The sequence below is a fragment of the Streptomyces sp. NBC_00019 genome, from assembly GCF_045041015.1.
Classification (GTDB): domain Bacteria; phylum Actinomycetota; class Actinomycetes; order Streptomycetales; family Streptomycetaceae; genus Streptomyces.
This window is the reverse complement of record NZ_CP108302.1, coordinates 2,374,673-2,431,689: the sequence shown is the minus strand read 5'-3', so window position 1 is coordinate 2,431,689 and position 57,017 is coordinate 2,374,673. Positions and strand designations below refer to the sequence as shown.

The window sequence follows — 57,017 nt, the reverse complement described above, 5'->3', positions numbered from 1 at the left end:
CGAGGCCGGGAAGAACTTCCACACCCACAAGGGTTCCTTCCCGCACGACGAACTGATCGGCGCTCCCGAGGGCAGCGTTGTCCGCACCACCGGGAACGTCGCCTACCTCGCGCTGCGCCCCCTGCTCCCCGACTACGTCCTGTCCATGCCCCGCGGGGCAGCCGTCGTCTACCCGAAGGACGCGGGGCAGATCCTCGCCTTCGCCGACATCTTCCCCGGCGCACGCGTCGTCGAAGCCGGCGTCGGCTCCGGCTCGCTCAGCAGCTTCCTGCTGCGCGCCATCGGCGACCAGGGCATGCTGCACAGCTACGAGCGCCGCGAGGACTTCGCGGAGATCGCCCAGCAGAACGTGGAGCGCTACTTCGGCGGCCCGCACCCCGCCTGGCAGCTCACCGTCGGCGACCTCCAGGACAACCTGTCCGACACCGACGTCGACCGCGTCATCCTCGACATGCTGGCCCCCTGGGAATGCCTGGAGGCCGTCTCCAAGGCGCTGGTCCCCGGCGGCATCCTCTGCTGCTACGTCGCGACCACCACCCAGCTCGCCCGGACCGTCGAGTCCATCCGCGAGATCGGCAGCTTCAACGAGCCGACCTCCTGGGAGTCGATGATCCGCAACTGGCACGTCGAAGGCCTGGCAGTGCGCCCGGACCACCGGATGATCGGCCACACCGGATTCCTGCTCACCGCCCGCCGCCTCGCGGACGGCGTCGAGCCGCCCATGCGCCGCCGCCGCCCCGCCAAGGGCGCCTACGGCGAGGACTACACCGGTCCGAACGCCGACGGAGGCTCCGGCCGCTGAGGCGGCCCCGTGCCGCGTACAACGCAACCGCGCTGTGGCCGAGTTCCCGACAGTCGTCCCGGAACTCGGCCACAGCGCCTTTTCATTGACACCGCACCAGAAAACGCAAGGCCGCGAGCCGACAAGCACCGACCCCGCCGTTCCGCCGCGCTGTGACGTGTGGCACCATGCTGGCCACCCCCACCGGCACCAGCCCTCTCGGGAGTCACCCTCAGTGCAGCAATCCGCGGTCCCGGAACTCGCTCACACCCACACCCGCCCCATCCACTGGGTCGCCACCGCCACAGCAGTCGCCGGCGTCATAGCGCTCTCCTCGGTACTCCAGCCGAATCCGGCCACGGCCGCCCAGGCCGCTGGCCCTCAGTCACACAGCGCCCCCACCGCCGTCACCGCCCCCGACCCCACCGACGTCGACTTCCCGATCGAATGCGGCCCGGTCAAGGCACTGGTGGTGAAGAAGGCTTCCGGCGACCTCGACGGCGACGGCAGGCCCGAGACCGTGGCGGTCGTCCACTGCGACGCCCCCATGGGCACCCCACCCGACGGCGTCTACGTCCTCACCCAGGCCGCCGACGCCAAAACCCCCCGCGTCGTGGCGACCCTCGTGGACCCCAAGGACCGCATCACCGTCAAGACCCTCACGGTCTCCGACGCGACGGTCGCCGCCGACATGGTCGGCTACTCCTCGGACTCCGTACCCAGTTGCTGCCCCGACGTGAACACGAGCGCCAAGTGGCAGTGGAAGGACGGCGCGTTCGTCCGCTCCACACCCGCAGGCGCCCACAGCGTCTGATACGCGCGCAGGGCACCCGACGACTCAATCCGCCTCGGGACCGTAGACCTCGACCAGGTCCGACACCCGGCGCACATGGATGCACTCGCCGGGACACTCCTTGGCCGAGTCCACCACGTCCGTCAGCAACGTCAGCGGTACCGGCGTCGTCGCGCCCTTGTCCTGCAGCAGCTCGTCGCCCGTGCCCTTCACATAGGCCAGGCCGTCGATGTCCAGCTCGAACACCTCGGGCGCGTACTGCGCACAGATGCCGTCGCCGGTACAGAGATCCTGATCGATCCAGACCTCGAGAGCCTCACCGTCGGCCACGGCTTCCTGCTGCACGCTCATGTCTCCTGCCCCATCGGGTGCTGAACACCCACGACCCTACCCCCGGCCACCCGCGCCCGACGGTCCCTCGGAGGGCCCCCGGGCAGTGACACGTCCCGCCCGTCCATACACGCTCCGTCAACGAACTCAAGACGCGATCGAGCCGGACCTGAGCCCCGGTGGAGCGGGCCACGGGCGTCCGAGCCGCTGTTCCGCGGGCCCCCGACCGGCGACGCTGTGGGCAACTCGGGCCCACCGTGGAAGATTTCGAGCACTCCGACCTTGGAACAGTCCGCTTCTGAAGGACGTTCACTGGGTATCCACACGGCGTAGAGGGATGGCGCAGGGTGACCGACGACACACCTTGACACTCATTGTGATCTAGGGGTTTCAATCGACACCCACCCAGGTAGGGTCTGGAAGCGTCCAGCTCCCCTTGGAGGAGGTGAGGACCGTGGCAGCCCACGACGACGACATGAACCGCGGCATCCGCCCGGGACGAGGGTCCGACGACCCGGCCGGGCAGATTGCCTACCTTGAGCAGGAGATCGCCGTCCTGCGACGCAAGCTCGCCGACTCTCCGCGGCACACGAGAATTCTCGAAGAGCGGATCGTCGAACTGCAGACCAATCTGGCCGGCGTGTCCGCCCAGAACGAGCGACTCGCCAACACGCTCCGCGAGGCCCGCGACCAGATCGTGGCCCTCAAGGAGGAAGTCGACCGGCTCGCACAGCCCCCGGCCGGCTTCGGTGTCTTCCTGCAGGCCAACGAGGACGGCACCGCCGACATCTTCACCGGAGGACGCAAACTCCGGGTGAACGTCAGCCCCAGCGTCGAGCTCGAAGAACTCCGGCGCGGCCAGGAACTGATGCTCAACGAAGCACTCAACGTGGTCGAGGCCATGGAGTTCGAGAGCGTCGGCGACATCGTCACCCTCAAGGAGATCCTCGAGGACGGCGAACGCGCACTGGTGCAGGGGCACACCGACGAGGAAAGGGTGGTGCGGCTCGCCGAGCCGCTGCTGGACGTAGTCATCCGTCCCGGCGACGCCCTGCTCCTCGAACCCCGTTCCGGATATGTCTACGAAGTCGTTCCGAAGAGCGAGGTCGAGGAACTCGTCCTCGAAGAGGTCCCGGACATCGGCTACGAGCAGATCGGCGGTCTGGGCGGCCAGATCGAGGCGATCCGCGACGCGGTCGAGCTCCCGTACCTCTACCCCGACCTGTTCAAGGAGCACGAACTGCGGCCGCCCAAGGGCGTCCTGCTGTACGGGCCCCCCGGATGCGGCAAGACGCTCATCGCCAAGGCCGTCGCCAACTCGCTCGCCAAGAAGGTCGCCGAGGTGACCGGGCAGGCCACGGGCAAGAGCTTCTTCCTCAACATCAAGGGCCCCGAACTCCTCAACAAGTACGTCGGCGAGACCGAGCGGCAGATCCGCCTGGTCTTCCAGCGTGCACGTGAGAAGGCCTCCGAGGGCACACCCGTCATCGTCTTCTTCGACGAGATGGAATCCCTCTTCCGCACCCGCGGCTCCGGTGTCAGCTCGGACGTGGAGAACACCATCGTCCCGCAGCTGCTCGCCGAGATCGACGGCGTGGAAGGTCTGCAGAACGTGGTCGTGATCGGCGCCTCCAACCGCGAGGACATGATCGACCCCGCCATCCTGCGCCCCGGCCGCCTGGACGTGAAGATCAAGATCGAGCGTCCCGACGCCGAGGCCGCCAAGGACATCTTCGGCAAGTACCTGACCGAGCGCCTCCCGCTGCACTCCGACGACGTCGGCGAGCACGGCGGCAGCAGGTCCACCACGGTCCAGAGCATGATCCAGACCGCCGTGGAACACATGTACGCGGAGTCCGAGGAGAACCGCTTCCTGGAAGTCACCTACGCCAACGGTGACAAGGAAGTCCTCTACTTCAAGGACTTCAACTCCGGCGCCATGATCGAGAACATCGTGGGCCGCGCCAAGAAGATGGCGATCAAGGACTTCCTCGACCACAACGCCAAGGGCCTTCGCGTCTCCCACCTCCTCCAGGCCTGCGTGGACGAGTTCAAGGAGAACGAGGACCTGCCGAACACCACCAACCCGGACGACTGGGCCCGGATCTCCGGAAAGAAGGGCGAACGGATCGTCTACATCCGTACCCTCATCACCGGAAAGCAGGGTGCCGACACCGGACGCTCCATCGACACGGTGGCCAACACCGGTCAGTACCTGTAAAAGCGGGGCGGCTGCGGGTGCCCTCACCGGGTACCCGCAGCCGACTGTTTTTCAGGCAACTAACCGGAACAAGAGGCGTGCAAGGCAATGACGCAAATGATCTCCCCACCAGCGCAAAGCCGTTCTAGGCTCTTCGGTACCGCCGAGTCGCGCAGTGCGGGGACGGGCACCGCACACGCACCGGAGCGCCAGCGGTACTTGAGCGCCGCCCCCGACCGAGGGCGCCGCCGGGCAAGGAGGGCCGCATGACTGTACGGCGAGTAATGGGCATCGAGACGGAGTACGGGATCTCCGTCCCCGGCCACCCCAACGCCAATGCCATGCTCACCTCGTCCCAGATCGTCAACGCCTACGCGGCGGCGATGCACCGGGCCCGGCGGGCCCGCTGGGACTTCGAGGAGGAGAACCCGCTGCGGGACGCGCGGGGCTTCGACCTCGCCCGCGAATCCGCCGACTCCAGCCAGCTCACCGACGAGGACATCGGCCTCGCCAACGTCATCCTCACCAACGGCGCACGTCTGTACGTCGACCATGCACACCCCGAGTACAGCGCCCCCGAGGTCACCAACCCACGCGACGCCGTCCTCTGGGACAAAGCCGGCGAGCGCATCATGGCGGAAGCCGCCGAGCGCGCGGCCCAGCTCCCCGGTGCCCAGCCGATCCACCTCTACAAGAACAACACCGACAACAAGGGCGCCTCCTACGGCACGCACGAGAACTACCTGATGAAGCGGGAGACCCCCTTCTCGGACATCGTGCGCCACCTCACGCCCTTCTTCGTCTCCCGCCAGGTCTTCGCCGGAGCGGGCCGCGTCGGCATCGGTCAGGACGGCCACGAACACGGCTTCCAGATCAGCCAGCGCGCCGACTACTTCGAGGTCGAGGTCGGCCTCGAGACCACCCTCAAGCGCCCGATCATCAACACCCGCGACGAGCCGCACGCGGACGCCGAGAAGTACCGCCGCCTCCACGTGATCATCGGCGACGCGAACCTCTCGGAGATCTCCACCTACCTCAAGCTCGGCACCACGGCCCTGGTGCTTTCCATGATCGAGGACGGCTTCATCGCCGTCGACCTGGCGGTGGACCAGCCCGTACGCACCCTTCACCAGGTCTCCCACGACCCGACGCTCCAGCGTCTGGTCACCCTCCGCAGCGGCCGCACACTCACCGCGGTCCAGCTGCAGATGGAGTACTTCGAGCTGTCACGCAAGTACGTGGAGGAGCGCTTCGGCGCGGACGCGGACGAGCAGACCAAGGATGTCCTGGCCCGCTGGGAGGACACTCTCAACCGGCTCGAGAACGACCCCATGAGCCTCGCAGGCGAGCTGGACTGGGTCGCCAAGCGCGAGCTGATGGAGGGCTACCGGCGCCGCGACGACCTCGACTGGGACGCTGCGAAGCTCCACCTTCTCGACCTCCAGTACGCCGACGTACGGGCCGAGAAGGGCCTCTACAACCGTCTCGCCGCCCGCGGCAGGATCAAGCGCCTCCTGGACGAGTCCGACGTCGAGCGGGCCCGTACGAAGCCGCCGGAGGACACGCGCGCGTACTTCCGGGGCCGTTGCCTCGAGCAGTACGCCGACGACGTCGCCGCGGCCTCCTGGGACTCGGTGATCTTCGATCTGCCGGGGCGGGACTCTCTGCAGCGCGTTCCAACCCTGGAACCGCTTCGCGGAACGCGTAATCACGTCAAGGAGCTCCTGGATCGCTGTCGCACGGCGGAAGACCTGGTCAGGGTCCTCTCCGGCGGCTGAGCGGGTACCCGGAACGAGACCTCCGGACAGGGTGGAAATCCCGACGTCCGGGAATCATCGAGGTGGCCCCCGTACGTTGAGGAAACTGCGGGGCCGATGTCAGACCGGGCTTGTAGGGTCTGATCATCACCGATCGGCGGATAGCCGACCTGGCGACCATGTCGGGCGAAACGAGCGGGGTGAGGGTTATGTCAACCAAGGACACCGGCGGCGGCCAGCAGAAGGCCACACGCTCCACCGAGGAAGTCGAGGAGGCGGCGCCGGAGGCGGCAGCCACCGAGGACCTCAAGGAGCGTCAGGAAAAGCTGAGCGACGACGTCGACTCGGTTCTGGATGAGATCGACGATGTACTGGAGGAGAACGCCGAGGACTTCGTGCGCTCCTTCGTTCAAAAGGGTGGACAGTAATCCACTTTCGCCTTTGATTCGAAGGTGAACGGGGTGGAGTGGTGGTCGTCGATTCGGAGATGAAGCGCTGTGTGCGGTGTGGTGAATCCAAGCCGCGCGCAGCCTTCGCCGGACGGAGAGCAAGCCGCACTCGGATCGGCATCGGAAAGTCGCGGCCACAGGCGGGTCGGCATCGCGCTGCAAGGCCTGCCGGGCTGTCGGGCGGCAAGATCACCTGAAACGTCGGCACGGCATGACCGAAGCCGATTGTGACGAGCTGGTCGCCTCTCAAAAGGGGCTCTGTGTCATCTGTCCAAAGGGTCCGGCCGTTCATGTGGATCACTGCCACAAGACGGGTAGGGTCCGTGGCGTACTGTGCTTCAACTGCAATTCCGGCCTCGGCCTGTTGAGGGACGATCCCGAAGCGATGAACCGAGCTGCCGATTACCTGGAAGGAAACGCGTGGAAGCCAACACTCGTAGCACCGGGCGTCTACCAGCTGCCTTCCTGACGCCTGGGTCCGCCTCCTTCATGGACTTCCTGTCCGCGCATCAGCCGGAGATGCTGCCGGGCAACCGCCAACTGCCGCCGACTCAGGGCGTGATCGAGGCGCCGCACGGCACCACGATCGTCGGCGTGACCTTCCCGGGCGGGGTCGTGCTCGCCGGTGACCGGCGGGCCACGATGGGCAATGTCATCGCGCAGCGGGACATCGAGAAGGTGTTCCCGGCGGACGAGTACTCGGCCGTCGGCATCGCCGGTACCGCTGGTCTGGCCGTGGAGATGGTGAAGCTGTTCCAGCTGGAGCTGGAGCACTTCGAGAAGGTCGAGGGGGCGCAGCTCTCGCTGGAGGGCAAGGCGAACCGGCTGTCGACCATGATCCGTTCCAACCTCGGTATGGCCATGCAGGGCCTGGCCGTGGTGCCGCTCTTCGCCGGGTTCGACGTGGACCGTGGCAAGGGCCGTATCTTCTCCTACGACGTCACCGGTGGCCGCTCCGAGGAGCACAACTTCGCCGCCACCGGCTCGGGCTCGATCTTCGCCCGGGGTGCGATGAAGAAGTTCTTCCATGACGGTCTGACCGAGGCCGAGGCCACCATGCTGGTGGTGCAGGCCTTGTACGACGCGGCTGACGACGACTCGGCGACCGGTGGTCCCGATGTCGCCCGCCGGATCTATCCGATCGTCACCGTGATCACCGAGGACGGCTTCCGCCGGCTCACGGACGATGAGTCCTCCGAGATCGCCCGCTCGATCCTGGAGCGGCGTCTGGAGCAGCCCGACGGTCCGCGGGCCGCGCTGCTGTAGCGGCGGATCCGGTGCTTGCAAGGTGATCGCAGTGACTTCGACAGAAAGGGACGGATAACCGGTGTCGACGCCGTTCTATGTTTCCCCCCAGCAGGCGATGGCCGACCGGGCGGAATACGCCCGCAAGGGCATCGCCCGCGGTCGCAGCCTGGTCGTGCTGCAGTATGCCGACGGCATTGTCTTCGTCGGCGAGAATCCGTCCCGTGCGCTGCACAAGTTCAGCGAGATCTATGACCGGATCGGCTTCGCGGCGGCCGGCAAGTACAACGAGTACGAGAATCTGCGGATCGGTGGTGTGCGCTACGCGGATCTGCGTGGGTACACCTATGACCGTGATGACGTGACCGCCCGTGGTCTGGCCAATGTCTATGCCCAGACGCTGGGCACGATCTTCTCCAGTGCGGCCGAGAAGCCGTACGAGGTGGAGCTGGTCGTCGCCGAGGTGGGTGAGACGCCCGAGGGCGACCAGATCTATCGGCTGCCGCATGACGGTTCGATCGTGGACGAGCACGGCTCGGTCGCGGTGGGTGGCAATGCCGAGCAGATCAGTGGCTACCTCGATCAGCGTCATCAGGACGGCATGAGCCTCGCCGAGGCCCTCAAGCTGGCCGTCCAGGCCTTGTCCCGGGACACCAACGGCACGGAGCGGGAGATTCCCGCCGAGCGCCTGGAGGTCGCGGTGCTGGACCGTACGCGTCCGCAGCAGCGTAAGTTCAAGCGCATCGTGGGCCGTCAGCTCGACCGGCTTCTCGAGGCGGGCGGCGCGGCCACCGAGGCGGAGAGCTCCGAGGAGGAGTAGTCCCGCGTCTCACCTCGCCCTTGTGTGTGCCCCGGCCGTTGATTCGGCCGGGGCACAGGGCGTTCAGAGGGCGGCGGGGGGTGCCGTGGAGCCTCGTACGAGCAACTCGACGGGGATGTCCCCTGCGTCGGGTGTGTGGCCCTCCAGGACCGCCAGCAGGGCGCGCATGCCGTGCTCGCCGAACAGTTCGGCGTCGAGTCGTACGGTGGTCAGTTCCGGGTCGAGGGCGGCGGCGAGGGCGATGTCGTCGACGCCGGTGACGGAGACGTCGTCGGGGATGCGCAGGCCTCGTCGGCGCAGGGCCTTGTAGGCGCCGGCCGCCAGTTTGTCGTCGTCGCAGACCACGGCGGTGGGGTGGGGGCCGGGGGTGTGCAGGGCTGTCTCCGTGGCTGCCAGGGCGCCTTCGATGGACATGGGGGTGTGGGCTGTGTGCAGCGAGGTGCCCGGCACTGTCGCGAGGCGTGCGGCGAGTTCGCGTGCGCGTACTTCGAAGGTCCAGGAGGGGATGTCGGCGGCCAGGTGCAGGAAGCGTCGGTGTCCCAGGTTCAGCAGGTGGTCGGCGACCTGGCGGGTGCCGTCGGCGATGTCCAGGTTCACGGTGGCCGCGCCCAGGCTGCCGTGGGGGTCGCTGTCGAGCATCACGAGGGGCAGTTGGTCGCCGCGGATGGCGGTGAGGGCGTCGGCGGCCATGGAGGAGGCGAGGACGCCGTCCAGGGCGGCCTGGGCGGAGGCGAAGGGGTCTCTGGCGGGGCCGACGCCTTCGGGGGAGGGGTACAGGACGACGCCGAAGCCGTGTGCGGCGGCGATTCGTGCGGCGCCGGTGTAGACGCCGGCGAAGAATTCCGTGGTCAGGGCGGGGACGACGAGCAGGACTGTGCGGGTGCGGCCGAGGCGGAGGTTGCGGGCGGCGAGGTTGGGCCGGTAGCCGAGTTCGTGGGCGGCTCGGCGTACCCGTTCCGCCGTGGCTTCGGAGACCCGGCCTCGCCACTTGTCGCCGAGTACCAGGGAGACGGCGGCCTGGGAGACGCCGACGGCTTGGGCGACGTCGCGGCTGGTGGGGCGTGCGCTGCCTCGTGCCACCGGCTGCCTGCTCCTTCATCTGGACTCGTCAACAGCGCACATGGTACGTATGACGGAGGACGTTATACGTAAAACCTCATGCGTCACCGGAGCACGTCACGGCACGGGAAGGGCGGGACATGGCCGCGGGATACCTGGAGATCCTCAGGGCGAGGCACGCCACGCGGCTGCTGGTCGGCACCCTTGTGGGCCGGCTGCCGAACGCCACCGCCGCCATCGCGATCGTGCTGTTCGTGCGCGCGGAGGGCGGCTCGTACAGCCTCGCCGGGGCGCTCGCGGCGGTCTACGGTGTCGCCAACGCCGTCGGGCAGCCCGTGCTGGGCCGGCTGGTGGACCTGCACGGCCAGCCCCGCGTCCAGCTGCCCGCGGCGATCGCCTCCGCCCTCGCGATGGCCGCCTTCGCCTTCACCGGCCCCGACACGCTCGCGGCCGCCTATGTCGCCGTGGCCGTCGCCGGGCTCTTCACGCCGCCGCTGGAGGGCGGACTGCGGGCGCTGTGGCCGAGTGTGCTGCGCAAGGAGGGCCAGGTGCACACGGCGTACGCGATGGACGCCGTGGCGCAGGAAGTCATGTTCACCCTCGGGCCGTTGCTGGTGACGGTGTGCACGTCGCTGTGGTCGGCCCGGGCCGCCCTGCTGGTCCTGAACGTCATCGGGGTTCTCGGTGCGCTCTCCGTGGTCGTCTCGAGGCCGTCGCGCGCGTGGCGCTCGGCACCGCGCGAGGCGCACTGGCTCGGCGCGCTGCGCTCGCCCGGACTGCTGGCGCTGCTGGGCGCGTTCCTGTTCGTCGGCATCGCGCTGGGCTCCATCACGGTCGCCTCGGTGCCGTACGCCGACGACCACGGCGGCGACGTGGTGTACGGCTGGCTGATGGCGGCGATCGGTCTGGGCGCCCTCATCGGCGGCACCGTGTACGGCGCGAGGCAGTGGACCGGCGAGCCGGCGCGTCGACTGCGGGTGCTGGTGGCCCTGCTGGCGGTGTGTTACCTGCCGCTGCTGCTGATGCCCGGCGCGGTCGCCATGGTGCTGCTCACCGTGGTCGCCGGGGTGTTCCTCGCGCCCGCCATCGCCTGCGCCTTCGTGCTGGTCGACCATCACGCGCCGCGGGGCACGGTCACCGAGGCTTTCTCCTGGCTTGTGACGACGTTCACCGTGGGTGCCTCGGTCGGAACGGGCGTCGCGGGGCCGGTCGTAGAGGCCGGAGGGGCCGTGTGGGGGTTCGCCGTACCGGGTGTCGCGGGGGGTGTCTCCCTGCTTGTTCTGCTGGCCACCGGACGGGTCCTCGCAGCTCCCGGTGGGCGGGGGGTGGTTGCGGCTTCATCGGAAAATGATCCAAACCGTGCCGTCGAACCCCGTTTCAGCACAGGGGATCGGGCGTAATGTTCAGTCATGGACCGCCGCATTTTCGGGCTGGAGAACGAGTACGGCGTCACGTGTACGTTCAGGGGACAGCGACGCCTGTCTCCCGACGAGGTGGCGCGGTACCTCTTCCGCCGTGTCGTGTCATGGGGCCGCAGCAGCAATGTCTTTCTGCGAAACGGCGCCCGCCTCTATCTCGATGTCGGGTCACATCCGGAATACGCGACTCCCGAATGTGACAACGTGACGGAACTGGTCACGCACGACAAAGCAGGCGAGCGCATTCTCGAAGGACTCCTGGTGGACGCCGAACGACGCCTGCACGAGGAAGGAATCGCGGGCGACGTCTACCTCTTCAAGAACAACACCGACTCGGCGGGCAACTCCTACGGGTGTCACGAGAACTATCTCGTCGCCCGCCACGGGGAGTTCTCCCGGCTCGCGGACATCCTCATTCCCTTCCTTGTCACCCGCCAGCTGCTCTGTGGCGCGGGCAAGGTCCTGCAGACCCCGCGTGGTGCCGTGTACTGCGTCAGCCAGCGGGCCGAGCACATCTGGGAGGGCGTCTCCTCGGCGACGACGCGTTCCCGGCCGATCATCAACACGCGCGACGAACCGCACGCCGACGCCGAGCGCTACCGCCGCCTGCACGTCATCGTGGGCGACTCGAACATGTCCGAGACGACCATGCTCCTCAAGGTCGGCGCGACCGACCTCGTGCTGCGCATGATCGAGGCGGGCACCGTGATGCGCGACCTGACGCTGGAGAACCCGATCCGGGCGATCCGCGAGGTCAGCCATGACATCACCGGCCGGCGCAAGGTGCGTCTGGCCAGCGGCCGGGAGGCCTCCGCGCTGGAGGTGCAGCGCGAGTACTACGAGAAGGCCGTGGACTTCGTGGAGCGCCGCGGCATCCGTACCGGAACGGTCGAGCAGGTCCTGGAGCTGTGGGGCCGGGTGCTCGACTCGATCGAGGCCGAGGACCTCGACCGGATCGGCACCGAGATCGACTGGGTCATGAAGTACAAGCTCATCGAGCGGTACCGGGCCAAGCACAACATGACCATGTCCCACCCGCGGGTCGCGCAGATAGACCTCGCGTATCACGACATTCACCGTCGTCGTGGTCTCTACTACCTTCTGGAGAGGAAGGGCCAAGCCGCCCGTATCTGCAACGACTTGAAAATCTTCGAGGGCAAGTCGGTGCCCCCGCAGACCACTCGGGCCCGTCTTCGCGGTGACTTCATCCGCCGGGCTCAGGAACAGCGCCGGGACTTCACCGTCGACTGGGTCCATCTCAAGCTCAACGACCAGGCCCAGCGCACGGTGTTGTGCAAGGACCCGTTCCGTTCGGTTGACGACCGGGTGGAGAAGCTGATCGCCGGTATGTGAGCAATGCGTTCCGGATCGCCTTCCGGAACGCCACACGGGCGCCGTACGTTATCCGTACGGCGCCCTTCTCACGCCGTAGAGTTGCGCGCACGCCATCCACAAGATCGACCGATTACGAGGCTCTTACCGTGCGCCGACGCTCACTACTGATTGCCGTACCCGCAGGAATGGCCACGCTCGCCGCGTGCAGCGACGACGACGGGGCAAGTTCGGCGGAGAGCAGCGACAGCGCGTCGCCCTCCGCCTCGGCCACGTCCGGCGCTCCGGCGCCGAAGATCGTGGACGGTCCGCTGCCGGCGATCACCGCGGGCGCGAAGTTCGGTGAGAAGCCCACCGTCGCCAAGGGCAGTGGTGACCCGTCCGACCAGCTCGCGGTGAAGACGGTCATCGCGGGCAACGGCCGGACGGCCGCGGAGGGCGACTTCCTCGTGGCGAACTACCTCGGCCAGATCTGGGACACGGCCAAGGTCTTCGACAACTCCTTCGACCGGGGCACCGCGCTCGCCATCCAGCTCGCCCAGGCCAGTGTCATCGACGGCTGGCGGTACGCCCTCACGGGCAAGAAGGTCGGCAGCCGCGTCGAGTTCGCCGTCCCGCCCACCTGGGGCTATGGCAAGGAGGGCTACGCGGAGGGTGGCATCAAGGGCACCGACACGCTGGTGTTCGTGGTGGACATGAAGGGCGTGTACCCGGTCACGAGCTCCGCCAAGGGCTCGAACGTGGCGCAGGACAACGTGGATCTGCCCAAGGTGGGGACGAACACCGACGGCAAGGCGCCCACCGTCGAGATCCCCAAGAAGGACGCACCGACCAAGCTCGTGTCGACCTATGTCATCGAGGGCGACGGCGAGGAGGCCGCGGCCGACAGCAGCCTGCTCGTGCAGTACAAGGGCGTGCTGTGGGACTCCGGCAAGGAGTTCGACTCGACGTACGCGAGGAAGACCCTGACGTCGTTCTCGCTGGACGGGGTCGTCAAGGGCTGGAAGCAGGGTCTGACCGGCAAGAAGGTCGGCAGCCGCGTCCTCATCGTCATCCCTCCGGCGCTGGGTTACGGCGACAACCCGCCCAGCGGCAGCGGCATCGAGAAGGACTCGACGCTGGTCTTCACGGTCGACATCCTGGCGAAGCTCTGACCGCTTCGGGGTGTAAGACTGTGTGCGTTGCCTTTCCGCAGACAAGCAGGAGCTAGAGACGTGAGCATCGAGAAGCCCGAGATCGACTTCCCCGGTGGCGAGCCCCCGGCGGACCTCGAGATCAAGGACATCTGGGAGGGCGACGGCGCCGTGGCGCAGGCGGGTCAGACCGTCTCCGTGCACTACGTGGGCGTCTCCTTCAGCACCGGCGAGGAGTTCGACGCCAGCTGGAACCGCGGTACGCCGTTCCGCTTCCCGCTGGGTGGCGGCCGGGTCATCAAGGGCTGGGACCAGGGTGTCCAGGGCATGAAGGTCGGCGGCCGTCGCCAGCTGACCATCCCCGCCCACCTCGCCTACGGCAACCAGAGCCCGACCCCGGCGATCAAGCCCGGCGAGACGCTGATCTTCGTGGTCGACCTGCTCGGCGTCTGATCGTCGTACGATCACTGTCGATCACCTGGGGTCCATGCCTGTCCGGGCATGGGCCCTCGGCTTTTGCCACGCCACTGCGGGGCGGTACGGTCATCGTCCGTAAGCACCATAGGGAGGCGAAGGGCGTCGATGGCCATTGCCAAGGCCGAGCGGCTGATGAACCTGGCGCTGTGCCTGCTGGGGACGCGCAGGCCGCTGAGCAAGCGTGAGCTGCGCCAGTCCATCGAGGCCTATCTGGAAGCGAACTCGGACGACAGTTTCAACCGGATGTTCGAGCGCGACAAGGACGATCTGCGCGAACTCGGGCTCGTCATCGAGACCGTGGAGAACCTCGACGGCGAGGTCGGTTACCTCGCCCGCCGCGACAGCAACCGGCTGCCACCCGTCACCCTCGACGCCGAGGAGGCCGCCGCCCTCGGTCTCGCCGCCAAGGTCTGGCAGCAGGCACGGCTCGCGGGCGCGGCCAGTGGCGCCCTGCAGAAGCTGCGCGCGGCCGGACTGCCCGAGGACTTCGACCCGTACGAGGCGCATGGCGCCCTCGAGCCGCGGATCCCCGTGCACGAGGCCGCGTTCGAGCCGCTGATGCTGGCCTGCCGCGACCGCCGTCCGGTCGTCTTCGAGTACCGCAAGGCCACCGCCGCGCACCCCGAGACCCGGCATGTCGAGCCGTGGGCGCTGGAGTGCTGGCGCGGCCACTGGTATCTGGCCGGCTGGGACCGCGACCGGGGCGCCGAGCGGGTCTTCAGGCTGTCCCGGATCACCGGCAAGGTGCGTTCACGCGGTGCCCGTTTCACCGCCGAGGTGCCCGACGTGGTGACCGTCCGCGAGACCGTCGCGAGCTGGGCGGGGGAGAGCGCCGACCGCAGCGCGCTGATCCGGCTGCGCACGGGCGCCGGCTACCCGCTGCGGGCGAAGGCCGCCGCCGTGCGGGAACTGGGCGACGGGTGGGACGAGTTGGAGATTCCGTACGGCCATGGACTGGACGCCTGGCTGGTGGAGTTCGGACCGGACGTCGTCGTCCTGGAGCCCGCCGAACTGCGGGCCGATGTGGTGGACCGGCTGCGTGCCGTGGCCAAGGGCTGAGGGGGAGCGAGCAACACAGTGGCAGGCAAACCGGTCAGGCCCGTCAACGCCATCGACCAGACCCGGCGGATGCTCTCCCTGGTGACCTATCTGAAGGAGCGGCCCGGAGCCCGTGTCGAGGACGTCGCCCGTGCCTTCGGGATCACCGAGGACGAGCTCGTCTCCGACCTCGATGTGCTGCCCATGTGCGGCACCAGCTTCCGCGGCGGCGACCTCCTCGACATCGACACCGACGGCGAGCGCATCTGGTGGCACAACCCCGATGACGTCGCCGAGCCGCTGCGGCTCGCCGCCGACGAGGCCACCGCGCTGCTCGTCGCCGCCCGGGCCGTCTCGACCCTGCCCGGTCTGCGCGAGGGCGACCGGCAGGCGCTGCTGCGGGCCACGGCGAAGGTGGAGACCGCGGCGGGGGAGCAGGCGGGGGCCAGCTCCCGGCTGTCGGTGACCTTCGAGTCCGAGGGCGGGGTCTTCGCCGACGTCGACCGCGCGATCTCCGAGCGGCGCCGGCTGTGGATCCGCTACTACTCACCCGCCCGCGACGAGGTCACCGAGCGCGAGATCGACCCGATCCGCCTGGTCAGCGTCGGTCACACCTACGTCGAGGCCTGGTGCCGGCGCTCCGAGGCGCGCCGCACCTTCCGGCTCGACCGGGTCGCCGAGATCAAGATCCTCGACGAGCCGTCCGCGCCGCCCGAGATAGAGCTGCGGGACCTCTCGGAGGCGCTGGTGCAGCCGGCCGCCGAGGACCCGGAGGTCGTCGTCGAGGTGAGCCCGGGCGGGCGCTGGGTCGCCGAGTACTACCCGCACGACAGTGCGGATGAGCTCGCCGACGGCGGGCTGCGTATTACCCTCCGCACCCCCGACCCGACGTCCCTGCGGCGCCTGGCGCTGCGGCTCGGCCGCGACGGCCGTATCGTCTCGCCGCCCGAGCTCGCCGCCAGCGCCCGGCAGGCGGCCCGCGAGGCGCTGGCGGCCTACGACGGGGTCGAGACGCGGGGTTCACACCGAACTCACACGAACGACGACGGGCAGTACGACAGGCAGGAGCAGGAGCTTTGAGCGAGTCGGCGATGTCTGGTGTGCAGGAAATGTCGGTGGCGTCCGCGTTCTCGGGAATGCGGAGCGTCTCTCCGATGGTGTTCCGGGCGGGCTGCCCGGACTGCCGCGGCCGGTTCGAGCTCGCCGCCGGGGCCCTGCGGCTGGTCGTCGGCGCCACCAGCAGGACCACCTTCTACTCCTTCACCTGCCCCGACTGCGCCGCCTCCGTCCGCAAGCCCGCGGGGGAGCGGATCGTCGAGCTGCTGACCGGGGGTGGGGTCAGCACCTTGCGGCTCCACTCCACCCTCTAGGCTCGGCACCATGTTCTGGCCGATGTTCGCGATCGCCGTGGGTTTCCTGGGTCTCGTCGTGCTCGGAGTGCTCGCCGTGCGGGTGTTCCTGGAGGCGCAGCGGCTGGGCCGGCAGGTCGCGGACTCGGCGCAGCGCATCGGCAGGGCCGCGGAGGATCTGGAGCGGGCCGCGGCGAGCACCGCCCGCTCTGTGGACGCGCTGTGAGTCCTGCTGTGCACGGGATGTGAGTCCTGCGCCGGAAGCGTTTTGGGTCACTTCGCCCTGTCACCCCGGGGGGCCGGGCAGGTACGCTGCTGGTCGCGGACCGGAGAACGAGGCCCGGGTCGCGGTCCGGGAGTACGCACGGGGATTGCCTCGCGTTCACCCCTGAGCGTTACGATCGCTGACAACACGATCGTTCGGACACCTGTCCGACCGGTCGGACAGCACAGCACCCCACCCCAGCCGCCTCGGTGAGAAGGTAAAGACTTATGTTCGGAAGGCTCGGCGCCCCCGAGATCATTCTCATCCTCGTCGTCATCATCCTGCTGTTCGGCGCGAAGAAGCTTCCCGACATGGCGCGCTCGCTCGGCAAGTCCGCCCGCATCCTCAAGAGCGAGGCGAAGGCGATGAAGTCCGAGGGCCAGGACAACGCGACCGCCGCGTCCGCGCCGCCCCAGGACGACCAGCAGTCCCAGTCCCAGCGCACCATCCAGGCCGCCCCCGGCGATGTGACCAGCTCCCGCCCGGTCACCGAGCCGACGGACACGACCAAGCGCTGACGCAGGGCCGGTGACCTCCGGCCCGCTGCACGAGATGGGAACGTGGGTTGCTGAAGTCTGCCCGCAATGAGGAGAAGGATCCCGAGGGGCGGATGCCCCTTGCGGATCACCTTCGTGAGCTCCGCAACCGGCTCGCGAAGGCACTGCTGGCCATCGTCGTCGTGACGGTCGTCGCCGCCTTCTTCTACAACGACATCATCAACTTCCTGACGGATCCGATCCTGAAGTCGATCGGTTGCAAGCAGAGCTTCGCGGAACTCGCCACGTCGTCGACCCCCGACGAGGCCGCTGAGAAGTGCGCCCGGATCACCATCAACGGCCTGCTCGCGCCCTTCAACCTGGCCCTTCAGGTCTCGTTGATGGCCGGTATCGTGTTCGCCTCGCCGATCTGGCTGTACCAGCTCTGGGCGTTCGTCGCCCCGGGTCTGCACCGGCACGAGAAGAAGTACGCCTACGCCTTCGTCTTCACGGGCGCCCCGCTGTTCGTCGGCGGCGGCTACTTCGCGTACTCGGTCCTCCCCACCACCGCGAAGGTGCTGATCGAGTTCACACCGAGCACCAGCATCGACAACCAGCTCCCGCTCGACGATCTGCTCCAGCTCGTCACGCGCATGGTGCTGGTCTTCGGTCTCTCCTTCGAGCTGCCCCTGCTGCTGATCTTCCTGAACCTCACCGGAATGATCACCGGCAAGCGCATGCTCGGCTGGTGGCGCGGGATGATCATGGGTATCACCGTGTTCGCCGCCGTCGCGACGCCGAGCACCGACCCGCTGAGCATGCTGGCGCTGGCCGGCCCCATCTGGGTGCTGTACTTCGGCGCGACGCTGTTCTCTCTGGTCAACGACAAGCGTCGGCGCCGCCGCGATGCCGAGGGCCCCGCCGATGACGAGGCCTCCGACCTGGACCTCACCCCCGAGGACATCGGCGAGATCGAGACGGTCTCCGCGAGCCGGGCACTGCCCGAGCAGGCGTCGGGAACGGACCGGGTCAACGGTTATGACGACGTGACCTGAAGATCGGGTAGCCGCTCGTAGGGTCAGTGACGTGACCAGCGAGATCACCCTCTTCGTCAACCCCACCGCGGGTCGCGGCCGGGGCGCCCACGCGGCGCAGCCGGCCGCTTCCGCTTTGCGGGCGGCCGGTTTCTCCGTGCGTACGGTCCTCGGGGAGAACGCCGAGGACGCCCTCACGCGCGCGCGTGCCGCCGTCGCGGACGGCACCGGTGCCCTGGTCGCCGTCGGGGGCGACGGCATGGCCAACCTGGCCCTCCAGGCCGTCGCCGGCACCCGCACCCCGCTCGGCCTGGTCGCCGTCGGCACCGGCAACGACCTCGCCCGCGCCCTGCACCTGCCGGTGCGGGACCCGGCCGCCGCGGGCCGACGGATCGCCGAGGCGCTCAAGGGCGGCGACCTGCGCGACATCGACCTGGGGCAGGCCGAGGGCCGCTGGTTCGGCACCGTCCTCGCCTCCGGCTTCGACTCCCGCGTCAACGACCGCGGCAACCGCATGCGCTGGCCCACGGGCCGCTTCAAGTACGACCTGGCGATGCTCGCCGAACTGGCCGCCTTCAAGCCCTTCCCCTACCGGATCAGGCTCGACGACGGCGAGGTCCGGGAGATCGAGGCGACCCTCGTCGCGGTCGGCAACGGATCGTCGTACGGCGGGGGCATGCGGATCTGTCCCGGCGCCGACCTCACCGACGGACTGTTCGACATCACCGTGGTCGGGGACTGCAGCCGGGCCACGCTGCTCAAGGTGTTCCCGAGCGTGTACCGGGGCACGCATGTCGACCATGCCAAGGTCACCGTGCACCGGGCCGCGAAGGTGGAGATCAGCGCTGTCGGGATCACCGGGTACGCCGACGGGGAGCCGCTCGGGCCGCTGCCGCTGACCGCGCGTTGCATTGCGGGGGCGGTGCGCGTCGCGGGGCTCTGAAGTGCACGGACCCGGGGTTTGACAAGTCGGGATCCGGATAATGATCGTCCTGTTGTCAGTGCGGCCCGGTACGCTCGAAAGCACGATGACAGAGGACCTCTCACCGGCCGAGCGCTATGCGGCCGCGCGCGTGCGCGCTGCCGAGCAGGCCACCGCGCTCGCCGGCTTCCGCGAGATGTACGACTTCGGCCTCGACCCCTTCCAGATCGAGGCCTGTAAGGCGCTCGAGACGGGGAAGGGCGTGCTGGTGGCCGCCCCCACCGGCTCGGGCAAGACGATCGTGGGCGAGTTCGCCGTCCACCTCGCCCTGCAGCAAGGCAAGAAGTGCTTCTACACGACACCCATCAAGGCGCTGTCGAACCAGAAGTACGCCGACCTGTCGCGTCGTTACGGCGCCGACAAGGTCGGTCTGCTCACCGGCGACAACAGCGTCAACTCCGACGCCCCGGTGGTCGTGATGACCACCGAGGTGCTGCGGAACATGCTGTACGCGGGTTCGCAGACCCTGCTCGGGCTCGGGTACGTGGTCATGGACGAGGTGCACTACCTCTCCGACCGCTTCCGCGGTGCCGTCTGGGAGGAGGTGATCATCCACCTCCCGGAATCGGTCACCCTGGTCTCCCTCTCGGCGACCGTGTCCAACGCCGAGGAGTTCGGCGACTGGCTCGACACCGTCCGGGGCGACACCGAGGTGATCGTCTCCGAGCACCGGCCCGTGCCGCTGTTCCAGCACGTGCTCGCCGGGCGGCGGATGTACGACCTGTTCGAGGAGGGCGAGGGCAACAAGAAGGCCGTCAACCCCGACCTGACGCGGCTGGCCCGGATGGAGGCGCAGCGCCCGTCGTACCAGGACCGCAGACGCGGTCGTGCGATGCGCGAGGCCGACCGGGAGCGCGAGCGCAGACAGCGGTCGCGGGTGTGGACCCCGGGGCGACCCGAGGTCATCGAGCGGCTCGACGCCGAAGGGCTGCTGCCGGCGATCACCTTCATCTTCAGCCGGGCCGCCTGTGAGGCCGCCGTGCAGCAATGTCTGTACGCCGGTCTGCGGCTCAACGACGACGAGGCGCGGGGCCGGGTGCGCGCTCTCGTCGAGGAGCGCACCGCCGCCATTCCGACCGAGGATCTGCACGTCCTGGGCTACTACGAGTGGCTGGAGGGCCTGGAGCGCGGAATCGCGGCCCATCACGCGGGCATGCTGCCGACCTTCAAGGAGGTCGTCGAGGAACTGTTCGTGCGGGGCCTGGTGAAGGCCGTGTTCGCGACCGAGACGCTCGCGCTGGGCATCAACATGCCCGCACGGTCGGTGGTGTTGGAGAAGCTCGTCAAGTGGAACGGCGAGCAGCACGCGGACATCACGCCGGGCGAGTACACGCAGTTGACCGGGCGGGCCGGGCGGCGCGGTATCGACGTCGAGGGTCATGCCGTCGTGCTGTGGCAGCGCGGGGGCAGCCCTGAGCATCTGGCAGGGCTCGCGGGCACGCGTACGTATCCGCTGCGGTCCAGCTTCAAGCCGTCGTACAACATGGCGGTCAACCTCGTCGAGCAGTTCGGGCGGCACCGGTCGCGTGAGTTGCTTGAGACGTCCTTCGCGCAGTTCCAGGCCGACAAGTCGGTCGTGGGGATCTCGCGGCAGGTGCAGCGCAACGAGGAGGGGCTCGAGGGCTACAAGGAGTCCATGACCTGCCACCTCGGCGACTTCGAGGAGTACGCGCGACTGCGGCGCGAGCTGAAGGACCGCGAGACCGAGCTGGCCCGGCAGGGCGCCAGCGAGCGGCGGGCCGAGGCGGCCGTCGCGCTGGAGAAGCTCAAGCCGGGTGACGTCATCCATGTGCCGACGGGCAAGTACGCCGGGCTGGCTCTGGTGCTGGATCCGGGGCTGCCCGCCGGGCGGTCCAACGGGCATCGGGGGTTCGAGCACCACGACGGGCCGCGCCCGCTGGTGCTGACCGCCGAGCGGCAGGTCAAGCGGCTTGCCTCGATGGACTTCCCGGTGCCCGTCGAGCCGTTGGAGCGGATGCGGATCCCGAAGTCCTTCAACCCGCGTTCGCCGCAGTCGCGTCGGGACCTCGCCTCCGCACTGCGTACCAAGGCGGGCCACATTCCGCCGGAGCGGGCTCGCAAGAAGCGGTCGCAGGCCGCGGACGACCGCGAGATCGCGCGGTTGCGGACGGCCATTCGGGCCCATGCGTGCCATGGGTGCGACGAGCGTGAGGACCATGCGCGGTGGGCCGAGCGGTACCACCGGCTGCTGCGGGACACCTCGCAGCTGGAGCGGCGTATCGAGGGCCGTACCAACACCATCGCGCGGACCTTCGACCGGATCGTCGCGCTGCTGACCGAGCTGGACTATCTGCGGGCCGACGAGGTCACCGAGCACGGAAAGCGGCTGGCGCGGCTTTACGGTGAGCTCGATCTGCTGGCCAGTGAGTGTCTGCGGGCCGGGGTGTGGGAGGGGCTCTCTCCTGCTGAACTCGCGGCGTGCGTCTCCGCGTTGGTGTACGAGGCGCGGGTCGGTGACGATGCGATGGCGCCCAAGCTGCCGTCGGGCAAGGCGAAGGCCGCGCTCGGGGAGATGGTGCGGATCTGGGGGCGGCTCGATGCGCTGGAGGAGGACTTCCGGATCACGCAGACCGAGGGTGTGGGGCAGCGGGAGCCGGATCTCGGGTTTGCCTGGGCCGCGTACATGTGGGCTTCCGGGAAGGGGCTCGATGAGGTGCTGCGTGAGGCGGAGATGCCGGCGGGGGACTTTGTGCGGTGGTGCAAGCAGGTGATCGATGTGTTGGGGCAGATCTCGGCTGCGGCGCCTGTTTCTGGTGGGCAGGGGTCTACGGTCGCGAAGAACGCGCGTAAGGCCGTTGATGAGTTGCTGCGGGGGGTTGTCGCCTACTCGTCGGTGGGGTGACGGGTGCGTCGGCGGGCGCGGGGTGACTGTGGCTGGTCGCGCCCCGCGGCGGAGCCGCACATCGATACAGCCCCGCGCCCCTGAAGGGGCGCTGCCCTACTCGGCGTTCACATATGACCGCCAACTGCCGTACGACGTGATGTCCTCGGCGTCCTTCAGTGCGCTTGGTTCGCACAGGAAGCCGGGGACCGCGGATCCGTCTGCCAGTTTCACGCTGCCCAGGGTCATCGGGCGGGGGAGTGCGGACAGCAGGTGTCCCAGGCCATCTGCCGGTAGGCGCCACACCTCTGCCTCGATCGCGGCCCCGCCCTCGCCGACGTGCTCCAGGCCCGGCTTCGGAGGGTTCGTGCGCAGTGCGTGCAGCCGGTAGACGGGGGCCGTCGTGGTCGTGCGGTCCAGGCGGGCGCCCAGGGTCAGGAGTTGGGGGTTCAATGGCTGGCCCGAGAGGTGGGCGCCTACCACGGCCAGCCGTGTCTCGGGTTGGAGCAGGGCGGCGATTCGGGTCAGTCGTTCGTCCGTGAAGGCCGGGCCGATCAGCATCACGCCGAAGGGGAGGCCGGTGACCTCGCCTGCGGGGACGGCCACTGCCGCCAGGTCGAAGAGGTTGGTGGAGTTGGTGAAGCGGCCGAGGCGGGCGTTGGCGCCCAGTGGGTCGGCGGCGACCTCGGCGAGGGTGGGGTGGCCCGGTGTGGTGGGCAGCAACAGGGCGTCAGTGTCGGCGAGTTCTGCCTCGGCCCGGGCCCTCAGGGCCGCGAGTCGGTCCTGGTCGGTGTAGAGCTGGTGGGCCGGGATGTCGCGGGCGCGGGTGATGATGCCGGCGACGGTGGGGTCCAGACCGGCGCCACCCTCGGAGGCCAACTTATCGACAAAGCTCCCCACTGCGGTGTAGCGCTCGGCGACGAAGGCGCCCTCGTAGAGCATCGCGGCGGCTTCGGTGAAGGGGGAGAGGTCGATGGGGTGGATCGACGCGCCGGCCGTGACGAGCTGCTCCACCGCCGCCTCGTACGCCTCCGCCCAGCCCTCGTCCAGCTCGCCGAGCTGGTCGCGCGACGGGACCGCGACGCGCCACGGTCCCGGCTTTCGCTGGGGGAGCGGGGGGAGGTCGCGGTCCGGCGGGGAGGTCATGAACGACAGTGCCTGTTCGGCTTCCGGGAGGGAGCGGGCGAAGACCGTCACGCAGTCGATGGACGCGCAGGCCGGGACGACGCCTGCCGTCGGGACCAGGCCCCGGGTGGGCTTGAGGCCGACGATGCCGTTGAAGGCGGCCGGCACCCGGCCCGAGCCCGCGGTGTCGGTGCCGAGAGCGAGGTCGACGATGCCGAGGGCCACCGCGACGGCCGAGCCGGAGCTGGAACCGCCGCTGATGCGTGCCGGGTCGTGGGCGTTGCGTACCGCTCCGTGGGGGGAGCGGGTGCCGACCAGGCCGGTCGCGAACTGGTCCAGGTTCGTGGTGCCCAGGACGATCGCGCCCGCCGCCCTCAGCCGGGCCACCACCGGTGCGTCGGCCTCGGGGTGGTAGGCGTACGCCGGACAGCCCGCGGTCGTGGGCAGCCCCGCGACGTCGATGTTGCCCTTGGCGGCGAGGAGACGACCGGCGAGCGGGAGGTGCTCACCGGCGGCCACGCGCTCGGCCAGGGCGTGTGCCTCCGCCTCGACCTCGTCCTGTGGGCGCAGGTCGATCCAGATCTCGGGGCGGTCCACCGCTTCGATGCGTGCGTAGGCGGCTCGGACTCTGGACAGCATGTGTTCCTCTTTCAGTTCACGGGAGCGAGCACGACCAGGGCCGTCCCCGCCTCCACCTGGTCGCCCGGCCTCGCCAGGATCTCCGTCACCACGCCGTCCATCGGCGCGTGCACCCTGGACTCCATCTTCATCGCCTCCAGCGCGAGCAGTGGCTGGCCGACGGTGACCTCGTCGCCCGGCTCGACGTTCAGCTGCCACACGGAGGCCGTGAATTCCGCTTCGACGATCTGGCCGCCCTCGGGGATCTCGACGGACGCCGCGGGAGGGGCTGGAGCGCTCACCGCGTCCGCTCGGGCGAACTCGCCGGCCGCCTCCCAGGCGTCCCGCTCGGCCGCGAAGGCCGCCTGCTGGCGGACCCTGAACTCCGCTATGGACTCGGCGTTCTCGGCGAGGAACGCCTGGTAGTCGGAGAGGGAGAAGGTTCCCTCCTCGATGCGTGGCACGAACCGCCCGGACGTGATGTCGGCCCGCAGTTCCAGGAGTTCGTCGGCGTCGACCGGATACCACTTGATCCGGTCGAAGAACCTGAGCAGCCAGGGCGCCCCCGGTTCGAACGCGCCGTGCTGCTGCCACCCCGACCACACCTGGGTCGTACGGCCCACGAACTGGTAGCCGCCGGGCCCCTCCATGCCGTAGACGCACAGATAGGCGCCGCCGATGCCGACGGAGTTCTCCGCGGTCCAGGTACGGGCCGGGTTGTACTTGGTGGTCACCAGACGGTGCCGGGGGTCGAGGGGAGTGGCCACGGGCGCGCCCAGGTAGACGTCGCCCAGGCCTAGTACGAGGTACTCCGCGTCGAAGACCGTGTCGTAGACGTCGTTCACCGAGTCCAGGCCGTTGACCCTGCGGATGAACTCGATGTTCCAGGGGCACCAGGGCGCGTCGTCCCGTACACCCGCCATGTAGCGGGCGATCGCCTCGCGGGTTGCCGGGTCGTTCCAGGACAGGGGGAGATGGACGGTCCGGGAGGGCACGACGAGCTCGTCGCTCGGGGGGAGGGATGCGGTGATCTCCCGTACCGCGGCGAGGAGTTCGTGTTGCGGGAGGCGCCGTGGGTCCGTCTGGATCTGGAGGGAGCGGATGCCGGGTGTGAGGTCGGTGACCCCGTCCGGACAGGCGTCGGCCACCGCCTCCATCAGCGCGTGGACGCGCATGCGCAGCGCCAGGTCGAGCTGCATCGGGCCGAACTCGACGAGCAGGTTGTCGTCGCCGCTGCGGCGGTAGGTCACATCGCCGTCGCGGGCGAGGACGCCACCGTCGACGATGGCCGGCCGGGGTTCTCCGTCGGCGTCCACCGGCAGGAACCGCACGGTGTCGCCGGGCCGCAGCTGGCCCAGCTTCCAGCGCTCGCCGCTGAGCACGGTCGCCGGGCACACGAAACCGCCGAGCGAAGGACCGTCCGGGCCCAGCAGCACCGGCATGTCGCCGGTGTAGTCGACGGCGCCGACGGAGTAGGGGGTGTCGTGGATGTTGGACGGATGCAGGCCCGCCTCACCGCCGTCGGTGCGCGCCCAGCGCGGTTTCGGACCGATGAGGCGGACTCCGGTGCGGGCCGAGTTGAAGTGGACCTTCCAGTCGGCGGCGTAGAAGTCGTGGATGTCGTCCTCGGTGAAGAACTCCGGTGCCGCATGGGGGCCTTCGGCGGTGCCGATGTGCCAGGTCCGGGTGAACAGGGGCGGGTCGTCGACCGGCCTGCCCTCGACCCGGCCTCCCCCGTGCAGGACGTCCCCCGTCCGCAGGGCGCGCCCGCCGTGCCCGCCGAAGCGGCCCAGTGTGAAGGTGCTCGCGCTGCCCAGGAACGCGGGTACGTCGAGCCCTCGGGCGAACAGCACATAGGTTCGCAGGCCGTGTTCCAGAGGCGCCCCGACGTCCAGCAGGGCCCCCGCGGGCACAGTCACCGGCTCCCACTGGGCGATCGCGGAGCCGTCCACGGTCACCGGTGCGGGTGCTCCCGTCACACACACGGTGGTGGCGTGGCTGAACCTCAACGACGGGCCCTGGAGGGTGCATTCGAGACCCGGCGCGCCCTCGTGGTTGCCGAGTGCCTGGTTGCCGAGCCGGAACGACAGGTCGTCCATCGGGCCGCACGGGGGGACCCCGACCTGCCAGTAGCCGGTGCGGCCCGGCCAGTCCTGCACGGTGGTGAGGGTGCCGGCGGAGACGACCTCGATCCGGGGAGTGCGGTCACGCACCCCGGCAAGGGTCGCCGTCGAGTGGGTCGCCCCGGCGAAGCGGGAGTCCGCGAACGCCGCCCTGAGGAGGCCCAGGTTCGTCTCGATGCCGTCGACGCGGGTGCGGGCCAGCGCATCGTCGAGCCTCCGGAGCGCATGGGCACGGTCCGAGCCGTACGCGATCACCTTCGCGAGCATCGGGTCGTACGATGTCGTCACCTCGGTGCCGGTCTCCACCCAGCCGTCGACGCGCACGCCCGGCGGGAACTCGACCCGCGTCAACAGGCCTGCGCTGGGCCGGTGTTCGCGGGACGGGTCCTCGGCGTAGATCCGGGCCTCGACGGCGTGACCGCGCGGGCTGTCCGGCTCGCGCACGACGTCCGTCTCGCCGCGGGCCAGCCGCAGCATCCAAGCGACCAGGTCGACGCCGTAGATCTCCTCGGTGACCGGGTGCTCCACCTGGAGGCGGGTGTTGACCTCCAGGAAGTACGCCTCCTCGCGGGCGGCGTCGTAGACGAACTCGACGGTTCCGGCGGAGCGGTAGCCGACCGAGGCACACAAGCCGCGTGCTGATCGGGCGAGTTGCTCGCGCACGTGGTCCGGCAGTCCCGGTGCCGGTGCCTCCTCCAGCACCTTCTGGTTGCGGCGCTGCAGAGAACAGTCGCGGTCGCCGAACGTGACGACTCGGCCCTCTCCGTCGCCGAAGACCTGCACCTCGACATGGCGGGCGTGCTCGACCAGGCGCTCCAGGAAGACACCTGCGGAGGAGAAGGAGGCGGCGGCGACGCGCTGCACGCGCTCCCAGGCGTCCGCGAGCTCATCGCCGGAGCGACATGCCGACATGCCGATACCGCCGCCACCGCCGGTCGCCTTGAGCATGACGGGATAGCCGATGACCTCGGCCTGCGCGAGGGCCTCGGTGAGCGACGCCAGCAGGCCCGTTCCCGGCGCCAGCGGTACCCCCGCCGTCTCGGCCGCCGCCCGTGCCGTGTGCTTGGCGCCGAAGAGCTCCAGCTGCTCCGGCGTCGGGCCCACGAACACGATCCCGGCCTCCTCGCAGCGCCGCGCGAAGGCCGCGTCCTCGGACAGGAAGCCGTATCCGGGGTGGATGGCCCCCGCCCCCGTGTCCTTGGCCGCCCTCAGCACCAGATCCGCGTCGAGGTACGACTCCTTGGCGGGCGCGGGACCCAGTCGTACGGCCTCGTCCGCGAGCCGCACATGGGGGGCCGAGCGGTCCGGGTCGGAGTACACGGCGACCGTGCGCAGGCCGAGTTCGCGGGCGGTGCGGATGATCCGTACCGCGATCTCGCCCCGGTTGGCGACGAGGAGGGTGTCGAAGGTCATCCGGTGGCCCCGATCGTCATCTCCACCGCGGTCGGCTCGAAGCCGTTGCAAGGGTTGTTGATCTGCGGGCAGTTGGAGACGAGGACCAGGACGTCGCACTCGGCGCGAAGGGTCAGCTTCAGGCCGGGTGCCGAGATGCCGTCGACGATGCCGAGGGTGCCGTCCTTGTCGACCGGCACGTTCATGTACCAGTTGATGTTGGAGACCAGGTCGCGCTTGCCCAGGCCATGACGGGCGCCCTCCGCGAGAAAGTTGTCCACGCACGCGTGCTGCGACCAGGTGTGGTGGCCGTACCGGAGGGTGTTGGACTCCTTGGAGCAGGCGCCGCCGACCGTGTCGTGGCGGCCCACCTCGTCGTCGACCACGGTCATCAGCGGGGTGTGCTCGTTCGACATCAGCACGGTGCCCGTGGTCAGGAAGACGTTGCCCTGGGCGTGGATCGTGTCGGGCGCGCTGTAGCGGACGGAGGTGTCGTGGGCGTCGTAGACGAGGAAGTCGACGGCCTGGTTGCCGTGCAGATCGGTGACGGTGAGGGTCTCCCCGGTGCGGACGACGGAGGACCAGGCGGCACGGGCGGGAACGACGGTCGTGGTCATACGAGCCCCCTCGCGGCAAGGAATTCGGTGGTGTTGAGGAAGGCGCGGCGGCCCTCGGGGGTGGCGTCCCACAGCGGGTCGCCGGGCTCGGTCGCGGCGGCCCGCCAGGCGAGCACCTCCAGCGGGGTGCTGACGTAGTCGGGGCGCGGGTCGGCGGGGTGCGGCACGTTGGCGAGGAGCACGGTGACGTCCTGCTCGGCCCGCAGCGTCACGCTCGCGCCCGGGCCCGCCGATCCGGTGAAGTCGAGGGCGCCGTCCTCGCGGACCTCCACGCCCTGGAAGAAAGAGAGCGACGGCGGCAGATCGCGCGGGGTGAGTCCGTTCTTCGCGGCCGCCAGTTTGAACAGCTCCCGTCCGGCGGGGGAGTCGGACTGCGGGGTGCCGTCGCCGTACCGCTCGGTGTTGCGTACGAGGGTGGAGGTGCCGCACAGGGCGTCGTGGCGGCCGGAGGTGTCGGCCACCAGCGAGGCGAGGACCCGGCCCTGGTCGGACAGGAGCAGCACGCCCTCACCCAGGTAGGCGTTCCACTGCACCTTCACCGTGTCGGCGACGTTCAGCCGCTCCCAGGGCCGGTCCGCCGCGTACAGCAGCAGATGCGCGCAGGCGTCGCCGTGCAGGTCGGTCAGGCGCAGCTCGGTGCCGCGGGCGAGTACGCGGTGTGTGTAGTTGCCGCCCGCCACCGTCTCGGCCCAGACCAGGGGCCCCGCCTCACGGGGCGGTTGCGGCCAGTCCGCCGCCGGCACGACGGGCATGGCCTCGGCGTGGGCGCCCTCCTGGGCGCGGGCGTGATCGCGGGCTCCGTAAGTGGTCGATGTCGCCATCGCGGGACCTCCGGCTCCGGTGCTATTTCTGTCGTGCGACAGAAATTAGGAGCGGGGTGGGTCGCAGGCATTGCCCAGGGGTTGCGGGGTGGTTACCGAGCCCTCACCCGTGCCGGCCGCGCGCTGTCGAAGATCACCGGATGGTGCCCTGTGCGAGGATCGGCGTATGGGAACGACGGGTGGACGGCGGGTCGGCAGACCGCGCGCCGCACAGCGGCCGGACAGCGGGCTCGAGCCGCGTGACGAACTGCTCGCCGCCGCCGCCGAGTTGTTCACCACCCGGGGCTACGCGGCCACCACTACCCGGGCCGTCGCCGAACGCGCGGGCATGCGTCAGGCATCCATGTACCACTACGTCTCCGGCAAGGAGGAGCTGCTCGCCCGGCTCCTGGAGTCCACGGTCACCCCGTCGCTCGGGTACGCCCGCGAGCTCCTCGCCGACGACGCGACCGCGGCCGAGGACCGGCTGTGGGAGCTGTGCCGTGCGGACGTGGAGCTCCTGTGCGGCGGTCCGTACAACCTGGGCGGCCTCTATCTGCTGCCCGAGGTGCGCGCCGAGCGGTTCGCCGGCTTCCACGCCGTGCGCGCCGAACTCAAGGACGCCTACCGGCAGCTGCTCGCCGCGACCGGCGCCGGTGGCGCGCTCGCCAAGAGTGAGCTCGATCTCCGTACGGATCTGTTGTTCGGGCTGATCGAGGGGGTCATCCTCGTGCACCGCTCGGACCCCGACCGCCCGGTGGCGGTGTTTGCGGAAGCCACCGCGGACGCGGCGCTGAGGATCGCCGGCACCTGACCTTCACCCGTCACGGTGAGTGGTTTTCGCATGCCCTTACGCCGTGACGGACCGTGTGCGAACGGAACCTCTGCGTGTAAATGGAGCCGAGGGTACTCCTTGTTCGCGTCCCATTTCAGGTGCTTGCTGAATATGACACGGCGATGATCCGGTCGGACTAAGCTCGCCCGCGGCGCACCGAGTTGAGATGTATTCGTGCGCTTGTTCCCTATGTATGCGCATCCAAGCCGATTCGTTTTCGAGGGCCTTACATGGTGAGTGTTCAATCCCCACCCGTACGCCGTGAACTTCCCTACGCGCGCGTGCTGTTGTTCCCCGCGATACTGATGGCCGCGGCCACCGGAGCCGCAGCCGCCGTGGTCCAGGAGCCGGCCCGCACGGCCGTCGCCTGGTGCGGCGCCGTCGCCACGCTCCTGGTGCTCGCGGCGGCTTCCGAAGTGGTGCGTCGCGGCCGGGCCCTGCGTGACCTGCGTGCCGAGTACGCCCGTAACAGCGCGTATCTGGAACGACGGGTCGGCTCGCACGAGGAGGACATGCTCCGCCTCGCGAAGGAGATCACCCCCGCCGCCATCTACCGGTTGCGATCAGGTAATTCCCCCGGGGAGGTGATTCGCCAACTCGGCGACATCGACCCCACCTACCGCGAACTCCCCGAGTCGCAGATCATGCTGATCCACTCGGTGCTCGACATCATCGACCGCGAGGAAGCCCTCCGCGACTCCACGCAGCGCTCCTTCGTCTCCATCGCCCGCCGTGTCCAGGCGATCGTGCACCAGCAGAACAAGGAACTCCGCGAGATGGAGGAGGACCACGGCCGCAACCCCGAGGTCTTCGACGACCTCCTGCGCATCGACCACGGCACCGCGCTGATCGGCCGGCTCGCCGACTCCATCTCCGTGCTCGGCGGCGGCCGCCCCGGCCGTCAGTGGCCCGATCCCGTCCCGCTGTACAGCGTGCTGCGCGGCGGCATGTCCCGCATCCTGGAGTACCGCCGCATCAAGCTGGACTCCATCGCCCAGGTCAACATCCGCGGCATCTCCGTCGAGCCGGTCATCCACGCCGTCGCGGAGCTCCTGGACAACGCCACGCGCTACTCGCCGCCGCAGACCAAGGTGCACGTCACCGCCAGCGAGGTGCAGACCGGCGTCGCCGTCGAGATCGAGGACGCCGGCGTCAGCTTCAGCGAGGAGGCCCGGGCCAAGGCCGAGGGCATGCTGGAGAGCGCCAAGGCCGGTGTCGACCTCCAGGACCTGGGTGACTCCCCGCGCCTGGGCCTGGCCGTCGTCGGCCGGCTGTGCACGCAGTTCAACATGCAGGTCTCGCTGCGCTCCTCGGCGTACGGCGGTGTCCGCGCCGTCCTGATCGTGCCGCGCGAGATGATGACCAGCGATCCGGCCCCCGGACTCGCCCACGGCATCGGCGCCGGCGCCGTGCCGAAGACCGAAGGTGCGCTCGAAGGTCCCAAGCGCGCACCGAAGAGGCGGCGTCCCACCAGCCCGCGCATCCCCGTCGGCGTGTCCATGGAGGACGACGTCCCCGAGGTCACCGAGTGGACCGCCGGCGGGCTGCCGCAGCGCCGCAGCCGGGTCAAGACGCCGCTGCACCAGCGGTTCGCCGAGCAGGCGGCCATCGAGAAGGCCGAGCGGGAGGGCAAGCCGACCATCTGGTCGACGCCCGCCCCCGCCCCCGAGCCGGAGAAGAAGGAACCCGAGCCCGGACTGTGGGTCGAGGCCTTCTGGAACGGACTCAAGGGCGGCCCCGACCCGAGCGCACCCACCCAGCAGACCACCGAGCCGGCCCGGACCGAGGCCGACGACGAGAGGGACCACACGTGATCCAGCAGCGCGCCAACTTCGACTGGATGCTCAAGGATCTCGCCGACGGGGTACCAGGCATCGAGATGATCGTGGTGCTCTCCGCCGACGGCCTGCGCATCGCGCGCTACGGCGGAGACCCGGACGCCGCCGACCGTGTCGCCGCGGCCTGTGCGGGGCTCCAGAGCCTCGCCCACGCCGTCGCCCACGAGATCCCGGACAGCGACGGCCGGATGAAGATGGTCATCATCGAGATCAACGGCGGCTACTTCTATCTGATGGCCGCGGGGGCCAACGCCTATCTCGCGGTGCTGTCCGACGTGGTCGCCGAACCCGGTCTGATGAGCAACCGCATGCGCGACCTCGTCGTCAGAATCGGCGCCCATCTCACCAGTCCGCCCCGGCGGAACGGGCAGACCGTATGACTCCTCCGCAACGCCGGCGGCGATACCCCAGTCAGGCACCGGAAGAACCGCCCCCGAAACCGGCGGGCGAGGGCCCCGGAAAGCGCCCCCCGGAACGGCTCTACGTGGTCGCAGGGCCGGACGGGGAGCGGGCCGACCTCGACCTGGTCGCGTTAATCGTGGCGCGCGCCGACCCGCCGCCCTCCGCCACCCCTGAGCAGACGGCGATCCTCCGGCTCAGTACGGCCCCGATCTCGGTCGCCGAGCTCTCGGCCTATCTGACCCTGCCGTTCAGTGTGATGACCGTCCTGCTCACGGAGATGCTGACGGCCGAACTGGTGACGGCGCGCGCCCCGATCGTCCGTCAGGCGCTCCCCGACCGTTCCCTTCTCGAAGCGGTGATGCATGGACTTCAAAGGCTCTGACACCATCCCCGGACCACGCTCAGAGGATCAACTGCCGCACACGGCCCAGGCCGCGGTGAAGATCGTGATCGTGGGCGGCTTCGGAGTCGGCAAGACGACGATGGTCGGGTCGGTCAGCGAGATCAGGCCGCTGACCACCGAGGAGACCATGACCCAGGCCGGGATCGGGGTCGACGACAACTACGGCTCCGAGACCAAGACCGCCACCACCGTGGCCATGGACTTCGGACGCATCAGCATCACCGACCAACTCGTGCTGTATCTCTTCGGCACCCCCGGCCAGCAACGCTTCTGGTTCCTGTGGAACGGCCTGTTCGAGGGCGCGCTCGGCGCGGTGGTACTGGTCGACACCCGCCGTCTGGAGGTCAGCTTCGACGTCATAGGACGGCTCGAGGAGCGCGGTGTGCCGTTCATCGTCGCCGTCAACTCGTTCCCCGGCGGGCCCCGTTACCCCATCGCGGACCTGCGCGGCGCGCTCGACCTGGACGAGGGCATCCCCATCGTGGAGTGCGACGCACGCCGCCGGGCCTCCAGCCGCGACACCCTGATGACCCTGATGCGCTTCCTGCACTCGCTCGCGCTGACGGGCCAGCTCACCTGACCGCCCGGTGAGCTCACCCGACCTCAACTCCCCAGCAACCGGATCCACTTCGGAGCGATCACCGTGACGCCTGAACCCCAATCCCTGACCGGTGCCGACCCCATGGCCGGCCCGCCCCCCGGCTGCCCCGCCCACGGCCGTGGCCCCGGCGGGCTGCACCGGCTGTACGGCCCCGAGGCGGAGGACCTCGAAGGCCTCTACGAACAACTCCGCGAGGAACACGGCCCGGTGGCGCCCGTGCTGCTCCACGACGACGTGCCGATGTGGATCGTCCTCGGCCACGCCGAGAACCTCCACATGGTGGGCGCGCCCTCGCACTTCTGCCGGGACAGCCGCATCTGGACCCCGCAGATCGAGGGCATGGTCAAGCCCGACCACCCGATGATGCCGCACATCGCCTGGGCGCCCATCTGCTCCTACGCCGAGGGCGACGAGCACCTGCGTCTGCGCGGTGCCGTCACCGGCGCCATGTCGACCATCAACTACCGGGCCATCCGGCGCCACATCAACCGCTACACCCAGCGCCTGGTCAACGAGTTCTGCGAGCAGGGCGACGCCGACCTCATCGCCCAGTTCGCCGAGCACCTGCCGATGGCCATCATGTGCGAGATCTTCGGCATGCCGGAGGAGTACAACGACCGGCTCGTGCAGGCCACCCGCGACCTCCTCAAGGGCACCGAGACCGCCAACACCAGCCAGGCGTACGTCATGGGCGTCCTCCAGGGGCTCGCCGCCCGCCGCCGTGAGCAGCCCGGCGACGACTTCGCCAGCCACCTCGTGCTGCACCCGGCGAAGCTCACCGACGACGAGGTCACCACCCACCTGTGGCTCGTCCTCCTCGCGGCCTACGAGGCGACGGTGAACCTCATCGGCAACGTCCTGCGCGCCGTGCTCACCAACCCGGGCTTCCGCGCCCAGCTCAACGGCGGTCAGATGACGGTGCCGCAGGCGGTCGAGCAGTCGCTGTGGGACGAGCCGCCGTTCAGCACGGTCTTCGCCTACTACGCCAAGCAGGACACGGAGTTGGGCGGCCAGCGCATCCGCAAGGGCGACGGTCTGCTGTTCGGCATCGCGCCGGGCAACGTCGACCCGCGGGTCCGGCCCGACCTGGAAGCCAACATGCAGGGCAACCGCTCGCACCTCGCCTTCGGCGGCGGCCCGCACGAGTGTCCCGGTCAGGACATCGCCCGTGGCATCGCCGACACCGGTGTCGACGCGCTGCTGATGCGGCTGCCGGACGTCCAGCTCGACTGCGACGAGGACGAGTTGGAGTGGCGGCAGTCGATCTCCTCACGCCACCTCGTGGAACTGCCCGTCCGGTTCGCGCCCAAGCCGCAGCAGGACATCATGCAGAAGCCGGGCCACGCCCCGGTTCCGCAGCAGCGGCCCAGCTGGCAGGTCGGCACGGAGCGGCCGCAACCCGCGGCCGTCGAACCCCAGCCCCAGCCCGCCGCCCCGCCGCAGCCCGCGCCGACACCCGAACCGGCCCGCCCGATGGGCGCCTGGCGCCGCCTCCTGCGGTGGTGGCGGGGTTACTGACCGGCCCGGTCGCCGTCGTCAGCCCAGGCCTCCAGCACCCGAGTGCTCCGGAACCGGTGTTCCACCCCTGTGAGCGGATCGGTGAAGTCCAGCGCCCGCGCCAGTAGTTGGAGCGGATGCCGGAACTCACCGGCCGGCACGGGGGCGGCGACCTCGGGATACAACGGGTCACCGACGATGGGTACGCCGAGGGCGTTCATGTGGACGCGCAGCTGATGTGTCTGACCGGTGGTGGGTGTGAGCCGGTACCTGCCCAACCCGTCACGCCGGTCGACGAGTTCGACATGGCTGACGGCATTCGGCTCGCCCTCGACCTCATAGGCGGCCAGTACTCCGCGCTCCTTCACGATCCGGCTCCGCACGGTCCGGGGCAGGGCGAGCGCGGCATCGTAGGGCGCGACGGCCTCGTACTCCTTGCGCACCTGCTTGTCCCGGAACAGCGACTGGTAGGCGCCTCGCTCCTCGGGCCGCACCGTGAACAGCACCAGTCCGGCGGTGAGCCGGTCGAGTCGGTGCGCGGCCCCGAGTTCCGGGATGCCGAGCTCCCGGCGCAGCCGCGCGAGCGCGGTCTCGGTGACATGGCTGCCGCGCGGGGTGGTGGCGAGGAAGTGCGGTTTGTCGGCGACGACGATGTGTTCGTCGCGGTGCACGAGCTCCAGGGGGAAGGGCACGGGCACCTCGTACGGCAGCTCGCGGTGGAACCACACGTACATACCGGGCACGTACGCGGCATCGGGTGCCACGGGGATGCCGTCGGCCCCGACGACCAGCCCTCGGCTGAACATCCCCTCGACGACTCCGGCGCCCGCACCCCTGAGCCGCTCCACCAGGTGCTCCCGCACGGTGGCCCAGTCGCCCTCGCCCGGCAGCCGCACCCGCACCGGGTCCACCCCGTCGCGCTGGGGCAGCGGGGAGGGCGGGGGAGCGGTACGGCGTCTCATCGGGATCAAGGGTACGGGGCCTCCGGCGGTCGGCAGGGTGGGCGACCAAGGGGGTGCCACCGTGTGTTGTCGGTCGGGCGCTGCGCCGTCGTGGGTTGTCGCGCAGTTCCCCGCGCCCCTAGGGGGTCGCAGTGGCCCCGCGCCTGGAATAGAGCCGCCAGGCCACGCCCAGTACCAGCGTCGCTGCCAGGAACAGGACGGTGAACCACTGGAAGTACCAGTGGCCGCCCGCCGGGTCGTACACCTCCGCCCTCGGCCAGGCCAGGTTGATCGTCATGAACAGTCCGTAGAGCAGGGCGAGGGCGTTGACCGGGACTCCCCAACGGCCCAGGGAGAAGAGCTTGCCGCCCCGCTCGTCCGTGCCCTCCGAGGTGAAGCGGCCGCGGAGGCGGGCGACCAGGAGGGGGCCGGTGACCATCGCGTACGCCAGGTACAGCATCACGATGCAGGTCGTGCCGATCGCCAGGAACGCCTCCGGGGACGCGAAGTTGAGGAGCAGCAGGGCCGCGGCGAGGAGACCGACCACCAGGGCGGGAGCGTTGGGCATGCCGGTGCGGGGGTGGACGCGTGCGAGGCGTGCCGCGAAGGGGAGCCGGCCGTCGCGGGCCATGGAGAACAGCATCCGGCAGGCCGCCGTCTGGATCGCGAGGGTCGCCACCGCGATCGCCACCACCACGTCCGCCAGTAGCAGTCTGCCGACCCCGTCGCCCAGGCTGCTCGTGAGGACGTAGCTCAGCCCGTCGACCGCCAGGCGTCCGTCGGTCAGGCTCGGGGCCGCCAGCAGGCCGCCCAGCACGATCAGACCCCCCAGGAGGCCTGCCGCGCCGAGTGCCGTGAGGATCGTGCGGGGTGCGGTGCGCCGTGGATCGCGGGTCTCCTCGCTCATCTCACCCGCGCTGTCGAAGCCGATCATCACGTACGCCGCCGTGAACGAACCCACCAACAGGGCCCCGAACAGCCCGGACTGGGCCGCGCCCTCGGTGTGGAAGGTGATGCCGGGCGTGCGCTCGGAGTGGGTGAGCAGCAGGACGACGATCAGTACCGCGCCGATGATCTCGGCCGTCACCCCGACCCGGTTGATCACGGACATCACCCGGTTGTCGAGCACGTTCACGAGCGTCGTCAGCACGAGCAGGAACACACCCAGGAGCGCCGCGTTGGCCGCGCCGTCCGCCGACGTCGGCGCCGGATCGGTGCCGATCAGCTGGAAGCCCGACCAGATCGCCGGCAGCACCATCTGCAGTGCCAGCGCGGCCGCCGAGACCACCACGATCTGCCCGATCACCATGATCCAGCCGGCGAACCAGCCGAAGGTGAGGTTCGACAGCCGCGACGACCACTGATAGATCGCGCCCGAGATCGGATAGCGCGCCGCCAGCTCCGCGAAGCAGGCGGCCACCAGCAACTGCCCGACCAGCACCGCCGGCCAGGCCCAGAAGAAGACGGGGCCGCCGAACGCGTACCCGAAGGCGAAGAACTGGAAGACGGTCGTCAGGACGGAGATGAAGGAGAACCCGGCCGCGAACGACGCGTACCGGCCCAGGCTGCGGTGGAGTTCCTGGCGGTAGCCGAACTCGGAGAGCGAGCGGGCGTCGGGGGAGTGCGGTGGATCGGGGCGGACTTCGGAGGGGCTGGTTGTCGTCACGGCGGCACCTGCCTTCGGCGGCGGAAGAGCGGGACAGCGGTGCGGGCGCTGAATTCCTGTCGGGCGACAGAAATTAGGGAGCGGCTGTTTCGCCCGCATGACGCGGCCATGTCGAAGGTGGGCCCAAGTTCTCACTCTCTTGCGCGGAGCCTCCAAACGCGATACATCGTGTCTATTGACGGGTTCTCGTGGATCGCGATATGTTCGGCTACGGATATTCGACTTGAAGTAGAGATGCGAGGTGAATCGGCCCATGAGGCGTCGCAAGCTCCGCAACCCCTTGGCGCTCGCCGTGCTGGCGACCCTGTGGCAGAAGCCGATGCATCCCTACGAGATCGCCCAGACCCTGCGCCGCCAGGGCAAGGACTCCAGCACGAAGATCAACTACGGCTCGCTCTACACGGTCGTGCAGAACCTCGAGAAGTACGGCTTCGTCGAGGTCACGGACGTGGAGCGGCAGGGCAACCGGCCCGAGCGGACGGTCTACGGCATCACAGCGGCCGGCCGCCAGGAGGCCACCGAGTGGATGTCGGATCTGGTCGCCTTCCCGGCCAAGGAGTACCCGATCTTCGAGACCGCGCTCTCGCTGCTCGGCGTGCTGCACCCCGACGATGTGGTCTCACTGCTGGAGGAGCGGCTCGAGGCCCTGGAGGTCCGGATCGCCTCCGGCCGGGGCGCACTGGAGAAGCTGTACGAGACGCTGCCCCGGCTCTTCCTCGTGGAGAACGAGTACCAGCTCCACATGATCGAGGCGGAAGCGGCATGGGTCCGCGGCTTCCTCGACGAGATCAGGAAGGGCGAGCTGCCCGGCATCGAGGAGTGGAAGGCGTTCCACGAACCGTGACCTGACGAAGAGCAGGCCCCGGCACGGCTGTTGGAGCAGCCCGCCGGGGCCTCGAACCCCGAGCTGAATCCGCCGTGAGGCACATCCAGGCGATCGAGGTGCGGCACACCCAGGATAGCCCGGTGCTCCTCACGCGGATCAGCTGTCATCCGCTCACCCAGGAGAGCACCTGTCATGAACACTCGTGCGCCCGCAGTCGAGGCGCGTCAGCTGATCAAGACCTACCCGGGTGATGTCACCGCCCTCAACGGCATGGACATCACCGTCGAACCCGGCACCGTCTTCGGCCTTCTCGGCCCCAACGGCGCCGGCAAGTCCACCACCGTCAAGATCCTCACCACCCTGGCCCGCCCCGACTCCGGCACGGCCACCGTCGCGGGCCACGACGTGCTGCGCCACCCGGACCGGGTGCGCCGCGCGATCGGCGTGGTCGCGCAGAACTCCGGCGCCGACCCCGGGGCCACCGGCCGCGAGAACCTCCGACTGCAGGGCAGGCTCTACGGGTTGAGGGGGGCCGGTCTCGACAGGCGCGTCGCCGAACTCCTGGACCGCTTCGCCCTCACCGACGCCGCGGACCGTCGGGCCAAGGGCTACTCCGGCGGTATGCGGCGCCGCCTCGACGTCGCCCTCGGTCTGGTGCACCGCCCCGAGGTGCTCTTCCTCGACGAGCCCACCACCGGTCTCGACCCGCGGGCCCGCAGCGCGATGTGGGACGAGATCGGCCGGCTCTCCGGTGAGGAGGGGCTGACCATCCTGCTCACCACGCACTATCTCGAAGAGGCCGACCGGCTCGCCGAGTGCGTCGCCATCGTCGACCGCGGCCGGGTCGTGGTCGAGGGCACCCCGCACGCCCTCAAGGGTGAACTCCGCGGCGACGCCGTCCACCTGGAGCTCCGCTCCGGCGTCGGCGAAGCCGGTCGTACGCTGCTCAGGAGCGCCCTCGGCGGACTGCCGGGCGTGCACGAGGTCCTGGTCGACGGGCGCCGGGTCAGCGTCCGCGCCTACGACGGAGCGGCGGCGGTGCCCGCCCTTCTGGGCGCACTCGAGCGCACCGGAGTCGCTGTCGCCGCCGCGACCGTGGCCCGCCCCTCGCTCGACGACGTGTACCTGCGTTACACCGGCCGTCGCTACTCGGAAGCCGAGGCGGACGGGGAAGCGGGGGAGGCCGGGGAACCCGGCCGGCCCGACGACCTCGCCCTCGCGGGAGGTGCCCGATGAGCACCGCCGTCTCCCAGACCTGGTACATGACGCAGCGTCAACTCATGGTGTTCGTACGCCAGCCCGCGTACGCGGTCATCACCCTGATCCAGCCGGTGATCTGGCTGTTCCTGTTCGGCAGTCTGTTCCGCGAGGTCGTCGAGCTCGGCGGCTTCGGCACCACCTCGTACCTCGACTACCTCGTCCCCGGGGTGGTCGTGATGAGCGCGCTGAGCTCCAACATGTGGGCCGGGATGACCACGCTCGACGAGATCCAGCGCGGCACCCTGGACCGCTTTCTGACCACCCCGGTCAGCAGGGCCGCGCTGATGAACGGCAACGTCGTCAACAACGGCCTGGTCACCGCCGCGCAGTCGGTGATCATCGTGCTGCTCGGGCTGCTGGGCGGGGCGGACTACCCGGGCGGGATCGTCGGGATCGCGGTCCTGGTGCTCGCCTCGGTGCTGCTGGGCACGGTCTTCGGGGCGCTGTCCAACGCGCTGGGCATGCTGGTGCGGGAGCGGGAGTCGATCATCGGGATCAACACGTTCCTGCTGCTGCCGCTGACGTTCCTGTCCTCCGCCTTCATGGCGCCCGACCGGATGCCGGGCTGGATGCGGCACATCGCCGACGTCAACCCGCTCGACTGGGCGATGGTGGCGGGGCGTTCGGCGCTGTCCGAGCACCCCGACTGGGGTGACGTGCTCATCCGGGGCGGTGCGCTGCTGGCGCTGGCGGTGGCGGCGGTGTGGCTGTCGATCCGGACGTTCCGGTCGTACCAGCGGTCCGTGTAGCAGTGTGGGAGGGCGCCGCTGCGCCCTCCCACACTGCGTATCTGCCCGAGCGGACTAGGCGGGCGTGCTCTCCTGCTCCGCCTCGATCCGTGCGTTCCAGTCCCGCTTCGAGGCCTGCCAGCCGTCCTCGTTGTGGCCGAGCCGCCAGTACCCGGAGATCGAAAGGTCCTCTCGGGCGATCTCGCGCTCGACGCGCAGCAGGTGCCGCAGCTGCTTCACGAAGTGCGCCTCGCCATGGACGAAGGCGTGCACCCGGCCCGCCGGGAACTCCAGCGCCCGGACGGCCTCGGTCAGCGCCTCGCCGACCGGACGGTCCCCGCGGTGCAGCCAGACGACCTCCACATCGGAGTCGATCTTCTGTTCCTCCTCGGGCCCGGAGACCTCGATGAAGGCGTGCGCCGTGGCGCCGTCGGGCAGCACCTCCAGGGAGCGGGCGATCGCGGGCAGCGCGCTCTCGTCCCCGGCGAGCAGATGCCAGTCGGCGGTCGGATCGGGGGTGTAGGCGCCGCCCGGGCCGTTGAACCAGACGGTCTCGCCCGGCTGCACGCTCGCCGCCCAGGGGCCGGCGAGGCCCTCGTCGCCGTGGACCACGAAGTCCAGGGTCAGCTCAAGGTGTTCGGCATCCCAGTGGCGCACGGTGTACGTCCGCGTCACCGGCCACTGCTCGCGCGGGAACTCCTCGCGGATGCGCTCCATGTCGAAGGGCTCCGGGTAGGTCGCACCCCCGGCCGGGAACAGCAGCTTCACATAGTGGTCGGAGCAGGTGTCCGCCGAGAAGTCGGCGAGCCCCTCACCTCCGAGCACCACACGCTGCATGTGCGGGGTCAGCCGCTCGGTGCGGACGACCTGAGCGGAATGCGGCTTCCGCGGCTTGCGTCCCGGTCGTTCTGCCATGGCGGCCTCCCTGCCTCTTCGCTTAGGCTTACCTAAGTTAGCATCTTCCCCCTACTAAACACCCCTTGTGTGAGGGCAAGATTAAGCCATTGTGGAGAGTGCGGACCCCTCCTGAAGAGAATCTCATTCGCTCAGCTGAGAACGTGATTTACGGTGCGAGGGTCGTCAGCAGTCGCTGAAGCGACCCGCCCAGCCCCCAGCGCGCCGCCAGCCGCTCCACCGCCGCCGGATCACGCGGGCCGCGCGGCACCGCCGTGTCGACGTCCGGCAGTGGCACGTCGTCCGCCACCCGCACGACCTTGGGCGCCACCGCGACATAGGGCCGGGACTCGTCCAGACGCTTGCGCTGCGAGGGCGTGAGCTTGGCCTTCGGGTCGTCGACCGCCGCCATGATCCCGGCGACATCGCCGAACTCGGCCAGCAGCTTGGCGGCCGTCTTCTCCCCGATGCCGGGCACCCCCGGCAGACCGTCGCTCGGGTCGCCGCGCAGCAGCGCCAGATCCGCGTACCCCGGCCCGTCGACCCCATACTTCTCGCGCAGCCACGCCTCGTCCGTGAGCTGGAGGGTGCCCACGCCCTTGAGCGGGTACAGCACCCGCACCCCGCGCCCGTCGTCCACCAGCTGGTACAGATCGCGGTCGCCGGTGACGATGTCGACGGGGCCCTTCGCCCGCGCGGTGAACGTGCCGATCACATCGTCCGCCTCGTACCCCGCGACGCCCACGCGCGCGATGCCGAGCGCGTCGAGGACCTCCTCGATGACCGGGACCTGCGGCGACAGGGTGTCCGGCACCTCCTCCTCGTCCGGCCCCACCTCGTGCTCCTCGGCGACCCGGTGCGCCTTGTAGGAGGGGATCAGGTCGACCCGCCACTGAGGGCGCCAGTCGGCGTCCATGCAGGCCACCAGCTCATCGGGGCGGTGGTCCCTGACCAGGCGGTCGATGAATTCCAGCAGTCCGCGCACGGCGTTCACCGGCGTCCCGTCCGGGGCCTTCACGGACTCCGGGACGCCGAAGTAGGCGCGGAAGTAGAGGGAGGCGGTGTCGAGGAGCATGAGTCGTCCGGTCACGCCTCGCATCATGCCGTACGGCGCCGACAGTCACCGGTCCTCAGCGATGTGAAGCCCCTACGGCGATCCCACGGACTGGTTGTGAACTGAACCACTTCGGCGTTTGCCCTGGTCGGTCAAGGGCAGGCGCCGCCACTGACCCCCGCCCCCGAGTCAAGAGGTACGCGTGTCAGCCAGCCTAGAGGCCGAACATCTCTACAAGGTGTTCGGCAGACGACCGAGTGAGGCAGTCGAGAGACTGCGCGATGGAGCCGACCGGGAGGAGCTGCGCGCCGACGGCACCACTGCCGCGGTCGTCGACGCCTCCTTCACCGTGGAGCCCGGCCAGATCTTCGTCGTCATGGGCCTGTCCGGATCCGGCAAGTCCACCTTGCTGCGCATGCTCAATGGCCTCCTCGAGCCCACCGCCGGACACGTCCGCTTCGACGGCCAGGACCTGACCGCGCTCGGCGACCGCGAACTGCGCGCGGTCCGGGCGAGGAAGATCAGCATGGTCTTCCAGCACTTCGCGCTCTTCCCGCACCGCAGCGTCCTGGAGAACGCCGCCTACGGTCTCGCCGTACAGGGCGTCCCCCGCGCCGAGCGCGAGAAGCGCGCCACCGAGGCCCTGGCCCTGTGCGGTCTGGCCGGCTGGGAGAAGTCCTGGCCCGACGAGCTGTCCGGCGGCATGCAGCAGCGCGTCGGCCTGGCCCGCGCGCTGGCCACCGACGCCGACCTGCTCCTCATGGACGAGTCCTTCAGCGCCCTCGACCCGCTGATCCGCCGCGACATGCAGGATCAGCTCCTGGAGCTCCAGAAGACCCTGAAGAAGACCATCGTCTTCATCACCCACGACCTCAACGAGGCCATGCGCTTGGGCGACCGCATCGCCGTCATGCGCGACGGCCGTATCGTCCAGATCGGCAGCGCGGAGGACATCCTCGTCCGGCCCGCCGACGACTACGTGGCCTCCTTCACCCAGGACGTCGACCGCTCGCGGGTCCTGACCGCGGGCGCCGTCATGGACCCGGACGTCGTCGGTGACGAGGTCAGCTGTCGCTGCGAGACCGCGACTCCGGACACCCCCTTCACCGAACTCTGCGCGATCAGCGCCCGGCTGACGCACCCCGTCGCCGTCCTCGACAAGGCAGGGAAACTCGTCGGCCGCGTCCCGAGACAACGCCTCGTCGGGTTCCTCGGTGACGAGCAGTCCGAACCGGTGGCCTGCGACTCGCCCCGGGACAAGGGCGGCGACAAGGCGGTGGCCCGTGCCTAGGATCCCGCTCGGCGACTGGGTCAACGACGCGGTCGACTGGCTGCTCGGCCACATGGCCTGGCTCTTCGACTTCCTCAAGACCGTCTTCACCGGCACCTACGACGGTATCGACGCCGTCCTCCAGGCGCCCCAACCCCTGCTCCTCGCGGGCATCTTCGCCGTCATCGCCTTCTGGCTGCGCGGCACCACGGCCGGCGTCCTCACCTTCGCGGGCTTCGCCTTCATCGACTCCCTCGAACTGTGGGACGACGCGATGGTGACCCTCTCGCTGGTCCTCGTCGCCACGATCATCGCCCTGGTGATCTCCGTGCCCGTCGGCATCTGGGCGGCCCGCTCCGACCGGGTCAGCGGACTGGTCCGGCCGGTCCTGGACTTCATGCAGACGCTGCCCGCGATGATCTACCTCATCCCGGCGATCCTCTTCTTCGGCACCGGCGCCTCCGCGGGCATCGTCGCCACCCTGATCTTCGCGCTCGCCCCCGGCGTGCGCATGACCGAGCTGGGCATCCGCCAGGTCGACAAGGAACTGGTCGAGGCGGCCGAGGCGTTCGGCACGACTCCCAGGGACACGCTTCTGCGGGTCCAGCTCCCGCTCGCCCTGCCCACCGTCATGGCCGGCGTCAACCAGGTCATCATGCTCGGCCTGTCCATGGCCGCGATCGCCGGCATGGTCGGCACCGGCGGCCTCGGCGGACGCGTCAACGAGGCCATCGGCCAGCTCGACGTGGGCCTCGGGTCCGAGGCGGGCGTCGCCATCGTGATCCTCGCGATCTACCTCGACCGCATGACGGGCGCCCTGGGCACCCAGGTCTCCCCGCTGGGCCGCCGCGCCGCCGCCAAGGCACGTGCCGCACAGGGGCTGAAGATCTGGTCGTACCGCCCCCGTCCGCAGGTCGCCGTCATCGGCGTGGTGGTCCTCGCCCTCGTCGCGGGCGGCATGGGGATGTTCGGCGGCAAGGACGACAGCACCGCCCCGGTCGGCGAGAACGTCGGCCAGGGCAAGAAGGTCAGCATCGGCTACATCCCCTGGGACGAGGGCGTCGCCTCCACCTTCCTCTGGAAGGAACTCCTGGAGGAACGCGGCTTCGAGGTGGACGCCAAGCAGCTCGACGCCGGCCCGCTCTACACCTCCCTGGCCTCCGGCAACGTCGACTTCCAGACCGACGCCTGGCTGCCGACCACCCACGCCGAGTACTGGAAGAAGTACGGCGACCGGCTGGACGACCTGGGCTCCTGGTACGGCCCGACCTCCCTGGAGCTGAGCGTCCCCTCGTACATGAAGGGCATCGACTCCCTGGCGGACCTCAAGGGCAGGTCCGCCGAGTTCGGCGGGAAGATCACCGGCATCGAGTCCAGCGCCGGAATGATGGGTCTGCTCAAGAGCAAGGTCCTCAAGGACTACGGCCTCGACAAGGAGTACAGGGTCGTCGACAGCTCCACGCCGGCGATGCTGGCCGAGCTGAAGCGGGCGTACAGCAAGCAGGAACCGGTCGTCGTCACGCTCTGGTCGCCGCACTGGGCGTACAGCGACTACAAGCTGAAGAAGCTCAAGGACCCGAAGGGCTCCTGGGGCAAGGGCGACGGGGTGCACACGGTGGCCCGCAAGGGCTTCGCCGACGACAACCCGGTCGTCGCGAAGTGGCTGAAGGACTTCAGGATGAGCGAGAAGCAGCTCACCGGTCTGGAAGCCGAGATCAACAAGGCGGGCAAGGGCAAGCAGCAGGACGCCGTACGCGCCTGGCTGAAGGCCAACCCCGGTGTGCTCGACAAGCTCGCACCGGTCGCGGACACCGCCGCCCCGGCCGAGGCGAAGCGGCCCGTGGACGTGGCCTGGTTCCCCTGGGACGAGGACATCGCCGTCACCTACCTCTGGAAGAACGTCCTGGAGCGGCGCGGCTACAAGCTGAACCTGAAGCAGATGGACGTCGGCCCGGTCTACACGGGCCTCGCCTCCGGGGACCTCGATCTCAACTTCGACGCCTGGCTGCCGTACGCGCAGGCCAACTACTGGGACAAGAACAAGGACAGACTCGCCGACCTCGGCACCTGGTACGAACCGACCTCACTGGAGGTCGCGATCCCCTCGTACGTCAAGGGCGTCAAGTCGTACGAGGACCTCAAGGGCAAGGCCGACCTCTTCGACGGCAGGATCATCGGCATCGAACCGGGCACCGGCGAGATGAACCTCCTCAAGAAGAAGGTCCTGCCGGGCTACGGCCTGGACAAGGAGTACGACGTCGTCGACGGCTCCACGCCCGCGATGCTGGCCGAGCTCAAGCGCGCCTACGCCAAGAAGCAGCCCGTGGCCGTCGTGCTCTGGTCGCCGCACTGGGCGTACAGCCAGTACGACCTGACCAAGCTGAAGGACGACAAAAAGCTCTTCGGCGAGGGCAACACGATCCGGACCATCGCCAACGAGAAGTTCCCGGAGCAGTACCCGCAGCTCACCAAGTGGATCAAGAGCTTCCGGATGAGCGAGGACGAGCTCGGCACCCTGGAGGCCGAGATCAACCAGCGGGGCCAGGGCCACGAGGAAGAGGCCGTCACCGCCTGGCTGAAGAAGCACCCGGACGTGGCGGAGCGGATGACACCGCAGTAGCCGCCCTGCCGAAGCCGCCCGAGGGGCGGGCTCCCCACGTGACCTGACGGCGTGTGGCGAGGCCCGCCCCTCGGGTATGTCCGGGGCCCGCGCATCCGTACGCGGTCCATGAAAAGGATCCGGACAACCACATAGAGCTATGCCGCCCCCTGAGCCTCATGGGGCGGTCGTGGTCAGCCGGTTCGTCCTGACGGCGCAAACCCCCCACGGGGCGGGTGGAGAGCTGATCTACTGGCCGGAGTTGGCGAGATGGCCCGCACGGGGTTTACGGCAATGTGACGGGCGCATGAAACGGTTTGCCGAACATGCGTAGGGTGCAGAGAACTCATCAGAGAGTGTGAACGGACCGACGAGCGAAGGAGGGAGCCGGAGCGATGGGCGACCACAAAGAACAACCCTTGCGGGTCGGCGCGGCCGTCAGGCGGCGACGCCGTGCGCTGGAGCTCACCCTTGCCGTCGTGGCCGAACGCAGCGGCCTGTCGGTGCCTTTCCTGAGCCAGATCGAGAACGAGCGGGCGCGGCCCAGCCAGAGCTCCCTGGAGAAGGTGGCCGACGCCCTGCGCACCACTGCCGTGGAACTCCTCGCCGCCGCCGACCCGGCGTGCAGCGTCGACGTCGTCCGCGCCGACGACACCGAGCCCGAATGCCGGACCCGGGTGCGTTCCCTGGTGCGTGGTCACCATCAGATGCACGCCCAGGAGTTCACCGGTGACCATGACGCCGGTCGTGAATTCCAGTTCCGCAACGACCAGTTGATGTACGTCGCCGACGGCGCGGTGGAGATCGAGGCGGAGGGCCGGGCGTACCGGCTCGGCCGCGCCGACACGCTCTACCTCACCGGTGGGGTCCGGCACCGGTGGCGGGCGACCGTGCCCGAGACCCGGGTCGTGGTCGTCGCGGTGGCCGAGCACATCGAGGCGGTCCGGGACCGGCCACGCACGTGAGGGTCGCGCAGTGAGGGTCGTCTCCCTCGTCCCGTCCCTGACGGAGGCGGTGGCCCGTTCCGTCCCCCGAGCCCTGGTCGGCGCCACGGACTGGTGCACCCACCCGGCGGACCTCGACGTCGCGCGCGTGGGCGGCACCAAGAACCCCAGGACCGACCGCGTCCTCGCCCTCGCCCCCGACCTGGTGATCGCCAACGAGGAGGAGAACCGGGAGCCGGACCTCGCCGCGCTGCGCGAGGCGGGCGTCGAGGTCCTGGTGACCGAGGTGAGGGACGTCCCGCAGGCCTTCCGGGAACTGGCGCGGGTCCTTGAGGCGTGCGGTGCGCGGGGACGGCCGCGCTGGCTGGACGAGGCGGAGCGGGCGTGGTCGGCCCTGCCGGAACCGGGGTCCGCCATGACGGCGGTGGTCCCCATCTGGCGCCGCCCCTGGATGGTGCTGGGGCGCGACACCTTCGCCGGTGATGTGCTGGCGCGCCTGGGCGTGGACCATCTGTACGCGACGCACCCCGAGCGCTATCCGCGGATCCCGGTCGACGATCTGAACGCGGCCGCACCGGACGTCGTCGTCCTCCCGGACGAGCCCTACCGCTTCACCGCGGACGACGGCCCGGAGGCGTTCCCCGGACTGCCCTGCGCCCTCGTCGGCGGCAGGCACCTCACCTGGTACGGCCCGTCCCTCAGTGAAGCGCCACGGCTGCTGACGAAGGCCCTGCGAGCAGCACGCCGCTGAGCAGGCCGCGCGCGGTGTGCAGGGCGGCGACGGCCCAGGCAGCCACGAGAACGACGTACAGCACGACGGCGAGCCACTGGAAGGCGAGCAGCCCGGTGTGCCGGGCCAGCCCCTCCGCCCCGGTGACACAGGTGCCGACCGGGAAGGTGAAGGCCCACCATGTCATCGCGAACCCCATGCCCTCCCGCCGGGCGCGCAGGACGTGCGCGGTGGCGAGCGCGAACCACAGCAGCGCGAACCCCATCACGGGCACGCCGTAGAGAACGGCGAGGACGCCGAAGCCGCCGCTGTAGGGCGTGGGTACGACACCGGGCGCGACGTCCGCGAAGTTGTTGACGGCGGTGGTGGACTGCCCGAGCGGGCCCAGCACGAGGAACAGGGTCGGGGTGAGGGCGAGGGGCAGCGGACCGCCGGTGATGAGCCGTCCGAAGACCAGCGGCAGCATGAGCAGGGTCGCGAGCAGGCTGATCCCGAACATGGCCACGCACGCGAGCAGCAGGGTCTCCCGCGCCTGTCCGGCCGGGAGATGGGGCACGAGCAGCGGCCCGAGCGCGGCCGACACCATGGGCGCGACGAGCGGCAGCAGCCACACGGGAGTGGCTTGTGACGGCTCGATCCGATGGCGTACGGCCATGAGGTACGGGACGGCGACGGCCGCGGCGAGTCCGACGGCCGTGCCGGCGGTGAACAGCGCGGCGTCGAGAGCGACCGCGGCTCGCGTGCCGATCCAGTCGGAGCCGACGGTGAGGGCGCCTCCGCCGACGGCGAGGAGGGCCATGGAGAGACAGCCGTAGAAGGGCGCCATGGCCGGGTCGAGGAGGTGGGCGCGGGCCTGGTCGCGATGGTGGGTCCAGTGCAGGGCGCGGGCGCAGAGCAGGGCGACGAGAAGGGCGAGGGAGAGCGCCCAGACGCTGGTGAGGGCGGTGCGCAGACCGGGGACGGAGACCGGCAGTCCGGCTCCGGCGGTGGCGACGATGGCGGTGCCCATGACGGCGGCGTACCAGTTGGGTCCGAGGTGACGGACGGCGATGGCACGCGGGGGCCGTGCGGTGGCACGGGGGAGAAGGGGCTGGGCTGCGGTGACCATGATTCGACGATCGCGCGGTTGTGCGGCTGCCACCAGGGACGACGCCTCTATGAGGGCATAAACTGGATTTATGAGCAGTGAGCGGGAGGGCTCTCCCTCGACCCCCGGTGGCATGCTGGCGCACCGCGTCCCCGACCTGGGGGCGCTGGAACTGCTGCTGGCGGTGGCCCGGCTCGGCAGCCTGGGTGCGGCGGCGCGGGAGATCGGCATCACCCAGCCCGCGGCCAGCAGTCGCATTCGCTCGATGGAACGTCAGTTGGGTGTGGCGCTGGTGGACCGCTCACCGCGCGGCTCCCGTCTCACGGACGCGGGCGCGCTGGTGACGGACTGGGCGCGGCGGATCGTGGAGGCCGCGGAGGCGTTCGACGCGGGGGCGCAGGCGTTGCGGGACCGGCGGGACTCGCGGCTGCGGGTCGCGGCGAGCATGACGATCGCGGAGTATCTGCTGCCGGGCTGGCTGTTGGCGTTGCGTGCCCAACGTCCGGACACGGCGGTGTCGTTGCTGGCCGGCAACTCGGCGGCGGTGGCCTCCCGGCTGCTGGCGGACGAGGCGGACCTGGGGTTCGTGGAGGGACTGAACGTACCGACGGGCCTCGACTCGGTCGTGATCGCCCACGACCACCTGATCGTGGTGACGGCCCCGGCCCACCCCTGGGCCCGCCGCCGACGGCCGCTGGCGGCGGACGAGTTGGCGGCGACGCCGTTGATCCTGCGGGAGAAGGGTTCGGGGACGCGGCAGGTCCTGGACGCGGCGCTGGGCGGACTGGCGCGGCCGTTGATCGAGTTGTCGTCCACCACCGCGGTGAAGGCGGCGGTCGTGAGCGGCGCGGGGCCGGCGGTACTGAGCGAGCTGGCGGTGGGGGAGGAGCTGGCGATGCGCCGACTGGTGCGGGTGCCGGTGGAAGGGGTGTCACTGGCACGGGACTTGAGGGCGGTGTGGCCGACGGGGCATCGACCGGTGGGTCCGGCCAGGGAACTGCTGTCGCTGACGCGGGGGTAGGGGCCGCGCCCGCGAAAAACTCCTGGCCTGCCAACGCAGCCGACCCGCACCATGCCGTACATGCCACCCACCGCCCCGCCCGCCGCAGGCGCCCGCACTCCGTGGGAAGAGCTCCCACCCCAGGTCCGCAACGCCGTGGCCGACATCCTCGGTGAACCCGTCACCCACGCCACCACCCAACCCGGCGGCTTCTCCCCGGGTGCCGCGGCGCGCATCCGCACCGCCCGAGGCCGCCGTGCCTTCGTCAAGGCCGTCAGCGCGGACACCAACGCCACGGGGCCCGTGTTCCACCGCCGAGAAGCCCGCTACGCCGCCGCCCTCCCACCCGCCCTCCCCGCACCCCGTCTCCTCGGCACCTACGACGACGGCACCTGGGTGGCTCTGGTCTTCGAGGACGTGGCAGGCCGCCAGCCCCACGTTCCCTGGCGGCAGCCGGAGTTGAGACGCGTCCTCGACGCGGTGACAGACCTCGCCCGGAACCTCACCCCGTCCCCCGTGCGCGACGCGCCCCCCGCCTCCGAGTCCGCCGTCGGCACGTTCAGCGGCTGGCGGCGTCTCCTGGAGGAGACACACCCGGACCTCGACCCCTGGACCGCCGCCCACCTCCCGTACCTCGCCGAGCTGGCCGACCCCTGGCCCGAGGCCGTCTCCGGCGACACCCTCGCCCATGGCGACCTCCGCGCCGACAACATGCTGCTCACCGACGACGGCCGCGTCGTCTTCGTCGACTGGCCGCACATCGTCCGCGGTGCCGCATGGCTCGACCTGCTGCTCATGCTCCCGTGCGTCAGAGCCCAGGGAGGCCCCGATCCGCAGGAGCTCTTCACCGCGCACCCGCTGGGCCGCGACGCCGACCCGGACGCCGTCACCGCCGCCCTCGCGGGCCTCGCCGGCTACTTCGTCCACCAGTCGCTGCAGCCCCCGCCGCCGGGCATCCCGACCGTCCGCGCCTTCCAGCGCGCCCAGGGCGAAGCGGCGTCGACATGGCTGCGGGGCCGGATCGGATAGCCCCCGGCTCAGGCCCCCGCCGCCTCCACCAACCCCCGTACCACCCGCAGATCCTCACCCATCTCCGGATGCCACTGCACCCCCAACACCCAGTCGGAGGAAGGCAGTTCCACGGCTTCCACCGTTCCGTCCGGCGCGTGCGCCGACACCAGGAGGCCGGTGCCGAGCCGGTCCACGGCCTGGTGGTGGTACGTCGGTACGGACGTCTCCTCCGGGACGACACCGGCGTACAAGGTCCCCGGCACCGGCTTCACGGTGTGCCACCCGAAGACACCGACCACCTCCGCGTGCCCCTCGATGTGCTGGACGAGCGTGCCGCCGAGGGCGACGTTCAACAGCTGCATGCCCCGGCAGATCCCGAGCAGCGGGATGCCCGCGGCGAGGGCGGCGTCGATGAGGGCGAGCTCCCAGGCGTCGCGCTCCCGGGCCGGCGGCCCGGTACGGGGCTCGCGCTCGGCACCGTAGTGCACCGGCTCGACGTCGGGGCCGCCCGCGATCACCAGCCCGTCGAGGCGCGCCACGGCCCCGGCGGCATGCTCGGGCGCGTCCGGCGGAAGCATCGCGGCCAGCCCGCCCGCCCGCTGCACGAGCCGCGGGTACCCGACCGGCAGCAGCGCCGCCGCCAGCTCCCACACACCCCAGCGTGTCCCGGCCTCCAGATACGTACTGATGCCGATCAGCGGCCTGCCCGCCATGCGCCCTCCCGGTCCGGCAAAGGATTGTTTCCATACCTTTGTCGAGAGGTGCCCGCGGAGGCAAGACCCCCAGGTCGCACGGAGGATGCCGTCACGCCAGGAATCCCCTGAGCAGCGCCGCCGTCCCCCCGCAGTGCTCGCGCATCATCTCCCGCGCCCCGTCCGCGTCCCCGTCCAGCACCGCCTCCACCAGCGCGGTGTGCTGGCGTTGGGAGTGTTCGAGGTTGCGGACGAGGAGCGGGATGCAGTCCAGCAGGTCGTTCACCGTGGCCCGGACCGCCGCGTACTGCGCGGTCAGCGACGGTGAGCCGCACAGCTCGGCCAGCGTCAGGTGCAGCATCGTGTCCAGGCGCCGGTAGTCCGCCAGCGGAGCGTCCTGTGTGCGGGCCAGTGCCTCGCGCAGCCGTTCCGCCTGGTCGTCGGCGAGCCCGTGCGCCGCGCACAGACCCGCCGCCCCCACCTCCAGTACCTCGCGGAACCGCAGAACGTCCTCGATGTCGACCGCGGAGATCCGCCGCCGCAGCTCGTCCTCACCGCCGGCGTCCGACTTCCGCAGCACGAACGTCCCGCCGTACCGCCCGCGCCGCGACTCCACCAGCCCCTGGTCCTGGAGCACCTTCAACACCTCGCGCAGCGTCACCCGGCTGATCCCGAGCCGCTCCGCCAGCTCCCGCTCGGCCGGCAGCCGCTCACCCCCCGGTACCAGACCGAGCCGTACGACCTGCAGGATCTGCTCCAAAGCCTCCTCGAAGCCGTTGCCCGCCCGTACCGGCCGCAGCACCGGCGTCAACCGGTCCTCCAGGTCGCCCTCCGGTTCCAGCGACATCCCGTCGTACCCCCTTCCCAAGCAATGGTTCTCCGCAATACCTTATGGCTTCCGGCCCGGCCGAAAAAAGCGCAGAAGCCCGAAGGAGCTCTCCCGTGGCAGACCGCACACCCCCGCTGAGCGTCGAGGAGCTGCACGCCCTCGTCGCGAGCGGTGAGATCGACACTGTCGTCCTGGCCTTCCCCGACATGCAAGGGCGGCTCCAGGGCAAGCGGTTCGCCGCCCGCTTCTTCCTCGACGAGGTGCTCCACCATGGCACCGAGGGCTGCAACTACCTCCTCGCCGTCGACACCGAGATGAACACCGTCGAGGGCTACGCCATGTCCTCCTGGGACCGCGGCTACGGCGACTTCGCCATGCACCCGGACCTCTCCACCCTGCGCCGCGTCCCCTGGAACGCCGGTACGGCCATGCTCATCGCCGACCTCGCCTGGGACAACGGCTCACCCGTGGTCGCCGCCCCGCGCCAGATCCTCCGCCGCCAGCTGGAGCGCCTCGCCGAACTCGGCTACACCGCCATGGTCGGCACCGAGCTGGAGTTCATCGTCTTCAAGGACACCTACGAGCAGGCCTGGGACGCGGGTTACCAAGGGCTCACCCCGGCGAACCAGTACAACATCGACTACTCGGTGCTCGGTACCGGCCGCATCGAGCCTCTGCTCCGCCGTATCCGCAACGACATGACCGGCGCCGGCCTCATCGTCGAGTCCGCCAAGGGCGAGTGCAACCCGGGCCAGCACGAGATCGTGTTCAAGTACGACGAGGCCGTGGTCACCTGCGACCAGCACGCGATCTACAAGACCGGCACCAAGGAGATCGCCGCCCAGGAGGGCGTCTCGATCACCTTCATGGCCAAGTACAACGAGCGCGAGGGCAACTCCTGCCACATCCACCTCTCGCTCGCGGACGCGGCCGGCAACAACGCGATGGCCGACAACGGCGGTATGTCCGAGGTCATGCGGCACTTCCTCGCCGGACAGCTCGCGGCCCTGCGGGACTTCTCCCTGCTCTACGCCCCCAACATCAACTCCTACAAGCGCTTCCAGCCCGGCTCCTTCGCCCCGACCGCCGTCGCCTGGGGCCATGACAACCGCACCTGCGCCCTGCGGGTCGTCGGCCACGGCCGCTCGATGCGCTTCGAGAACCGGCTGCCCGGCGGCGACGTCAACCCGCACCTGGCGGTCGCCGGACTCGTGGCGGCGGGCCTGTACGGCATCGAGCAGAAGCTGGAACTGCCCGAGGCCTGCGCCGGCAACGCCTACACCGCCGACTACGCGCACGTCCCCACCACGCTGCGCGAGGCCGCCGAGCTCTGGGAGAACAGCCCCATCGCCAAGGCCGCCTTCGGTGACGAGGTCGTGGCCCACTACCGCAACATGGCACGCGTCGAGCTGGACGCCTTCGACGCCGCGGTGACCGACTGGGAGCTGCGCCGCTCCTTCGAACGCATGTGAGGCATCTCTTGTCGCAACCGTACGAACTGGACGTCCTCAACCCCGCGACGGAGGAGGTCATCGCCACCGTTCCGGGCGCCGTCGAGCAGGACGTCGACGCCGCCGTCCACCGGGCCGACCGGGCCCAGCGCGCGTGGGCGGCCGTCGCGCCCGCCGACCGGGCCAGGCTGCTGCGCCGCTTCGCCGTCGTCATCGACGAACACGTGGAGGAACTCGCGCGGTTGGAGGTGCGCGAGGCCGGCCACACCATCGGCAACGCCCGCTGGGAGGCCGGCAACGTCCGTGACCTCCTCGACTACGCCGCCGGTGGAGTGGAGCGGCTCGCGGGCCGGCAGATCCCTGTACCCGGCGGCCTGGACATCACCCTCCTGGAACCGCTGGGCGTCGTCGGAGTGATCGCGCCCTGGAACTTCCCCATGCCGATCGCGGCCTGGGGCACGGCCCCGGCCCTCGCGGCGGGCAACGCCGTGATCCTCAAGCCCGCCGAGACCACCCCGCTGACCGCGCTGCGCCTCGCCGAACTCGCCCTGGAGGCCGGGCTCCCGGAACACCTCTTCCAGGTCCTGCCGGGCCGCGGCGACATCGCGGGTGACGCCCTCGTACGCCATCCTGGCGTCGCCAAGATCGTCTTCACCGGCTCCACGCGGGTCGGCAAGCGCGTCATGGCCCTCTGCGCCGACCAGGTCAAGCCGGTCACCCTCGAACTCGGCGGCAAGAGCCCGAACATCGTCTTCGCCGACGCCGACCTCAGGACCGCCGTCGACCCCTTCTCCTTCCTCGACAACTCCGGCCAGGACTGCTGCGCCCGCACCCGCATCCTGGTCCAGGAGTCCGTGTACGACGAGGTCCGCGAGCTGCTCGCCGACACGCTGGCCGCCGTCGTCGTGGGCGACCCGGCCGACGAGAAGACACAGATGGGGCCGCTGATCTCCCGTCAGCAGCTGGACCGCGTACGGTCGTTCGTGCCGGACGACGCCCCGGCCCTGCGCGGCAGCGCCCCCGAAGGGCCCGGCTTCTGGTTCGCGCCGACCGTCCTCACGGGGGAGCGGCACGACTCCGAGGCGGCCCGGGAGGAGATCTTCGGACCCGTGGCCGTACTCCTGCCCTTCACCGACGAGCAGGACGCGATCCGGCTCGCCAACGACACCCCGTACGGCCTCTCCGGCTCCATCTGGACCCGGGACGTCGGCCGCGCGCTCCGCGTCTCCCAGGCGGTCCGGGCCGGCAACCTGTCCGTCAACTCCCACTCCAGCGTGCGCTACTGGACCCCCTTCGGCGGCTACAAGCAGTCCGGCGTGGGCCGGGAGCTCGGCCCGGACGCCCTGGCCGCCTTCACCGAAACCAAGAACGTCTTCATCAGCACGGAGGGCCCGACACAGTGACCGAAGAGATTGTCTGCCGACGCCTGGTCGGCCGTACCGCTGTCATCACCGGGGCCGGCAGCGGCATCGGTCTCGCCACCGCCCGCCGGCTCGCCTCCGAGGGCGCGCACGTGGTCTGCGGCGACGTCGACGAACAGCGCGGCAAGGGGGCCGCCGAGGAGGTCGGCGGGATCTTCGTGAAGGTCGACGTCACCGACCCCGAGCAGGTCGAGGCGTTGTTCAGGACGGCGTACGACACCTACGGCAGCGTCGACATCGCCTTCAACAACGCGGGCATCTCCCCGCCCGACGACGACTCCATCCTGGAGACCGGCCTCGAGGCCTGGAAGCGCGTCCAGGAGGTCAACCTGACCTCCGTCTACCTGTGCTGCAAGGCCGCGATCCCCTACATGCGGCGGCAGGGCAAGGGCTCCATCATCAACACGGCGTCCTTCGTGGCGAGGATGGGCGCGGCCACGTCCCAGATCTCCTACACCGCGTCCAAGGGCGGTGTCCTGGCCATGTCCCGTGAACTGGGCGTGCAGTTCGCGCGGGAGGGCATCCGCGTGAACGCCCTCTGCCCCGGCCCGGTCAACACCCCTCTCCTTCAGGAACTGTTCGCCAAGGACCCCGAGCGCGCCGCCCGCCGCCTCGTCCACATCCCGCTCGGCCGCTTCGCCGAGGCCGAGGAGATCGCCGCCGCCGTCGCCTTCCTGGCCAGCGACGACTCCTCGTTCGTGAACGCCAGCGACTTCCTCGTCGACGGCGGAATCTCGGGGGCTTACGTCACACCGCTCTAGGCCCGCGGCCCCAGGCCCTGTCGCCTACAGTGCCGGGATGAGCATGACGCCCCCGCCCGGCTGGTACCGCGACCCCAAGCATCCGCATCTGGAACGCTGGTGGGACGGCACGGCCTGGACCGAGCACCGGCGCGAGCCCGCAGTTGTGGGCCCGACGCCGGTGCCTGCGGTGCCGGGACGGCCGCCGGGCGGCGAGGCCTCGGGGCGCGCGAAGGTCATCGCCCTCACCACGGCCGGGGTGGTCCTGGTCGCGGCGATCGTGACGGGAGCGTTCGTCCTGCGTGACGACGGGGGCGCCGAGGACAGTACGACGGTGACCGAGTCCATCACCCCCACCTTCGCACCGACGAGCCAGACGCCCACGCCCACGCCGTCGGAGTCCACCAGCGAGCCCTCCGCCGACGACCCGGCCGTCGTCGAGGACCAGCTCAACGGCATCACCGTGCCGCTGCTCGACGGCTGGGTGCGACCGCAGTACATCGTCGACGACGACGTCCTCATGTCCACCGACGGCACCTACGACTGCCCCGGCGACCCCGGAGTGTGCCGGCACGGTCTCGTCATCTCGCGCACGGTGACCTCCAACGACGAGACATCCCCCGAGTCCCTCGCCAAGGCCGACATCTCCGACGCGGCCGACGACGCCTACGACCGCGACCTCGTCGGCAAGCGGCCCTTCGGCGGCATCGAGTCGCACGAGGTCGTGAAGTCGGGTCCGGTCGCCGTGGCGGGCCGTGCCGGGTATTTCGTCCGCTGGCGCGTCAAGACGGCCAAGGGGCCCGGCGGTTACGTCCAGTCCCTCGCCTTCCAGTCCAGCGTCGGCACCGAGTCCCCGGTCGTCGTGCGCTACGTCTTCGACGCGGGCGAGGACGGGCCGCCGCTCGCCGACATGGACCGGATCACCAAGGGCATCCGGTCCAGCGGCGACGCGAACGGCGGCGGCGTGGGCAGCAGCATCGGCCCGACGGACTGACCTACAGGAACGTCCGGCCCTCGCCCCGATAGGTCGGGACGGTCGAGGTGACGGTGTCGCCCTCGATCAGATGCAGCACGTCGAACCGCTCGCACAGCTCCCCGGCCTTCGCATGCCGGAACCACACCTTGTCCCCGAGGAGGAGGTCGTCGGCGGGCGAGCCGAGCAGCGGCGTCTGCACCTCGCCGGGCCCCTCCTGAGGGTCGTACTTCAGCCCCTCCGGCAGATAGGGCACCGGGAGCCGGTCGGGCCCGGGCGCACCGGAGGCCGGATAGCCGCCCCCGAGCACCGTGACGACACCGACGCCGGGCCGCCGCACGACGGGCTGGGCGAAGAGCGCGGCCGGACGCCCGCTGAACGACGTGTAGTTGTCGAAGAGCCGCGGCACGTACAGCCCCGACCCGGCCCCGATCTCCGTGACGGCGTCCTCGGCGGCGGTCGTCTGGACGCTGCCGGTACCGCCGCCGTTGACGAACTCCAGGTCGGGAACGACGGCCCGGACGGCACGCACCACCGCCGCCCGCCGCTCGGCGAGCTCCTTGCGGGCGGTGGCCTGCATCAGCCGGACGGCACGGGACCGGAACGGATGCCCGGCGACGGAGTCGCCCACACCGGCGATATGACCCTCGTACGCCATGATCCCGACGACCTTGAACCCGGGCCGCCGGGCGACCGCGCGGGCGAGGTCGGCGACCTGGGCGGGGGAGTGCAGCGGGGAGCGTCGGGCGCCCACCCGCACCCGGCCGCCGAGGAGCTTGAGGGAGGTGTCCAACTCCAGGCAGACACGGACGACTTCACCTCCGCCGTCCCGGGAGCGGTCGATGAGGTCGAGCTGTGCGACGTCGTCGA

The 57,017-nt window shown here is 70.0% G+C and carries 53 protein-coding genes (2 of these 53 running past the window's edge); 39 read left to right on the top strand and 14 right to left on the bottom strand.

Going from position 1 to position 57,017, the window contains the following annotated elements; all coding sequences use genetic code 11:
* Both OHU89_RS11695 and OHU89_RS11690 read left to right on the top strand, forming a co-directional pair.
* A protein-coding gene (locus tag OHU89_RS11695) for a tRNA (adenine-N1)-methyltransferase (RefSeq protein WP_046261810.1) crosses the window boundary here: on the top strand, positions 1–802 show its 3' portion. The gene continues 101 nt to the left of window position 1, outside the view; only the last 802 of its 903 coding nucleotides appear in the window; its start codon lies off the left edge, out of view; it ends in the stop codon at positions 800–802.
* A gap of 214 nt (positions 803–1,016) precedes the next feature.
* Positions 1,017–1,595 (top strand): hypothetical protein, encoded by a 579-nt coding sequence (locus OHU89_RS11690; protein ID WP_266894703.1) that lies wholly within the window; start codon positions 1,017–1,019, stop codon positions 1,593–1,595.
* A gap of 24 nt (positions 1,596–1,619) precedes the next feature.
* Here the strand turns inward: OHU89_RS11690 and OHU89_RS11685 are convergent, their stop codons facing one another.
* A complete protein-coding gene (locus tag OHU89_RS11685) occupies positions 1,620–1,925 on the bottom strand; it encodes a ferredoxin (protein WP_266894705.1) in 306 nt (101 codons plus the stop codon).
* Positions 1,926–2,358: 433 nt separating this feature from the next.
* On the opposite strand from OHU89_RS11685, the gene arc reads away from it, so the two are divergent.
* The 6 genes from arc (at position 2,359) to prcA (ending at position 8,375) form a co-directional block, all read left to right on the top strand.
* Positions 2,359–4,125 (top strand): proteasome ATPase, encoded by a 1,767-nt coding sequence (arc, locus tag OHU89_RS11680; RefSeq protein WP_046261813.1) that lies wholly within the window; start codon positions 2,359–2,361, stop codon positions 4,123–4,125.
* A gap of 245 nt (positions 4,126–4,370) precedes the next feature.
* Complete coding sequence (dop, locus tag OHU89_RS11675; protein WP_353963416.1) at positions 4,371–5,882, top strand: depupylase/deamidase Dop; 1,512 nt, start codon at positions 4,371–4,373, stop codon at positions 5,880–5,882.
* Positions 5,883–6,070: 188 nt separating this feature from the next.
* On the top strand, positions 6,071–6,289 hold the full coding sequence (locus tag OHU89_RS11670) for a ubiquitin-like protein Pup (RefSeq protein WP_046261815.1): 219 nt from the start codon (positions 6,071–6,073) through the stop codon (positions 6,287–6,289).
* A gap of 232 nt (positions 6,290–6,521) precedes the next feature.
* Entirely contained in the window at positions 6,522–6,779 is a 258-nt protein-coding gene (locus tag OHU89_RS11665; protein WP_266894710.1) for an endonuclease VII domain-containing protein, read from the top strand.
* Positions 6,731–7,576: a proteasome subunit beta gene (gene prcB / locus OHU89_RS11660; protein ID WP_266894712.1), complete on the top strand. Its 846-nt coding sequence runs from the start codon at positions 6,731–6,733 to the stop codon at positions 7,574–7,576. The genes OHU89_RS11665 and prcB overlap by 49 nt, the downstream gene beginning before the upstream one ends.
* Positions 7,577–7,637: 61 nt before the next feature.
* Complete coding sequence (gene prcA, locus OHU89_RS11655) at positions 7,638–8,375, top strand: proteasome subunit alpha (RefSeq protein ID WP_046261817.1); 738 nt, start codon at positions 7,638–7,640, stop codon at positions 8,373–8,375.
* A gap of 63 nt (positions 8,376–8,438) precedes the next feature.
* Here prcA and OHU89_RS11650 read toward each other — a convergent pair whose 3' ends face one another.
* The gene (locus OHU89_RS11650) at positions 8,439–9,455 is read right to left on the bottom strand and encodes a LacI family DNA-binding transcriptional regulator (protein ID WP_405642186.1); all 1,017 of its coding nucleotides are present in this window, start codon (positions 9,453–9,455) and stop codon (positions 8,439–8,441) included.
* 119 nt (positions 9,456–9,574) lie between these two features.
* On the opposite strand from OHU89_RS11650, the gene OHU89_RS11645 reads away from it, so the two are divergent.
* From OHU89_RS11645 to OHU89_RS11590, 12 genes are all read left to right on the top strand, one after another.
* Positions 9,575–10,834, top strand: coding sequence for an MFS transporter (locus OHU89_RS11645; protein WP_405642184.1), 1,260 nt, complete (start codon positions 9,575–9,577; stop codon positions 10,832–10,834).
* Positions 10,835–10,843: 9 nt separating this feature from the next.
* Positions 10,844–12,205 (top strand): Pup--protein ligase, encoded by a 1,362-nt coding sequence (pafA, locus tag OHU89_RS11640; RefSeq protein WP_046261820.1) that lies wholly within the window; start codon positions 10,844–10,846, stop codon positions 12,203–12,205.
* A 128-nt stretch (positions 12,206–12,333) separates the two neighbouring features.
* Positions 12,334–13,338, top strand: coding sequence for an FKBP-type peptidyl-prolyl cis-trans isomerase (locus tag OHU89_RS11635; RefSeq protein ID WP_405642182.1), 1,005 nt, complete (start codon positions 12,334–12,336; stop codon positions 13,336–13,338).
* Positions 13,339–13,398: 60 nt separating this feature from the next.
* Positions 13,399–13,770 carry an FKBP-type peptidyl-prolyl cis-trans isomerase gene (locus OHU89_RS11630; protein ID WP_266894722.1) on the top strand — a complete coding sequence of 124 codons (372 nt, stop codon included), beginning with the start codon at positions 13,399–13,401 and terminating at the stop codon, positions 13,768–13,770.
* A 129-nt stretch (positions 13,771–13,899) separates the two neighbouring features.
* Positions 13,900–14,853: a YafY family protein gene (locus tag OHU89_RS11625; protein WP_266894724.1), complete on the top strand. Its 954-nt coding sequence runs from the start codon at positions 13,900–13,902 to the stop codon at positions 14,851–14,853.
* A gap of 18 nt (positions 14,854–14,871) precedes the next feature.
* A complete protein-coding gene (locus OHU89_RS11620; protein WP_266894726.1) occupies positions 14,872–15,912 on the top strand; it encodes a YafY family protein in 1,041 nt (346 codons plus the stop codon).
* A complete protein-coding gene (locus OHU89_RS11615; RefSeq protein WP_405642180.1) occupies positions 15,909–16,202 on the top strand; it encodes a hypothetical protein in 294 nt (97 codons plus the stop codon). Before OHU89_RS11620 ends, OHU89_RS11615 begins: the two co-directional genes overlap by 4 nt.
* Positions 16,203–16,212: 10 nt before the next feature.
* Positions 16,213–16,407: a hypothetical protein gene (locus tag OHU89_RS11610; RefSeq protein ID WP_266894730.1), complete on the top strand. Its 195-nt coding sequence runs from the start codon at positions 16,213–16,215 to the stop codon at positions 16,405–16,407.
* 266 nt (positions 16,408–16,673) lie between these two features.
* Positions 16,674–16,964: a Sec-independent protein translocase subunit TatA gene (tatA, locus tag OHU89_RS11605; protein ID WP_405642179.1), complete on the top strand. Its 291-nt coding sequence runs from the start codon at positions 16,674–16,676 to the stop codon at positions 16,962–16,964.
* 47 nt (positions 16,965–17,011) lie between these two features.
* Positions 17,012–17,977, top strand: coding sequence for a twin-arginine translocase subunit TatC (tatC, locus tag OHU89_RS11600; protein WP_405642177.1), 966 nt, complete (start codon positions 17,012–17,014; stop codon positions 17,975–17,977).
* A 31-nt stretch (positions 17,978–18,008) separates the two neighbouring features.
* Entirely contained in the window at positions 18,009–18,899 is an 891-nt protein-coding gene (locus OHU89_RS11595) for a diacylglycerol kinase (protein WP_405642175.1), read from the top strand.
* 40 nt (positions 18,900–18,939) lie between these two features.
* Positions 18,940–21,801, top strand: a complete 2,862-nt coding sequence (locus OHU89_RS11590; protein ID WP_405642173.1) for a DEAD/DEAH box helicase — start codon at positions 18,940–18,942, stop codon at positions 21,799–21,801.
* Between the two features lie 96 nt (positions 21,802–21,897).
* Here OHU89_RS11590 and atzF read toward each other — a convergent pair whose 3' ends face one another.
* The 4 genes from atzF to OHU89_RS11570 are packed head-to-tail and all read right to left on the bottom strand — an operon-like array spanning position 21,898 to position 28,476.
* The gene (gene atzF / locus OHU89_RS11585; protein WP_405642171.1) at positions 21,898–23,544 is read right to left on the bottom strand and encodes an allophanate hydrolase; all 1,647 of its coding nucleotides are present in this window, start codon (positions 23,542–23,544) and stop codon (positions 21,898–21,900) included.
* 11 nt (positions 23,545–23,555) lie between these two features.
* Positions 23,556–27,059 (bottom strand): 5-oxoprolinase/urea amidolyase family protein, encoded by a 3,504-nt coding sequence (locus tag OHU89_RS11580; RefSeq protein WP_405642169.1) that lies wholly within the window; start codon positions 27,057–27,059, stop codon positions 23,556–23,558.
* Positions 27,056–27,655 carry an urea amidolyase associated protein UAAP2 gene (locus OHU89_RS11575; RefSeq protein ID WP_365395641.1) on the bottom strand — a complete coding sequence of 200 codons (600 nt, stop codon included), beginning with the start codon at positions 27,653–27,655 and terminating at the stop codon, positions 27,056–27,058. Before OHU89_RS11575 ends, OHU89_RS11580 begins: the two co-directional genes overlap by 4 nt.
* Entirely contained in the window at positions 27,652–28,476 is an 825-nt protein-coding gene (locus tag OHU89_RS11570) for an urea amidolyase associated protein UAAP1 (RefSeq protein WP_405642166.1), read from the bottom strand. Before OHU89_RS11570 ends, OHU89_RS11575 begins: the two co-directional genes overlap by 4 nt.
* 166 nt (positions 28,477–28,642) lie before the next feature.
* On the opposite strand from OHU89_RS11570, the gene OHU89_RS11565 reads away from it, so the two are divergent.
* The 6 genes from OHU89_RS11565 to OHU89_RS11540 all read left to right on the top strand — a co-directional run bounded on the left by OHU89_RS11565 (position 28,643) and on the right by OHU89_RS11540 (position 34,052).
* Positions 28,643–29,269, top strand: coding sequence for a TetR/AcrR family transcriptional regulator (locus OHU89_RS11565; RefSeq protein WP_267018014.1), 627 nt, complete (start codon positions 28,643–28,645; stop codon positions 29,267–29,269).
* Positions 29,270–29,520: 251 nt separating this feature from the next.
* A complete protein-coding gene (locus tag OHU89_RS11560) occupies positions 29,521–31,104 on the top strand; it encodes a sensor histidine kinase KdpD (protein WP_266894747.1) in 1,584 nt (527 codons plus the stop codon).
* Complete coding sequence (locus OHU89_RS11555; RefSeq protein WP_046261836.1) at positions 31,101–31,508, top strand: roadblock/LC7 domain-containing protein; 408 nt, start codon at positions 31,101–31,103, stop codon at positions 31,506–31,508. The genes OHU89_RS11560 and OHU89_RS11555 overlap by 4 nt, the downstream gene beginning before the upstream one ends.
* Positions 31,505–31,912: a DUF742 domain-containing protein gene (locus OHU89_RS11550; RefSeq protein WP_266894749.1), complete on the top strand. Its 408-nt coding sequence runs from the start codon at positions 31,505–31,507 to the stop codon at positions 31,910–31,912. Before OHU89_RS11555 ends, OHU89_RS11550 begins: the two co-directional genes overlap by 4 nt.
* Complete coding sequence (locus OHU89_RS11545; RefSeq protein ID WP_405642163.1) at positions 31,893–32,513, top strand: GTP-binding protein; 621 nt, start codon at positions 31,893–31,895, stop codon at positions 32,511–32,513. Before OHU89_RS11550 ends, OHU89_RS11545 begins: the two co-directional genes overlap by 20 nt.
* A 63-nt stretch (positions 32,514–32,576) precedes the next feature.
* On the top strand, positions 32,577–34,052 hold the full coding sequence (locus OHU89_RS11540; protein WP_405642161.1) for a cytochrome P450: 1,476 nt from the start codon (positions 32,577–32,579) through the stop codon (positions 34,050–34,052).
* Here the strand turns inward: OHU89_RS11540 and OHU89_RS11535 are convergent.
* Positions 34,046–34,993 (bottom strand): RluA family pseudouridine synthase, encoded by a 948-nt coding sequence (locus OHU89_RS11535; RefSeq protein WP_405642159.1) that lies wholly within the window; start codon positions 34,991–34,993, stop codon positions 34,046–34,048. The two genes, OHU89_RS11540 and OHU89_RS11535, sit on opposite strands and share 7 nt — an antisense overlap.
* 118 nt (positions 34,994–35,111) lie before the next feature.
* A complete protein-coding gene (locus tag OHU89_RS11530) occupies positions 35,112–36,638 on the bottom strand; it encodes an amino acid permease (protein WP_405642158.1) in 1,527 nt (508 codons plus the stop codon).
* A gap of 253 nt (positions 36,639–36,891) precedes the next feature.
* On the opposite strand from OHU89_RS11530, the gene OHU89_RS11525 reads away from it, so the two are divergent.
* From OHU89_RS11525 to OHU89_RS11515, 3 genes are all read left to right on the top strand, one after another.
* A complete protein-coding gene (locus OHU89_RS11525) occupies positions 36,892–37,482 on the top strand; it encodes a PadR family transcriptional regulator (RefSeq protein WP_405642156.1) in 591 nt (196 codons plus the stop codon).
* Between the two features lie 174 nt (positions 37,483–37,656).
* Positions 37,657–38,700: an ATP-binding cassette domain-containing protein gene (locus tag OHU89_RS11520; protein ID WP_405642155.1), complete on the top strand. Its 1,044-nt coding sequence runs from the start codon at positions 37,657–37,659 to the stop codon at positions 38,698–38,700.
* Positions 38,697–39,473, top strand: coding sequence for an ABC transporter permease (locus tag OHU89_RS11515; protein ID WP_405642153.1), 777 nt, complete (start codon positions 38,697–38,699; stop codon positions 39,471–39,473). Before OHU89_RS11520 ends, OHU89_RS11515 begins: the two co-directional genes overlap by 4 nt.
* Before the next feature lie 54 nt (positions 39,474–39,527).
* Here the strand turns inward: OHU89_RS11515 and OHU89_RS11510 are convergent, their stop codons facing one another.
* Together OHU89_RS11510 and OHU89_RS11505 are read right to left on the bottom strand one after the other, a co-directional pair.
* Positions 39,528–40,367 carry a siderophore-interacting protein gene (locus OHU89_RS11510; protein WP_405642151.1) on the bottom strand — a complete coding sequence of 280 codons (840 nt, stop codon included), beginning with the start codon at positions 40,365–40,367 and terminating at the stop codon, positions 39,528–39,530.
* A gap of 148 nt (positions 40,368–40,515) precedes the next feature.
* Positions 40,516–41,445: a 5'-3' exonuclease H3TH domain-containing protein gene (locus OHU89_RS11505; RefSeq protein WP_405654432.1), complete on the bottom strand. Its 930-nt coding sequence runs from the start codon at positions 41,443–41,445 to the stop codon at positions 40,516–40,518.
* Positions 41,446–41,602: 157 nt separating this feature from the next.
* Between OHU89_RS11505 and OHU89_RS11500 the strand changes: the two genes are divergently transcribed.
* The 4 genes from OHU89_RS11500 (at position 41,603) to OHU89_RS11485 (ending at position 46,964) form a co-directional block, all read left to right on the top strand.
* Entirely contained in the window at positions 41,603–42,691 is a 1,089-nt protein-coding gene (locus OHU89_RS11500; protein ID WP_266894767.1) for a glycine betaine/L-proline ABC transporter ATP-binding protein, read from the top strand.
* Positions 42,684–45,290: an ABC transporter permease/substrate binding protein gene (locus OHU89_RS11495; RefSeq protein ID WP_405642150.1), complete on the top strand. Its 2,607-nt coding sequence runs from the start codon at positions 42,684–42,686 to the stop codon at positions 45,288–45,290. Before OHU89_RS11500 ends, OHU89_RS11495 begins: the two co-directional genes overlap by 8 nt.
* Positions 45,291–45,664: 374 nt before the next feature.
* Entirely contained in the window at positions 45,665–46,234 is a 570-nt protein-coding gene (locus OHU89_RS11490) for a helix-turn-helix domain-containing protein (protein WP_046261849.1), read from the top strand.
* Between the two features lie 10 nt (positions 46,235–46,244).
* Positions 46,245–46,964, top strand: coding sequence for a helical backbone metal receptor (locus tag OHU89_RS11485; RefSeq protein ID WP_405642148.1), 720 nt, complete (start codon positions 46,245–46,247; stop codon positions 46,962–46,964).
* Here OHU89_RS11485 and OHU89_RS11480 read toward each other — a convergent pair.
* Positions 46,912–48,051 carry a TDT family transporter gene (locus tag OHU89_RS11480; RefSeq protein WP_405642146.1) on the bottom strand — a complete coding sequence of 380 codons (1,140 nt, stop codon included), beginning with the start codon at positions 48,049–48,051 and terminating at the stop codon, positions 46,912–46,914. The genes OHU89_RS11485 and OHU89_RS11480 overlap by 53 nt on opposite strands.
* 70 nt (positions 48,052–48,121) lie before the next feature.
* Here OHU89_RS11480 and OHU89_RS11475 point away from each other — a divergent pair, with 70 nt between their 5' ends.
* Both OHU89_RS11475 and OHU89_RS11470 read left to right on the top strand, forming a co-directional pair.
* Positions 48,122–49,051, top strand: a complete 930-nt coding sequence (locus OHU89_RS11475; RefSeq protein ID WP_046261852.1) for a LysR family transcriptional regulator — start codon at positions 48,122–48,124, stop codon at positions 49,049–49,051.
* 60 nt (positions 49,052–49,111) lie between these two features.
* Positions 49,112–50,059 (top strand): phosphotransferase, encoded by a 948-nt coding sequence (locus OHU89_RS11470; protein WP_405642144.1) that lies wholly within the window; start codon positions 49,112–49,114, stop codon positions 50,057–50,059.
* 8 nt (positions 50,060–50,067) lie between these two features.
* Here OHU89_RS11470 and OHU89_RS11465 read toward each other — a convergent pair whose 3' ends face one another.
* The gene (locus tag OHU89_RS11465) at positions 50,068–50,754 is read right to left on the bottom strand and encodes a gamma-glutamyl-gamma-aminobutyrate hydrolase family protein (RefSeq protein WP_405642142.1); all 687 of its coding nucleotides are present in this window, start codon (positions 50,752–50,754) and stop codon (positions 50,068–50,070) included.
* A gap of 91 nt (positions 50,755–50,845) precedes the next feature.
* Complete coding sequence (locus OHU89_RS11460) at positions 50,846–51,580, bottom strand: FadR/GntR family transcriptional regulator (protein WP_405642141.1); 735 nt, start codon at positions 51,578–51,580, stop codon at positions 50,846–50,848.
* Between the two features lie 95 nt (positions 51,581–51,675).
* Between OHU89_RS11460 and OHU89_RS11455 the strand changes: the two genes are divergently transcribed.
* Genes OHU89_RS11455 through OHU89_RS11440 form a run of 4 tightly spaced genes read left to right on the top strand, consistent with a single transcriptional unit; the run spans position 51,676 to position 56,168 of the window.
* Positions 51,676–53,034, top strand: a complete 1,359-nt coding sequence (locus OHU89_RS11455) for a glutamine synthetase family protein (protein ID WP_266894781.1) — start codon at positions 51,676–51,678, stop codon at positions 53,032–53,034.
* A gap of 8 nt (positions 53,035–53,042) precedes the next feature.
* Complete coding sequence (locus OHU89_RS11450; RefSeq protein ID WP_405642139.1) at positions 53,043–54,416, top strand: aldehyde dehydrogenase family protein; 1,374 nt, start codon at positions 53,043–53,045, stop codon at positions 54,414–54,416.
* A complete protein-coding gene (locus tag OHU89_RS11445; protein ID WP_266894784.1) occupies positions 54,413–55,195 on the top strand; it encodes a 3-oxoacyl-ACP reductase in 783 nt (260 codons plus the stop codon). The genes OHU89_RS11450 and OHU89_RS11445 overlap by 4 nt, the downstream gene beginning before the upstream one ends.
* 43 nt (positions 55,196–55,238) lie before the next feature.
* Positions 55,239–56,168, top strand: coding sequence for a DUF2510 domain-containing protein (locus OHU89_RS11440; protein WP_405654429.1), 930 nt, complete (start codon positions 55,239–55,241; stop codon positions 56,166–56,168).
* A gap of 1 nt (position 56,169) precedes the next feature.
* Here OHU89_RS11440 and OHU89_RS11435 read toward each other — a convergent pair whose 3' ends face one another.
* Positions 56,170–57,017 carry the 3' portion of an amino acid deaminase/aldolase gene (locus OHU89_RS11435; protein ID WP_266894785.1) on the bottom strand. The gene runs 355 nt beyond the window's last position, so only the last 848 of its 1,203 coding nucleotides appear in the window; its start codon lies off the right edge, out of view; its stop codon occupies positions 56,170–56,172.

What these genes read in the sequence shown, in the direction of transcription:
- OHU89_RS11685 (WP_266894705.1), bottom strand. Translation starts at nt 1,925, where the DNA reads ATGAGCGTGCAGCAGGAAGCCGTGGCCGACGGTGAGGCTCTCGAGGTC.
- dop (WP_353963416.1), top strand. Translation starts at nt 4,371, where the DNA reads ATGACTGTACGGCGAGTAATGGGCATCGAGACGGAGTACGGGATCTCC.
- OHU89_RS11670 (WP_046261815.1), top strand. Translation starts at nt 6,071, where the DNA reads ATGTCAACCAAGGACACCGGCGGCGGCCAGCAGAAGGCCACACGCTCC.
- OHU89_RS11665 (WP_266894710.1), top strand. Translation starts at nt 6,522, where the DNA reads ATGACCGAAGCCGATTGTGACGAGCTGGTCGCCTCTCAAAAGGGGCTC.
- OHU89_RS11645 (WP_405642184.1), top strand. Translation starts at nt 9,575, where the DNA reads ATGGCCGCGGGATACCTGGAGATCCTCAGGGCGAGGCACGCCACGCGG.
- pafA (WP_046261820.1), top strand. Translation starts at nt 10,844, where the DNA reads ATGGACCGCCGCATTTTCGGGCTGGAGAACGAGTACGGCGTCACGTGT.
- OHU89_RS11625 (WP_266894724.1), top strand. Translation starts at nt 13,900, where the DNA reads ATGGCCATTGCCAAGGCCGAGCGGCTGATGAACCTGGCGCTGTGCCTG.
- OHU89_RS11610 (WP_266894730.1), top strand. Translation starts at nt 16,213, where the DNA reads ATGTTCTGGCCGATGTTCGCGATCGCCGTGGGTTTCCTGGGTCTCGTC.
- tatA (WP_405642179.1), top strand. Translation starts at nt 16,674, where the DNA reads ATGTTCGGAAGGCTCGGCGCCCCCGAGATCATTCTCATCCTCGTCGTC.
- OHU89_RS11590 (WP_405642173.1), top strand. Translation starts at nt 18,940, where the DNA reads ATGATCGTCCTGTTGTCAGTGCGGCCCGGTACGCTCGAAAGCACGATG.
- atzF (WP_405642171.1), bottom strand. Translation starts at nt 23,544, where the DNA reads ATGCTGTCCAGAGTCCGAGCCGCCTACGCACGCATCGAAGCGGTGGAC.
- OHU89_RS11580 (WP_405642169.1), bottom strand. Translation starts at nt 27,059, where the DNA reads ATGACCTTCGACACCCTCCTCGTCGCCAACCGGGGCGAGATCGCGGTA.
- OHU89_RS11575 (WP_365395641.1), bottom strand. Translation starts at nt 27,655, where the DNA reads ATGACCACGACCGTCGTTCCCGCCCGTGCCGCCTGGTCCTCCGTCGTC.
- OHU89_RS11570 (WP_405642166.1), bottom strand. Translation starts at nt 28,476, where the DNA reads ATGGCGACATCGACCACTTACGGAGCCCGCGATCACGCCCGCGCCCAG.
- OHU89_RS11565 (WP_267018014.1), top strand. Translation starts at nt 28,643, where the DNA reads ATGGGAACGACGGGTGGACGGCGGGTCGGCAGACCGCGCGCCGCACAG.
- OHU89_RS11560 (WP_266894747.1), top strand. Translation starts at nt 29,521, where the DNA reads ATGGTGAGTGTTCAATCCCCACCCGTACGCCGTGAACTTCCCTACGCG.
- OHU89_RS11550 (WP_266894749.1), top strand. Translation starts at nt 31,505, where the DNA reads ATGACTCCTCCGCAACGCCGGCGGCGATACCCCAGTCAGGCACCGGAA.
- OHU89_RS11545 (WP_405642163.1), top strand. Translation starts at nt 31,893, where the DNA reads ATGGACTTCAAAGGCTCTGACACCATCCCCGGACCACGCTCAGAGGAT.
- OHU89_RS11535 (WP_405642159.1), bottom strand. Translation starts at nt 34,993, where the DNA reads ATGAGACGCCGTACCGCTCCCCCGCCCTCCCCGCTGCCCCAGCGCGAC.
- OHU89_RS11525 (WP_405642156.1), top strand. Translation starts at nt 36,892, where the DNA reads ATGAGGCGTCGCAAGCTCCGCAACCCCTTGGCGCTCGCCGTGCTGGCG.
- OHU89_RS11520 (WP_405642155.1), top strand. Translation starts at nt 37,657, where the DNA reads ATGAACACTCGTGCGCCCGCAGTCGAGGCGCGTCAGCTGATCAAGACC.
- OHU89_RS11515 (WP_405642153.1), top strand. Translation starts at nt 38,697, where the DNA reads ATGAGCACCGCCGTCTCCCAGACCTGGTACATGACGCAGCGTCAACTC.
- OHU89_RS11510 (WP_405642151.1), bottom strand. Translation starts at nt 40,367, where the DNA reads ATGGCAGAACGACCGGGACGCAAGCCGCGGAAGCCGCATTCCGCTCAG.
- OHU89_RS11505 (WP_405654432.1), bottom strand. Translation starts at nt 41,445, where the DNA reads ATGCGAGGCGTGACCGGACGACTCATGCTCCTCGACACCGCCTCCCTC.
- OHU89_RS11490 (WP_046261849.1), top strand. Translation starts at nt 45,665, where the DNA reads ATGGGCGACCACAAAGAACAACCCTTGCGGGTCGGCGCGGCCGTCAGG.
- OHU89_RS11480 (WP_405642146.1), bottom strand. Translation starts at nt 48,051, where the DNA reads ATGGTCACCGCAGCCCAGCCCCTTCTCCCCCGTGCCACCGCACGGCCC.
- OHU89_RS11475 (WP_046261852.1), top strand. Translation starts at nt 48,122, where the DNA reads ATGAGCAGTGAGCGGGAGGGCTCTCCCTCGACCCCCGGTGGCATGCTG.
- OHU89_RS11470 (WP_405642144.1), top strand. Translation starts at nt 49,112, where the DNA reads ATGCCACCCACCGCCCCGCCCGCCGCAGGCGCCCGCACTCCGTGGGAA.
- OHU89_RS11465 (WP_405642142.1), bottom strand. Translation starts at nt 50,754, where the DNA reads ATGGCGGGCAGGCCGCTGATCGGCATCAGTACGTATCTGGAGGCCGGG.
- OHU89_RS11460 (WP_405642141.1), bottom strand. Translation starts at nt 51,580, where the DNA reads ATGTCGCTGGAACCGGAGGGCGACCTGGAGGACCGGTTGACGCCGGTG.
- OHU89_RS11440 (WP_405654429.1), top strand. Translation starts at nt 55,239, where the DNA reads ATGACGCCCCCGCCCGGCTGGTACCGCGACCCCAAGCATCCGCATCTG.